56 protein-coding genes (1 of these 56 running past the window's edge) are annotated in these 55,775 nt (G+C 70.1%); 37 read left to right on the forward strand and 19 right to left on the reverse strand.

Annotation, left to right across the window (positions count from 1 at the left end; genetic code table 11):
• The first annotated feature begins 130 nt into the window (after positions 1–130).
• Entirely contained in the window at positions 131–730 is a 600-nt protein-coding gene (locus tag ACWCRB_RS21995; RefSeq protein WP_450997644.1) for a CGNR zinc finger domain-containing protein, read from the forward strand.
• Positions 731–912: 182 nt separating this feature from the next.
• Entirely contained in the window at positions 913–1,410 is a 498-nt protein-coding gene (locus tag ACWCRB_RS22000) for a hypothetical protein (RefSeq protein ID WP_105968051.1), read from the forward strand.
• A 60-nt stretch (positions 1,411–1,470) separates the two neighbouring features.
• Here the strand turns inward: ACWCRB_RS22000 and ACWCRB_RS22005 are convergent, their stop codons facing one another.
• Complete coding sequence (locus ACWCRB_RS22005) at positions 1,471–3,447, reverse strand: N-acetylmuramoyl-L-alanine amidase (protein WP_450997645.1); 1,977 nt, start codon at positions 3,445–3,447, stop codon at positions 1,471–1,473.
• A 217-nt stretch (positions 3,448–3,664) separates the two neighbouring features.
• Entirely contained in the window at positions 3,665–4,810 is a 1,146-nt protein-coding gene (locus tag ACWCRB_RS22010; RefSeq protein ID WP_450997646.1) for an aminoglycoside phosphotransferase family protein, read from the reverse strand.
• Positions 4,811–5,043: 233 nt separating this feature from the next.
• Between ACWCRB_RS22010 and ACWCRB_RS22015 the strand changes: the two genes are divergently transcribed.
• Positions 5,044–6,543 carry a DNA-binding protein NsdB gene (locus tag ACWCRB_RS22015; RefSeq protein ID WP_450997647.1) on the forward strand — a complete coding sequence of 500 codons (1,500 nt, stop codon included), beginning with the start codon at positions 5,044–5,046 and terminating at the stop codon, positions 6,541–6,543.
• Between the two features lie 42 nt (positions 6,544–6,585).
• Here ACWCRB_RS22015 and ACWCRB_RS22020 read toward each other — a convergent pair whose 3' ends face one another.
• Positions 6,586–8,028, reverse strand: a complete 1,443-nt coding sequence (locus tag ACWCRB_RS22020; RefSeq protein WP_450997648.1) for a PP2C family protein-serine/threonine phosphatase — start codon at positions 8,026–8,028, stop codon at positions 6,586–6,588.
• 485 nt (positions 8,029–8,513) lie between these two features.
• On the opposite strand from ACWCRB_RS22020, the gene ACWCRB_RS22025 reads away from it, so the two are divergent.
• Positions 8,514–8,954 carry an SsgA family sporulation/cell division regulator gene (locus ACWCRB_RS22025; protein WP_369031721.1) on the forward strand — a complete coding sequence of 147 codons (441 nt, stop codon included), beginning with the start codon at positions 8,514–8,516 and terminating at the stop codon, positions 8,952–8,954.
• A 7-nt stretch (positions 8,955–8,961) separates the two neighbouring features.
• On the opposite strand, the gene ACWCRB_RS22030 is transcribed toward ACWCRB_RS22025, so the two are convergent.
• On the reverse strand, positions 8,962–10,593 hold the full coding sequence (locus ACWCRB_RS22030; RefSeq protein WP_450997649.1) for an alpha/beta hydrolase: 1,632 nt from the start codon (positions 10,591–10,593) through the stop codon (positions 8,962–8,964).
• A gap of 201 nt (positions 10,594–10,794) precedes the next feature.
• Here ACWCRB_RS22030 and ACWCRB_RS22035 point away from each other — a divergent pair, with 201 nt between their 5' ends.
• Positions 10,795–11,688 carry a GNAT family N-acetyltransferase gene (locus ACWCRB_RS22035; protein WP_450997650.1) on the forward strand — a complete coding sequence of 298 codons (894 nt, stop codon included), beginning with the start codon at positions 10,795–10,797 and terminating at the stop codon, positions 11,686–11,688.
• 19 nt (positions 11,689–11,707) lie between these two features.
• Here ACWCRB_RS22035 and ACWCRB_RS22040 read toward each other — a convergent pair whose 3' ends face one another.
• The gene (locus tag ACWCRB_RS22040; RefSeq protein ID WP_450997651.1) at positions 11,708–12,199 is read right to left on the reverse strand and encodes a nucleoside deaminase; all 492 of its coding nucleotides are present in this window, start codon (positions 12,197–12,199) and stop codon (positions 11,708–11,710) included.
• A gap of 212 nt (positions 12,200–12,411) precedes the next feature.
• On the opposite strand from ACWCRB_RS22040, the gene ACWCRB_RS22045 reads away from it, so the two are divergent.
• Entirely contained in the window at positions 12,412–13,188 is a 777-nt protein-coding gene (locus ACWCRB_RS22045; protein WP_450997652.1) for a GNAT family N-acetyltransferase, read from the forward strand.
• 372 nt (positions 13,189–13,560) lie between these two features.
• Here the strand turns inward: ACWCRB_RS22045 and ACWCRB_RS22050 are convergent, their stop codons facing one another.
• Positions 13,561–14,442, reverse strand: a complete 882-nt coding sequence (locus ACWCRB_RS22050) for an N-acetyltransferase family protein (protein ID WP_450997653.1) — start codon at positions 14,440–14,442, stop codon at positions 13,561–13,563.
• Between the two features lie 156 nt (positions 14,443–14,598).
• The gene (locus ACWCRB_RS22055; RefSeq protein WP_450997654.1) at positions 14,599–14,886 is read right to left on the reverse strand and encodes a GlsB/YeaQ/YmgE family stress response membrane protein; all 288 of its coding nucleotides are present in this window, start codon (positions 14,884–14,886) and stop codon (positions 14,599–14,601) included.
• Between the two features lie 190 nt (positions 14,887–15,076).
• On the opposite strand from ACWCRB_RS22055, the gene ACWCRB_RS22060 reads away from it, so the two are divergent.
• Positions 15,077–16,540 (forward strand): hydrolase, encoded by a 1,464-nt coding sequence (locus tag ACWCRB_RS22060; protein WP_450997655.1) that lies wholly within the window; start codon positions 15,077–15,079, stop codon positions 16,538–16,540.
• Between the two features lie 57 nt (positions 16,541–16,597).
• Here the strand turns inward: ACWCRB_RS22060 and ACWCRB_RS22065 are convergent, their stop codons facing one another.
• Positions 16,598–17,038: an SPW repeat protein gene (locus tag ACWCRB_RS22065; RefSeq protein ID WP_450997656.1), complete on the reverse strand. Its 441-nt coding sequence runs from the start codon at positions 17,036–17,038 to the stop codon at positions 16,598–16,600.
• 79 nt (positions 17,039–17,117) lie between these two features.
• The gene (locus tag ACWCRB_RS22070; RefSeq protein WP_450997657.1) at positions 17,118–18,080 is read right to left on the reverse strand and encodes a LysR family transcriptional regulator; all 963 of its coding nucleotides are present in this window, start codon (positions 18,078–18,080) and stop codon (positions 17,118–17,120) included.
• Between the two features lie 143 nt (positions 18,081–18,223).
• On the opposite strand from ACWCRB_RS22070, the gene ACWCRB_RS22075 reads away from it, so the two are divergent.
• The 6 genes from ACWCRB_RS22075 to ACWCRB_RS22100 all read left to right on the forward strand — a co-directional run bounded on the left by ACWCRB_RS22075 (position 18,224) and on the right by ACWCRB_RS22100 (position 23,842).
• Positions 18,224–18,301 (forward strand): putative leader peptide, encoded by a 78-nt coding sequence (locus ACWCRB_RS22075; protein WP_353962189.1) that lies wholly within the window; start codon positions 18,224–18,226, stop codon positions 18,299–18,301.
• A gap of 110 nt (positions 18,302–18,411) precedes the next feature.
• Positions 18,412–19,593, forward strand: coding sequence for a dimethylsulfone monooxygenase SfnG (sfnG, locus tag ACWCRB_RS22080; protein WP_450997658.1), 1,182 nt, complete (start codon positions 18,412–18,414; stop codon positions 19,591–19,593).
• Positions 19,594–19,606: 13 nt separating this feature from the next.
• On the forward strand, positions 19,607–20,824 hold the full coding sequence (locus tag ACWCRB_RS22085) for an acyl-CoA dehydrogenase family protein (RefSeq protein ID WP_450997659.1): 1,218 nt from the start codon (positions 19,607–19,609) through the stop codon (positions 20,822–20,824).
• A gap of 83 nt (positions 20,825–20,907) precedes the next feature.
• Positions 20,908–21,462, forward strand: coding sequence for an NADPH-dependent FMN reductase (ssuE, locus tag ACWCRB_RS22090; RefSeq protein WP_450997660.1), 555 nt, complete (start codon positions 20,908–20,910; stop codon positions 21,460–21,462).
• 4 nt (positions 21,463–21,466) lie between these two features.
• The gene (locus ACWCRB_RS22095) at positions 21,467–22,651 is read left to right on the forward strand and encodes an SfnB family sulfur acquisition oxidoreductase (RefSeq protein ID WP_450997661.1); all 1,185 of its coding nucleotides are present in this window, start codon (positions 21,467–21,469) and stop codon (positions 22,649–22,651) included.
• Between the two features lie 42 nt (positions 22,652–22,693).
• Entirely contained in the window at positions 22,694–23,842 is a 1,149-nt protein-coding gene (locus ACWCRB_RS22100) for an LLM class flavin-dependent oxidoreductase (protein WP_450997662.1), read from the forward strand.
• A gap of 88 nt (positions 23,843–23,930) precedes the next feature.
• Here the strand turns inward: ACWCRB_RS22100 and ACWCRB_RS22105 are convergent, their stop codons facing one another.
• Positions 23,931–24,977 (reverse strand): acyl-CoA dehydrogenase family protein, encoded by a 1,047-nt coding sequence (locus tag ACWCRB_RS22105; RefSeq protein WP_450997663.1) that lies wholly within the window; start codon positions 24,975–24,977, stop codon positions 23,931–23,933.
• Between the two features lie 99 nt (positions 24,978–25,076).
• On the opposite strand from ACWCRB_RS22105, the gene ACWCRB_RS22110 reads away from it, so the two are divergent.
• The 4 genes from ACWCRB_RS22110 (at position 25,077) to ACWCRB_RS22125 (ending at position 28,554) form a co-directional block, all read left to right on the forward strand.
• Entirely contained in the window at positions 25,077–25,430 is a 354-nt protein-coding gene (locus ACWCRB_RS22110) for a YciI family protein (RefSeq protein WP_450997664.1), read from the forward strand.
• A gap of 100 nt (positions 25,431–25,530) precedes the next feature.
• Positions 25,531–25,971 (forward strand): MarR family winged helix-turn-helix transcriptional regulator, encoded by a 441-nt coding sequence (locus ACWCRB_RS22115; protein ID WP_450997665.1) that lies wholly within the window; start codon positions 25,531–25,533, stop codon positions 25,969–25,971.
• A gap of 143 nt (positions 25,972–26,114) precedes the next feature.
• Complete coding sequence (locus ACWCRB_RS22120) at positions 26,115–27,440, forward strand: aldehyde dehydrogenase family protein (RefSeq protein ID WP_450997666.1); 1,326 nt, start codon at positions 26,115–26,117, stop codon at positions 27,438–27,440.
• Positions 27,441–27,669: 229 nt separating this feature from the next.
• On the forward strand, positions 27,670–28,554 hold the full coding sequence (locus ACWCRB_RS22125) for a glycoside hydrolase family 19 protein (RefSeq protein ID WP_450997667.1): 885 nt from the start codon (positions 27,670–27,672) through the stop codon (positions 28,552–28,554).
• A 73-nt stretch (positions 28,555–28,627) separates the two neighbouring features.
• Here the strand turns inward: ACWCRB_RS22125 and ACWCRB_RS22130 are convergent, their stop codons facing one another.
• Positions 28,628–29,278 (reverse strand): TetR/AcrR family transcriptional regulator, encoded by a 651-nt coding sequence (locus ACWCRB_RS22130; RefSeq protein WP_369031699.1) that lies wholly within the window; start codon positions 29,276–29,278, stop codon positions 28,628–28,630.
• 175 nt (positions 29,279–29,453) lie between these two features.
• Between ACWCRB_RS22130 and ACWCRB_RS22135 the strand changes: the two genes are divergently transcribed.
• The 6 genes from ACWCRB_RS22135 to ACWCRB_RS22160 are packed head-to-tail and all read left to right on the forward strand — an operon-like array spanning position 29,454 to position 35,489.
• A complete protein-coding gene (locus tag ACWCRB_RS22135) occupies positions 29,454–30,731 on the forward strand; it encodes an acyl-CoA dehydrogenase family protein (protein WP_450997668.1) in 1,278 nt (425 codons plus the stop codon).
• On the forward strand, positions 30,728–31,744 hold the full coding sequence (locus ACWCRB_RS22140) for a phosphotransferase family protein (RefSeq protein ID WP_450997669.1): 1,017 nt from the start codon (positions 30,728–30,730) through the stop codon (positions 31,742–31,744). The genes ACWCRB_RS22135 and ACWCRB_RS22140 overlap by 4 nt, the downstream gene beginning before the upstream one ends.
• Positions 31,741–32,682: an NADPH:quinone oxidoreductase family protein gene (locus ACWCRB_RS22145; protein ID WP_450997670.1), complete on the forward strand. Its 942-nt coding sequence runs from the start codon at positions 31,741–31,743 to the stop codon at positions 32,680–32,682. The genes ACWCRB_RS22140 and ACWCRB_RS22145 overlap by 4 nt, the downstream gene beginning before the upstream one ends.
• Complete coding sequence (locus ACWCRB_RS22150) at positions 32,672–33,523, forward strand: acyl-CoA dehydrogenase family protein (RefSeq protein ID WP_450997671.1); 852 nt, start codon at positions 32,672–32,674, stop codon at positions 33,521–33,523. The genes ACWCRB_RS22145 and ACWCRB_RS22150 overlap by 11 nt, the downstream gene beginning before the upstream one ends.
• Entirely contained in the window at positions 33,520–34,668 is a 1,149-nt protein-coding gene (locus tag ACWCRB_RS22155) for an acyl-CoA dehydrogenase family protein (RefSeq protein WP_450997672.1), read from the forward strand. Before ACWCRB_RS22150 ends, ACWCRB_RS22155 begins: the two co-directional genes overlap by 4 nt.
• Positions 34,669–34,697: 29 nt before the next feature.
• Positions 34,698–35,489 carry an enoyl-CoA hydratase gene (locus tag ACWCRB_RS22160; protein ID WP_450997673.1) on the forward strand — a complete coding sequence of 264 codons (792 nt, stop codon included), beginning with the start codon at positions 34,698–34,700 and terminating at the stop codon, positions 35,487–35,489.
• Between the two features lie 92 nt (positions 35,490–35,581).
• On the opposite strand, the gene ACWCRB_RS22165 is transcribed toward ACWCRB_RS22160, so the two are convergent.
• From ACWCRB_RS22165 to ACWCRB_RS22185, 5 genes are read right to left on the reverse strand one after another with little or no spacing between them, the layout of a single operon-like run.
• Positions 35,582–36,796, reverse strand: coding sequence for a metal-dependent hydrolase family protein (locus tag ACWCRB_RS22165; protein WP_450997674.1), 1,215 nt, complete (start codon positions 36,794–36,796; stop codon positions 35,582–35,584).
• A gap of 6 nt (positions 36,797–36,802) precedes the next feature.
• Positions 36,803–37,123, reverse strand: a complete 321-nt coding sequence (locus ACWCRB_RS22170) for a hypothetical protein (RefSeq protein ID WP_369031691.1) — start codon at positions 37,121–37,123, stop codon at positions 36,803–36,805.
• A complete protein-coding gene (locus tag ACWCRB_RS22175; RefSeq protein ID WP_450997675.1) occupies positions 37,110–38,375 on the reverse strand; it encodes an aromatic ring-hydroxylating oxygenase subunit alpha in 1,266 nt (421 codons plus the stop codon). Before ACWCRB_RS22175 ends, ACWCRB_RS22170 begins: the two co-directional genes overlap by 14 nt.
• 37 nt (positions 38,376–38,412) lie before the next feature.
• Entirely contained in the window at positions 38,413–38,943 is a 531-nt protein-coding gene (locus ACWCRB_RS22180; protein ID WP_450997676.1) for a carboxymuconolactone decarboxylase family protein, read from the reverse strand.
• A complete protein-coding gene (locus ACWCRB_RS22185) occupies positions 38,940–39,662 on the reverse strand; it encodes an SDR family NAD(P)-dependent oxidoreductase (protein ID WP_450997677.1) in 723 nt (240 codons plus the stop codon). The genes ACWCRB_RS22180 and ACWCRB_RS22185 overlap by 4 nt, the downstream gene beginning before the upstream one ends.
• 246 nt (positions 39,663–39,908) lie before the next feature.
• On the opposite strand from ACWCRB_RS22185, the gene ACWCRB_RS22190 reads away from it, so the two are divergent.
• From ACWCRB_RS22190 to ACWCRB_RS22255, 14 genes are all read left to right on the forward strand, one after another.
• Positions 39,909–40,640 (forward strand): SDR family oxidoreductase, encoded by a 732-nt coding sequence (locus ACWCRB_RS22190; RefSeq protein WP_450997678.1) that lies wholly within the window; start codon positions 39,909–39,911, stop codon positions 40,638–40,640.
• A gap of 34 nt (positions 40,641–40,674) precedes the next feature.
• Complete coding sequence (locus ACWCRB_RS22195; RefSeq protein WP_450997679.1) at positions 40,675–42,111, forward strand: aldehyde dehydrogenase family protein; 1,437 nt, start codon at positions 40,675–40,677, stop codon at positions 42,109–42,111.
• Entirely contained in the window at positions 42,108–43,316 is a 1,209-nt protein-coding gene (locus ACWCRB_RS22200; protein WP_450997680.1) for a CaiB/BaiF CoA transferase family protein, read from the forward strand. Before ACWCRB_RS22195 ends, ACWCRB_RS22200 begins: the two co-directional genes overlap by 4 nt.
• A gap of 54 nt (positions 43,317–43,370) precedes the next feature.
• A complete protein-coding gene (locus ACWCRB_RS22205; RefSeq protein WP_450997681.1) occupies positions 43,371–44,741 on the forward strand; it encodes an ABC transporter substrate-binding protein in 1,371 nt (456 codons plus the stop codon).
• Between the two features lie 51 nt (positions 44,742–44,792).
• The gene (locus ACWCRB_RS22210; RefSeq protein WP_405539933.1) at positions 44,793–44,993 is read left to right on the forward strand and encodes a ferredoxin; all 201 of its coding nucleotides are present in this window, start codon (positions 44,793–44,795) and stop codon (positions 44,991–44,993) included.
• An 18-nt stretch (positions 44,994–45,011) separates the two neighbouring features.
• Positions 45,012–46,376, forward strand: coding sequence for a cytochrome P450 (locus ACWCRB_RS22215; protein WP_450997682.1), 1,365 nt, complete (start codon positions 45,012–45,014; stop codon positions 46,374–46,376).
• Complete coding sequence (locus ACWCRB_RS22220) at positions 46,373–48,049, forward strand: thiolase C-terminal domain-containing protein (protein ID WP_450997683.1); 1,677 nt, start codon at positions 46,373–46,375, stop codon at positions 48,047–48,049. Before ACWCRB_RS22215 ends, ACWCRB_RS22220 begins: the two co-directional genes overlap by 4 nt.
• Complete coding sequence (locus tag ACWCRB_RS22225; RefSeq protein ID WP_450997684.1) at positions 48,046–48,954, forward strand: alpha/beta hydrolase; 909 nt, start codon at positions 48,046–48,048, stop codon at positions 48,952–48,954. Before ACWCRB_RS22220 ends, ACWCRB_RS22225 begins: the two co-directional genes overlap by 4 nt.
• A complete protein-coding gene (locus ACWCRB_RS22230) occupies positions 48,951–49,499 on the forward strand; it encodes a DoxX family protein (RefSeq protein ID WP_450997685.1) in 549 nt (182 codons plus the stop codon). Before ACWCRB_RS22225 ends, ACWCRB_RS22230 begins: the two co-directional genes overlap by 4 nt.
• Complete coding sequence (locus ACWCRB_RS22235) at positions 49,499–50,380, forward strand: NAD(P)-dependent oxidoreductase (RefSeq protein WP_450997686.1); 882 nt, start codon at positions 49,499–49,501, stop codon at positions 50,378–50,380. The genes ACWCRB_RS22230 and ACWCRB_RS22235 overlap by 1 nt, the downstream gene beginning before the upstream one ends.
• Positions 50,381–50,505: 125 nt before the next feature.
• A complete protein-coding gene (locus ACWCRB_RS22240) occupies positions 50,506–51,816 on the forward strand; it encodes a cytochrome P450 (RefSeq protein ID WP_450997687.1) in 1,311 nt (436 codons plus the stop codon).
• Positions 51,813–52,001, forward strand: coding sequence for a ferredoxin (locus tag ACWCRB_RS22245; RefSeq protein WP_450997688.1), 189 nt, complete (start codon positions 51,813–51,815; stop codon positions 51,999–52,001). The genes ACWCRB_RS22240 and ACWCRB_RS22245 overlap by 4 nt, the downstream gene beginning before the upstream one ends.
• A gap of 35 nt (positions 52,002–52,036) precedes the next feature.
• Positions 52,037–52,348 (forward strand): DUF1330 domain-containing protein, encoded by a 312-nt coding sequence (locus tag ACWCRB_RS22250; RefSeq protein ID WP_450997689.1) that lies wholly within the window; start codon positions 52,037–52,039, stop codon positions 52,346–52,348.
• A gap of 166 nt (positions 52,349–52,514) precedes the next feature.
• Positions 52,515–53,081 (forward strand): TetR/AcrR family transcriptional regulator, encoded by a 567-nt coding sequence (locus ACWCRB_RS22255; RefSeq protein ID WP_450997690.1) that lies wholly within the window; start codon positions 52,515–52,517, stop codon positions 53,079–53,081.
• Here ACWCRB_RS22255 and ACWCRB_RS22260 read toward each other — a convergent pair.
• The 3 genes from ACWCRB_RS22260 to ACWCRB_RS22270 all read right to left on the reverse strand — a co-directional run.
• A complete protein-coding gene (locus ACWCRB_RS22260; RefSeq protein WP_450997691.1) occupies positions 53,035–54,078 on the reverse strand; it encodes an alpha/beta hydrolase fold domain-containing protein in 1,044 nt (347 codons plus the stop codon). The two genes, ACWCRB_RS22255 and ACWCRB_RS22260, sit on opposite strands and share 47 nt — an antisense overlap.
• Entirely contained in the window at positions 54,071–54,793 is a 723-nt protein-coding gene (locus ACWCRB_RS22265) for an enoyl-CoA hydratase/isomerase family protein (RefSeq protein ID WP_450997692.1), read from the reverse strand. The genes ACWCRB_RS22260 and ACWCRB_RS22265 overlap by 8 nt, the downstream gene beginning before the upstream one ends.
• 64 nt (positions 54,794–54,857) lie before the next feature.
• Positions 54,858–55,775, reverse strand: partial view of a 2Fe-2S iron-sulfur cluster-binding protein gene (locus ACWCRB_RS22270; RefSeq protein WP_450997693.1) — the 3' portion only. 81 nt of this gene lie beyond the right edge of the window; only the last 918 of its 999 coding nucleotides appear in the window; its start codon lies beyond the right edge, outside the window; its stop codon occupies positions 54,858–54,860.

Consider the following 55,775-nt stretch of genomic DNA (forward strand, 5'->3'; position numbering starts at 1 on the left):
AAACGCCGGACGGGCTGAAAGACCAGGAGCGGGGGTTCGGGGGCGGAGCCCCCGAGGATGGGACGGGTAGGGGCGGCGGGGGCGAGGAAAAATCGCGCTAATGGGTGTGGCGGGGCTTAGCATTAGGCTCATGCGGGACCTGATCACCAGCGACGCGCGGCTCGCCCTCGACCTTGCTCTCACCGTCCGCCATGACGGTGAGGGCGGTGTCGCCGACGACCTCACCGGCCCCACCGGCCTCACCACCTGGGTGCGCGCCCACCGCGACACCCTGCCGGACACCGACCGCTTCGTCGCCGACGAGGCCGCCCTGACCGCCGTACGAGAACTCCGTGCCGCCGTCCGCACCCTGTTCGCCCGTGCGGTGCGGCCCGGCGAGCCGAGCCCGGCGGACGCGGCACGGCTGCTGCCCCTGCCCGAGGCGCTGCGACGGCTCAACGAGGCCGCCGCCCGCACGCCCACCGTCCCCGTGCTCGACTGGGCCGACGACGCCGAACCCGTCGTACGCCACCAGGGCGTACGAGGCGAGGAGGAGATCGTGGCCGTGCTCGCGCAGGCCGCTGTCACTTTTCTCGCCGGCCCGGACCGGGCACGGCTGCGGGCCTGCCACGCACCGCGCTGCGTGCGCTACTTCCTCAAGGAGCACCCGCGCCAGGAGTGGTGCAGGCCGGCCTGCGGAAACCGGGCCCGGGTCGCCCGCCATCACGAGCGGCACAAGCAGGTTGGTTGACCGGAGCCGATGAACCCGGTGCGGTGCAGCGCCCCCAAGGGGCGCGGGGCTGTGTCGATATGTGGCTCCGCCGCGTGGGCGCGACCAGCCCCCACCGGCCGGTGGCAAACGAACAGCCTGTCCCGCGGAGCGTCGGGCTCCCGGGGGACATGGAGGTCCGGCCGGGCACGTACCATTGCTGTATGTCGTTCCTCCGCCGCCGCAGTGCCACTCCCGCCGGCCCCGACTTCGATGTTCTGGCCATGGATCCGGGTGACTGGCCCGGCAATCTGGGTGCGGGCCTGCTGCCCGCCCCGGATGGCAGCTGCCAGGGGGTGTTTCTGCGCTACGACCTGTTCGGTGGCCGTGGTCCCGCGATGGTCATCGGCAATCTGCCGGAGGGCTCCCCGGCCCGTGACGTCGCCGAGGACGAGGTCCCGTTCGAGGTCGCCCAGCTGCTGCTGGCCCTGGAGAACGAGGAGGAGGTCACCGTCGTCGGCACCGAGGACGTCCCGGTGATGCAGGGCGACAACCTCCTGATCGTGCGCCGCCTCAAGCTCTCCGAGAGCCGGATCGCCTGCGTGCAGTTCGACCGCAGCGACAACGTGCTGGTGACCATCGCGGCATGGGATCGCCCGATCACCGACGACCTGTACGCGCTGCTGAAGCCGCTGCCCGCGGAGCTTTTCCAGACCCAGTGACGTGACTGACGGTGGTTGCGTACAGGGCGGGGGCCAGGCCCCCGCCCTGTAGCGCTTTGCTCAGCGGAGCGTCAGTCGTACGTCCGCCGCCCTCACGAACGCCACCCGGTGGCCGAACTGGATCTCGTAGTACTGGTCCTTGCCGACCACGACCCGGTGTGCGGACGTGTCGAAGGTGACCGCGTAGTAGTACTCGCCCGGCACCTTGTCCCCGGCCACGTACTTCTGGCCCGCCGGCAGCTTGTACGGCAGCGGCGAGACCGCCTGCGCCGGGACGCCCGCCGGATAGGCCGAGGCCTCCGGGTACGCCCTTCCGTAGACCGGGATCTCCGTCAGGCCCTCCCTCGGTGTGACGACCGCGGCGGTCGCGCTCACCGCCGTCGGGTTCGCCGCCGGGTTCTGGAACCAGGCCTTCTGGCCCAGGTACCAGATCGCCGTCCAGTCGCCCCTGCGCTCCGCTACCGCGTACTGCTGGCCGGTGGAGGCCCGCGACCCGATGTCGTTGACGCCGATCGTCGAGGTGCCGTCGCCCGTGGGGTGTGTCCCGATGTCCTTGATCAGCGATGAAGCGGTGTCCGGCTGGGAGTACAGGCGTACCTCGCTCGATCCGTGGGCCGCGCACGCCTGGCCCGCCGTGACACAGCCCGTGTACACCGGGCGGTTCGACGCGTAGTCCGGGCGGATCGTCACCACACCGCTGTCGGCCCGGCGGGCCGTCGGCTCGAAGGGGCGGCCCAGCAGGGTGAAGTAGTGCTGCCAGTCCCAGTACGGGCCCGGGTCGGTGTGCATCCCCGAAACCGTTGCGGTGGTCGGGCCGGGCACGTTGTCGTGGCCGAGGATGTGCTGGCGGTCCAGCGGGATGCCGTACTTCGCCGCCAGATACTGCACCAGCCTGGCCGACGTCCGGTACATCGCCTCCGTGTACCAGGCGTCCGGATTCGCGAGGAAACCTTCGTGCTCAAGACCGATCGACTTCGCGTTGACGTACCAGTTGCCCGCGTGCCAGGCCACGTCCTTCGCCTTCACATGCTGCGCGATGTGCCCGTCCGTCGAGCGCAGCGTGTAGTTCCAGGACACGTAGGTCGGGTCCTGGACCATGGTCAGTACGCCGTTCCAGGCGCCCTCGGTGTCATGGACGACGATGTACCGGATGCTCTGGCCGGCAGGCCGGTTGCCCAGGTCGTGGTTGCCGTAGTCGCCGTCGCCGAACTCCTCGTACGGCGCCGGAATCCACTCGCAGGACACCGTCACCGGGCATTCCGTGCCTGCGGCGGACACCGTCCGTAGCCCGGTCCGCCTCAACTGGGCGGTGTCGGGGGCCAGTTCGGGGCGCGCGGCGAGGGCGACCCGCTGTCCCTCGTCGGTCGTGCGCCGCTCGCCGGTACGCAGTACGTCGTACACGTCATCGGCGTACGCCGCCGCCGTCGCGGTGTCGTCGGCGCCGGAGAAGCGCGCCACCGCGCCGTACCAGTCCGCCGGGTCGGTGCTCAGTGGCTCGGCGAGGTCCTGCTGGGCGGCGGCCAGCAGGGCGGCGCCGCCGGCCACATTGGCCGCAGGGTCCGTGCGGAGCTGCGACGCCGGCAGCCCGGTCAGCTCGGCCGCCTTCGTCAACGTGCGCAGCCGGGGCGGGAGTTCGGCCTGCGTCGGCACCTCCGTGGTGGGGTGCAGGGCCGGGCGGGCACTGTCGCCGCGCGCGTCCTCCGTGCCCTCGCTGTGGTGCGGGGCGTCGGAGAGGGCGGTCCGGGCGTCGGTGAGGTGCATCGGGCCGTAGCCGCCGGTGACGCTGGGCGCCCCGGCGTGCGTGTCCCAGCGGGACTGGAGATAGGAGACGGCGAGCAGGACGCTCTGGGGTACGTGGTACTCGGCCGACGCCGCGGCGAAGGCGCGCTGCAGCCGGTCGGCCGGGGCGCCGGTGTCGGCCGGGGCCGCGCCGAGCAGCGGCAGCAGCAGCGCCGCTGAGGCGAGCGCACCGGCGGTTCTGCGCAGGCGTCTGTGTCCGGGATCGGTGGAAGACGTGGGTTCGGCGGATCCTCGCAAGGCGGCCTCCTGGGAAGGTCGGGCGTGGGGGTGCGTACGGGGCCGAAACGTATGTCAGTGCTATCGGCTGCCCGACGATCCGTCAATGATGCCCAGAGGCCGGTGAGTTCCCATGTCAATAAGGGTGCGGGCGGCGTTTCGCGGCCTCCCGCGGCCAGGCATGACGAAGGCCCGCGCTGCGCCGCTGTCCAGGCGCATCGCGGGCCCACGTCCCCCGTCAGCGAGTGCCGACCGCCGCTCGTACGGCCCGTCGGGCCAGCTGGCAGTCGTCGTGCAGCCGCCTCAGCAGCAGCCGCTGTTCCTCGCCGGACGGCGCAGCACCCGGTCCGGCCGGTCCCGGTGCCGCCGGGGTCGTCTCGTGCATCGAACGCTGCACGGCCAGCTCGTACGTACGGATCTCGCGCGTCAGTACCAGCATCAGGTTCACCAGGAAGGCGTCCCGTGCCGCCGGTCCCGCCGACTGCGCGAGCTGGCTGATCTGCCGCCTGGCCACCGGTGCGTCACCGAGGACCGCCCACAGCGTCGCCAGGTCGTACCCCGGCAGATACCAGCCCGCATGCTCCCAGTCCACCAGCACTGGACCGGCCGGTGAGAGGAGGATGTTGGACAGGAGTGCGTCGCCGTGGCAGAACTGGCCCATGCCCTGGCGGCCCGCCGAGTGCGCGATGCCGTGCACCAGTTTCTGCAGATCGCCCATGTCCCGGTCGGTGAGCAGACCCAGCTCGTGGTACCGGGAGATACGGGCCGCGTAGTCCAGCGGGGCGTCGAAGGTGCCCGCCGGGGGACGCCAGGCGTTGAGTCGGCAGATCGCGCTCAGCGCCGCCCTGATGTCCGCACGCGGCGGTGCCTCGACCGGATGCCGCTGCAGGGCCGCGACCCGGCCCGGCATCCGCTCGATGACCAGTGTGCAGTTGTCCGGGTCCGCCGCGATCAGCCGGGGCACCCGCACCGGCGGGCGATGCCGGACGAACGAGCGGTACGCGGCTATTTCGTGCCGGATGCGTTCGGCCCACGCTGGAGACTGGTCTAGTAAACACTTGGCGACGGCCGTGCTCCGCCCTGTGGTCCCGACCAGGAGCACCGAGCGTCCGCTGCGGCGCAGCACCTGCACCGGAGCGAACTCCGGGCAGATCCGGTGCACCGACGCGATCGCCGTGCGCAGCTGGGCGCCCTGCGTGCCGGACAGGTCGAGTCTCCCGCTGAGCGGCTGCGTACCGATCCCCGGCAGCCGTCGTGCCCGGCCGGCACCGGCACCCAGTACAGGGGCCGCCGGACGCGCGGGGTCGAGGTAGGGGCCGCTGCCACCCGGGCGGGGGTGCAGCAGCCGGGGAGGGGCGGACACGGAGGACGATGCTGCGTACATGGGAGAAACAGATCCCTTCGTGTGCCTGCTTCGGTCGTGCGCTGCCCGGCCCGGCCGCTCCGGTACACCCTGGGGAGTGTTCCTCGGCGACCGGGTCGGGGTGGCGCTTTCCTACCTGACACCGGTTGGCCAGTGGCACACCATCTGGCGAACCCTGGCGAACCCTGGCGAATAGTCCCGGAGCATCTGACAGACGGTTACTGTCAACTCAGCCGAGAACCTGGGGGCTTGACGTGAGCGGACAACCCAACACTCGTCTGACGGACCTGTTCGGCCTGGCCGGCTGGTCCAAGGGCGAACTCGCGCGACTGGTCAACCGGCAGGCGGCGGCCATGGGCCACCCCCAGCTGGCGACGGACACCTCGCGGGTGCGGCGGTGGATCGACACGGGAGAGATCCCGCGCGATCCGGTGCCGCGTGTACTGGCTGCCCTGTTCACCGAGCGTCTCGGCCGTGTCGTGACCATCGAGGACTTAGGTCTGGTCCGGCACGGGCGTGTGGGGAAACGGCCGGGCGCCGGGAGTGCGGAAGCTCCCGACGGCGTGCCGTGGACGCCCGATCGGACTGCCGCGGTCCTCACCGAATTCACGGGAATGGACCTCATGCTCAACCGACGCGGCTTGGTGGGTGCGGGCGTCGCGCTCACCGCAGGCTCCGCACTCAGCAGTGCCATGCACGACTGGCTGCACACCGACCCGACTCTCTCCGCCGACGCTCCCGACCTCGACAACCCCCTGCACGCCGATCCCGCCGGTTTCGACCGGTACGAGGCCGCCCCCATCGGGTGGCAGGAGATCGAGGAACTGGAACGCGCGGTCGAGGTGTTCCGGGCCTGGGACGCCGCCCGCGGCGGCGGGCTCCAGCGCAAGGCAGTGGTGGGACAGCTCAACGAGGTGGGCGGCATGCTCGCCTACCGGCACCCCGAACCCCTCCAACGGCGCCTGTGGGGCGTCGCCGCCAACCTCGCCGTCCTGGCCGGCTGGATGTCGCACGACGTCGGCCTGGAACCCACGGCCCAGAAGTACTTCGTCATCGCCGCCCATGCGGCCCGAGAGGGCGGCGACCGGCCGCGCGCCGGGGAGGCGCTCTCCCGGGCGGCCCGCCAGATGGTGCACCTGGGCCGGCCCGACGACGCGCTCGACCTCATGAAGCTCGCCAACTCCGGTTCGGGCGAGGAGACTCTGCCCCGCACCCAGGCCATGCTGTACACCGTCGAGGCCTGGGCGCAGGCGTCGATGGGGCACGGCCAGGCGATGCGCCGCACCCTCGGCCAGGCGGAGGACCTCTTCGTCTCCGACAAGGGTGATGTGCCGCCGCCGAGCTGGATGCAGATGTTCAAGGCGGAGGACCTGTACGGCATGCAGGCCCTGGCCTACCGCACCCTGGCCGAGCACGAACCGGGCGCGGCCGTGCACGCCCAGTACTACGCGGAGAAGGCCCTGGAGCTGCGGGTCGACAACCGCCAGCGGTCGAAGATCTTCGACTACCTGTCCATGGCCTCCGCGTGCTTCATCGCGGACGACCCCGAACAGGCCGCCGGATACGCACGGTTGGCGCTGGTGTCGATGGGCTCGAACTCCTCCCACCGCACCTGGGACCGGCTGCGCGAGATGTACCGGCTCACCGCCGCGTACTCCAGCTACCCGAAGATCAACGAACTCCGCGAGGAGATCAAACTGTCACTGCCGAAGCAGACGAAGGGGAGGGGCGGCAACAACACCGGGCGGGTCTAGCCCGCCCGGCAGTCCAACCCTGGCAGTTCTGCACCGTCAGTCCTACGGGGCCACTTTGACGACGAGTACGCAGGCGTCGTCCTCGCGCTCGGCCTCGCCGAACTCCTCCACCACCGCCCGTACACATTCCTGCGCGGTCCGCGCCTCGCCGAAGCGCGGGGCCAGTTCGAGCAGGCGGTCTGCGACGGCGGTACCTTCCCGGCGCCCGGGCACCAGTCCGTCGGTGTGCAGGAGGAGCACATCGCCCGGTTCCAGGGTCTCCTCGGCCTGTCCGTAGACGGCGCCCGAGGTCGCGCCGAGCAGAACGCCGCTCGGTGGGTTCAGCACGCGCCCCGTCCCGTCGCGGAACAGCAGCGGGGCGGGGTGTCCTGCCTGCGCCCAGGTGAGGGTGCGGGTCCCGGGCCGGTAGCGGCAGCAGATCGCGCTGCCCAGGGCCGGCTGGACGGACGCGTCGAGCAACTGGTTGAGCCAGGACATGAGTTGGCCCGGCTGGGTGCCCGCAACGGCCATGCCGCGCAGTGCGCCCAGCAGCATCGCCATGCCCGAGGTCACGGTCACCCCGTGCCCGGTGAGGTCGCCGACGCTCAACAGGGTGTCGCCGTCGGCCAGTTCGAGCGCGTCGTACCAGTCGCCGCCGATCAGCGCGCTCGTCGAGGAGGGGAGGTAGTGGGCGGCCAGGTCCAGGGCCTGGGGTCCCTGGCGCGGGAGTCGCAGGGAGCCGCGCCACGGCGGCAGCACAGCCTCCTGCAACTCGACCGCGAGCCGGCGCTCGGACTGCGCGTGGTGCCGGTGACGCTGCAGCGAGTCACGGGTCTCGCTCACCGTCCTTTGGCTGCGCCGCAGTTCGCTGACGTCCCGCAGTACGGCCCACATGGAGGCGGTGCTGCCGTCGGCGTCGAGCACGGGCTCGCCCATCATGTGCACGGTCCGTACGCCGCCGTCGGGCCGTACGACGCGGAACTCGCCGTCGATGGGCTTGGCGTCGATCAGACAGTCCGTGACCATCGCGGTGAGCCGTCGCCGGTCCTCTTCGAGGACCAGGGAGGGCAGCTCGTCGAGGGTGAGCGGGTCCGCGGCGGGGTCCCGGCCGAGGATCTGGTACAGCTCACCGGACCAACTGGCCTCGTCCGTAAGGAGGTTCCACTCCGCGCTGCCGACCCGGCTGAGGAGCGAGTCGCGCCGGGGAGCGGTCGGCACGGCTCGCAGGGCGGGCACCGCCTCGGCGGTCACGGGAGCCTCGGGCAGGGGCTGCGGTCCGTCCCGCAGCTGGGCCAAGTGCTCGTCGAGGTCGTTGAGTTGATGGAGCGCCAGATCGTACAGAGCGCGCTGCCAGCGCTCCTCCGGGTCCGATCCGTCGGCAGGAGTGTCCCGTCGTACGGCGTCCACCTCGCCCTTGAGCCGGCGGGCCTGGGTGATGAGCGCGTCGACCGAGCCGCGCGCGGGCGGCTGGGCGGCTGGACGGTCCGCGGAGAGATGGGGCGGCATGACGCACTCCGATGAAGGGACGGTACGACCAAGGCTGACGGAAGGACCGGTTACGACTCTTGCACAGCCTGCGACGCCCTGTAAGGGATTTGGCAACACCCGATACGGTGGTGCTTCTGGCATATGCCACAGTCTTCTCGGACGGTTTTCCTGGGGCGAAAACGGTAGGCGCCCGGTGTGCCAAGTCGTAGTCGGGGTACGCGACTTGATGGATCGATGGAGATGAGTGGCAACTCATTCACTCGTGTGTTCGACGGCCTTTTGTGCGATGTGCGGCCATGTGTTGCCGGGGCGCAGGGTCAGGTTGCCCCCGAATCGCCCGTCGGTTCGCGATCCCCGCGGAAAACCACGCCAGTTAGTGATGCAGCTCACAATAAAAGCTGCGGATTCCGCGTAATCGGAGAGGCCATTTCGGGGTCGTAACACCACGTCGGCACAACGCGTCGGCATCAGCATCGTCGGCCCGAACCGGAGCGGAGACTGCCATGGACGTCACCCTCGAACAGCCCGCGCGCGCACGCCTGATCACCTCGGAGGAACAGGAGCTGCCCGTCCGTGCCACGCTCCGCTACGCCTCGACCGATCCACTGGCCGTGCACATCGACTTCCCGGCGGAGGCCGCCCTTGACGGCGAGGGGGTGAGCTGGACCTTCGCCCGGAGCCTCCTGGAGGAGGGTGTCCGACGGCCCGCCGGGGGCGGTGACGTGCACATCTGGCCGTGCGGGCCCGCACGGACGGTCCTGGAACTGCACTCGCCGCACGGCCTGGCCCTGCTCCAGTTCGACACCCCGGCCCTGCGCCGCTTCCTGCTCCGTACGTTCGCCGTCGTGGCGGCCGGGAGAGAGGACCTCGGCGACGCCGTCGACCGTGGCCTCTCCGACCTCCTGGGCGCCCCTTCGGCGGGCGGTGAGGGCCGGGAGCAGTGAGAGGGGCTCAGTCGGCCTCGTCCGCGCCGCAGGAGCTGCCGTCGGCCGGGAGGGAGCCGTACAGCAGGAAGGCGTCGACCTTGCGGTGCACGCACTTCGAGGACGCGTACCCGGTGTGGCCCTCGCCCTTGTTGTCGAGGACGACCGCCGACGAGCCCAGCCGCTCGGCCGTCTCGGTCGTCCAGCGGTACGGCGTGGCCGGGTCGCCGCGCGTGCCCACCAGGAGCATCTTCGGGGTGTCGACGTCCCGGACCTCGGTGCGGATGAAGTCCGTGCCCCTGGGCCGGCCGTAGCACGTCAGGACCTCGGTGAGGCGGTAGCGGCCGAACACCGGGGACACCTTCTCGTACGAGGCGCGCAGGGCGGCGAGATCCTTGGTGATCCGGGCCGCCGTGGGGCGGTCGGGGTCGTCCGCGCAGTTGATCGCCATCAGCGCGGCGGGAAGGTTGTCGATGGGCACCTCGACCTCGTCGACGAGAGGGCGGCCGTCGGAGTCCGGGGAGGGGCTCTCTCGTACGGAGTTCTCCGGTACGGGGTTCGCGCGCGCGGGGCTCTGTCTCGGGGGGACGGCGACACCGCGGCCGGCGAACGCCATGACCCCCCTCGCGTCACCGTCCTCGACCAGTCCGGCCAGGGCCCGCTCCAGGGGCGGCCACATCCGCTTGCTGTAGAGCCCCTGCCCGATGGCGCCCACGAGATCCTGACCGGAGAAGCGGTCGCCGTAGCCGGTCGGCACCGGGTCCTCGTCGAGGGAGCCCACCAGGTCGACGACCCGCTGGCGGGCGACGCGCACGTCCTGCCCGAACGGACAGGCGATGTCGACCACGCACCAGGTGAGGAAGGCCTCCAGCGCGGTCTGCTGCCCGGCGGCGCCCGCGAGACCCTGCTCGGCGAGCGACTCGGTGAGGGTGTCGACGCCGTCCAGGACGAACCGGCCCACCTTCTTGGGGAACTGGGCCGCGTACACCGCGCCGAGCCGTGTCCCGTACGAGAAGCCGAGGTAGTTGAGCTTCTTGTCGCCGAGGGCCTGGCGCATCACGTCGAGGTCGCGGGAGGCGTTCACGGTGCCGATGTGCCGCAGGACGGGCCCGGAGTGCCTGGCGCAGGCCTGGGCAGCCTTGCGCAGCTGTTCGAGGAGGGCACGCGGGTTGTCCCCGGCCTCGCCACCGGTCACCGCGACGTCCGCGGCCGTGTCCGTGCCCTCGCCGCAGCTGACGGGGGAGGACCTGCCGACGCCGCGCGGGTCGAAGGTGACCACGTCGTAGCCGTTCGTCAGGCTCATGAAGTCCTTGCCCTCATAGGCGAGTTGGCTGACACCCGGGCCGCCCGGGCCGCCGAAGTTGAGCAGCACCGAACCCCGCGACTTGCCCGTGGCCCGGTACCGGGCCATCGCCAGTTCGAGGGTGTCGCCGCCGGGCTTCGCGTAGTCGAGCGGGACGGTGACCTTGCCGCACTGGAGGCCGTCCGTCGGCGGCTCGTAGAGGGCCCCGGCGGCGCAGGCCGACCAGTCGATCTCCTGGTCGTAGAAGCGGGACAGGCCGGGCTCGTCGTCCGCCGCGGCGACCGTCGGCGAGCCCGCCCCCAGCAGGGCGAGCGTCGCGGCCGAGGCGAGCGCCCGGCGTCGGTACGCGGACCGCATGATGCCTCCAGGGGCGGGGTCCCGGCTGTGGGCCGGGGCGGCGCCCTCGAACACGATATGCGGGTGACCAGGGGCTCGCCTCCCGGCGGCCGGGCGCGGGCGACGGTTACGCTGGGTGGTCGCGCCCCAGCCGAGAGCCATGGCCGAGAGCCGTGGGCGGACGGGGCCGTATCCCCCCATGGAACGGAACGGAGCACACCCATGACCACCTCCGCCGACCCGGTCTCCCCGGGCACCGAAGACCTCCTCGTCACCCGGGCCACGCCCGAGGACTGGCCGGTGGTCACCGGATGGGCGGGCGACGAGGGCTGGAATCCGGGGCTGTCGGACACCGCCGGGTTCTTCGCCCAGGACCCCGAGGGCTTCTACATCGGCAGGCTCGGCGGGGAGCCGGTCTCGGCGGTCTCGGTCGTCAACTACGGTGACGCGTACGCCTTTTTGGGTTTTTATCTAGTCCGTCCCGACGTACGAGGCCGTGGCTACGGAATCACCACGTGGAAGACCGCGCTGGCCCACGCCGGCACCCGTACCGTCGGCCTCGACGGTGTGGTCGCCCAGCAGGACAACTACCGCCGCTCCGGCTTCGAACCCGCCCACCGCACCGTCCGGTACACCGGAACCGCCCCCGCCACCGACATCCCGGCGGGCGTACGTCCCGTACGGCGGGAGGATCTGGCGGCGATCACGGCGTACGACGCCCTGTGCACCCCCGCCGACCGGCCCCGTTTCCTGGAGTACTGGCTGACGGCCCCCGGCCATCGGGCCTTCGTGTGCGAGGCTGCCGACGACGACCGTGCCGGGAACGGCGCCATCACGGGCTACGGAGTCGTCCGCCCCGGCCGTGACGCGTCCCGGATCGGCCCGCTGTTCGCGGACACCGCCGACGACGCCCGGGCCCTGTTTGCAGCGCTGACCGCAGGCGCGGCCGGGACGGAGGTCGCGATCGACGCCCCCGAGCCGAACACGGCCGCCGTCGCGCTGGTGGAGGAGGCGGGCTTCGCGCCGTCCTTCGAGACGGCACGGATGTACACGGGCCCGGTACGGGAGTTCGCGGGGGAGAGGGTCTTCGGGGTGACCACGCTCGAACTCGGCTAGCGGCGAACGGCCGTACGGGTCACCCTTGTCGGCGCGCGGTGGCCTGGAAGCGGCGGTGCAACTCCCGTACCTCCTCGGCCAGTTCCGGTACCGGTCCCTCGACCGTCACCCCGGGTGCGATCTCGTTGACGGGCAGGGGCCGTACCGGGGCTGCGGGGACGCCCAGTTCACCCAGCCAGGCGGTCAGTTGCTCGGACGAGGCGACGTACACGATCCGTCCGAGGCCCACCCAGGCGTGCGCGGCGGCGCACATCGGGCAGTGCTCGCCGGAGGTGTAGACGGTGGCCGCCGCCCGCTGCTCCGGGGTGAGATGGGCGGCGGACCAGCGGGCCAGTTCGAACTCCGGGTGGCGGGTGCGGTCGCCGGACGCCACCCGGTTGTGGTCCTCCGCCAGGACGGCGCCCTCCTCGCCCACCAGGACGGAACCGAACGGCTCGTCGCCGGCCGCCAGGGCCTCGGCGGCCAGCTCCACGCAGCGGCGCAGATAGGGCAGTTCGTCGCTCTTCACCATGGCTGACGGCGCCTCCTCGTGGTGCGGCTTCAGGGTGCAGGGTACGTCCGTGCGGCAGGGAGGGCCTGGTGATCGCCGGATGTCACCGTGGCGGCGCAGAAAGCAGAGCGGAAAGCAGAAATATGCTTCGCGTGCGCGAATGATCGGAAGGGTGACGTATCCCAGGTGTCAATACCGTTGCGCTTGCCGCATCAGGGTGCTGGAGTTACGGCATGGATCATGTAGGTGTGCTCGCCCTTTACGACCGGGACATGCGCGAAGGGGCACAGCCCGACGGGCCAGGCGCCCGGATCGAACGGGTGGGCGGGGTGGTGCGCCAGGTCGCCGACGCCCAGGGCTGGAACGGGGTGGTCTGGTCCGACCTCGACGCGGACAGCGCCGACGAGGCGATCGCCGAGCAGATCCGCCACTACAGCGGCCTCGGACGCGGGTTCGAGTGGAAGCTGTACGGCCACGACCTCCCTATCGACCTGGGGCAGCGGCTGCGGACGGCGGGGTTCACGCCCGAGCCCGAGGAGACGCTGATGATCGGCGAGGTGTCCGCCCTGAGCTTCGACACCGAGCCGCCCGAGGGCATCCGTCTCGTCCCGGTGACCGACCGGGCAGGCGTCGACCTCGTGGCCGACGTGCACGAGAAGGCGTTCGGCACCGACAGCTCCCGACTGCGGCACCAACTGCTCGCCCGGCTCACCGACGACCCGGACACGATCACGGCCGTCGTGGCGCTGGCCGGCGAGGAGCCGGTGAGCGCCGCCCGCATGGAACTCGTACCCGGGACCCGGTTCGCCGGCCTGTGGGGCGGCGGCACCGTCGAGTCCTGGCGCGGCAAGGGCATCTACCGCGCCCTGGTGGCCCACCGCGCCCACGACGCCGTGGAGCGCGGCTACCGCTACCTCCAGGTCGACGCCTCCCACCAGAGCAGGCCCATCCTCGAACGCCTCGGCTTCGAACCGCTCACCACGACGACGCCGTACGTGTACGAGCCCTGAGCGGTGCGGGGGTTGCACTGAGCGCCTGCGGCAAGTCCGACGACCGCAGGAGCGGGCCCTGGCCCGTGCCGGGCGCGGACGCCGGGCGGGCCGCCGACCGACACCGGGGCGATCCGTCGCCGTGGCTTAGCGGGCCGAGGTGGGACTCCACGGCTCGGTTCGTGGCTGGGCACGAGTCCTGGCCTGTGCCGGGCCGGACACCGGGCGAGCTCGGCGCCGTGTCGGCGGCTGACGCCACGTGGGCCGCTGACCGAGACGGGGCGGGTTGCTGGCCAACCCGGGGCAAGCCGCGTGCTGTCACCGGGGCGGGCAGCCGACCGACACTGGGGCGGGGGCTGCTGACCAGCACCGGGCGGGCCGCCGGTCGCCGCTTCACAGGTCGAGTTGGAACTCCACCGCCCGGTGCGTGGGCACGTACCCCAGCTCGTCGTTGATGCCGAGCATCGGTGCGTTGCTGTTCGCGGTGTCGGTGAGCAGGCCGGTGAGGCCGGGGTGGTGGGCGCTGGCCCGGCGGATCGACTCGGCCTTCATCCAGCGGCCGAGGCCGTGGCCGCGGTGCTCGGGGAGGACGGCCGTGCCGTAGTGCTGGCCGTCGCCCCGGCCGTCGCCCGGGATCACCAGTTCGGAGAAGCCGGCGACCGAGCCGTCCGTCGTGTCGAGCGCGGCCACGGTGTGCAGGAGGTCGCCGCGCTTCGCGATCGCCTCGGCCGCCGCCAGGACGCGGTCGACGTCCCACACGACCGTGCCGTAGTCGGTGTCCTCCATCGGCATGTCGTCCATGGCGCGGCGCGAGTCTGCGTAGCTCTGGGCCAGCTCGGGCGGCACGGTGCCCTCCCAGGACGTCAACCGGTAGCCGGGGTGCGGGAGTTCGGCGAGCCGGGTGATCTCCGCGAGGTCGGCGTCGGCCAGGACCAGCCGGGCGTACGTCAGGGTCAGTACCCGGCGGAAGCCCCGGTCCGCCAGGAAGTGGTCGCCGGGGGAGTCCTCCTCGGCCTGTGCGACGAGTGACCGTCGTCCGTCGGTCCGGGCCGCGGTGACGGCGGCGTCCAGGAGCGTGGTGCCGGCCCCCTGCCGGCGCTCGGCAGGGTGGACGGTCATCTCCAGCTCGGCCAGATGCTCCTGGCCCTCCCTGGTGAACAGGCGGAGGAAGGCGGAGCCGAGTGGTGTGCCGTCCGGGGCGGAGGCCAGCCAGGCGAGCCTTCGGCTCGACGCGCTGACGTCGGGGTCGGCGAGCACCGTGATGCGTGGGGGCAAGTTGTCTCCGTGGCGGTGAGTGGTAGCAGTACTTCGGCTGCGGTCCGTTGTGGCTGGTCGCGCAGTTCCCCGCGCCCCTTGGGGCGCGGGTGAACCGCCAACAGGACTCCGCCCGGCCTGTTTAGTCCCCGTCGCTCAGTGCCTGCAAGGGAGTTCTCAGCGCCGCCTGGTGCCGTGGCTGCGCCGTGGTGCCTTCGCCCGGTCCAGTGCGGCCACGCCGAACGCCGCGAGGCCGATCTGGATGAGCCACTCGACCCAGTCGACGCCGTCCGTGTCGGACACGTCGAAGCCGGCGGCTATCGCCGAGCCGATGAGCGCGGCCACGATGCCGACCGCGATCGTCCAGAGGATGCCGATGCGCTGGCGCCCCGGGACGACGAGCCGGCCCAGTACACCGATGACGGTGCCGATGATGATGGCGCCGATGATGCTGGAGATCGTCATTTCCGCCCCTCTATGCCGATATTGCCGATGCCTAGCTAGTGCCCGCTGCGGACCGGGACAGTCTGTTCAGCCCCCGAAGGGTCATGTACATTTCAAAGCTGCGTTGCGTAGGAGACCGTCAATGGTCGTTCTACGCGCGAAGACTCCCTCCTCGCACAACCTCTTCCCACCCCAGACGGAGGTTCGCCGGATGCCCTCGTTCAGAAGCTCCCCGCATCGAAGACTCGGTTCCGGAGTCACCACGGCAGTTGCCGTGTTCGGTCTGCTCGCCGCCAGTGCCGCCGTCCAGATGTCCACGGCCGCCCCGGCCGAGGCGGCCACCCCGCACCGCGTCCTGTTCGACAACTCCAAGGCCGAGACGGCCGGCAACGCCGACTGGATCATCAGCACCAGCCAGCCGGACCCGCTGAGCCAGGACTCCAGTCCGTCCTCCGAGACCGACTGGACCGGGGCGATCTCCTCCTGGGGTGTGGCCCTCCAGCAGACCGGCGACTACTCGCTCAAGACCCTGCCGTCGGGCAGCACCATCACCTACGGCACCTCCGCCACCACGGACCTGCAGAACTTCGACACGTTCGTGCTGCCCGAGCCCAACGTCCTGCTCTCCACGGCCGAGAAGACCGCCGTGATGACCTTCGTGCAGAACGGCGGCGGACTCTTCGTCATCCCCAACCACAGCGGCGCCGACCGCAACAACGACGGCTACGACGGGGTCGAGGTCGTCAACGACCTGATGACCAACAACAGCGTCGACTCCACCAACCCCTTCGGTTTCTCCATCGACTCGCTCAGCATCAGCAGCGAGGACCCGCGAGCCATCAGCGACAGTTCCGACCCTGTCCTCAACGGCTCCTTCGGCACGGTCACCGGCAGCATCATCCGCAGCGGTACGACGGCCACGCTCAGCCCCTCCGCCAATTCCTCCGTCAAGGGCCTCGTCTACCGCCCCGGCTACTCGGGCAACACCGGAGCCTTCTTCGTCACCAGCACCTTCGGCAGCGGCCGGGTCGCGTTCTGGGGCGACAGCTCCCCGATCGACGACGGCACCGGCCAGTCCGGCAACACCCTGTACGACGGCTGGAACGACACCGCGGGCACCAACGCGGAACTCGCCCTCAACGCCACGGCCTGGCTCGCCGGTGCCACCGACGACGACGGCGGTGACGACGGAGGCGGCGGCACCTGCACCGTCGCCCAGCTGCTCGCCAACCCCGGCTTCGAGTCCGGCAGTTCGTCCTGGACCGCGACCAGCGGTGTCATCACCAGCTCAAGCAGCCAGGCCGCCCGTACCGGCTCCTACAAGGCATGGCTCGACGGCTACGGCTCCGCCCACACCGACACGCTCGCCCAGTCGGTGACGATCCCGTCCGGCTGCTCGGCCACCCTGAGCTTCTATCTGCACATCGACACGGCCGAGACGACCACCTCGACGGCGTACGACACCCTGAAGCCGCAGATCCTCAACAGCAGCGGCACGGTCCTGTCGACCCTGGCCACCTACTCCAACCTCAACGCGGCCGGCGGCTACACGCTGCGCAGCTTCGACCTCAGCGCCTACGCGGGCCAGACGGTCACCGTCAAGTTCACCGGCGTGGAGGGCTCCACCCTCCAGACGTCCTTCGTCGTCGACGACACGGCACTCAACGTGAGCTGAACCGTCAGTCGAACGGCGAGCGGCCCGGTCCCCTCCAAGGACCGGGCCCGCTTCCGGTTATGTCCTGCCGGAGCTCTTCGCTGTTGCGCCCGCACTCAACAGCCCCAGGAACAGGGCCAGGACGCCGATGATGATGTTGTTCAGCACGACACCCGCGTCAGGGCTGTCGCCGACGATCCACGGCGAGACGATCATCCAGACGCCCATCGCGCACAGGGCCCCACTGAGGCCGTACATGCGTTCGGGAGTGTTGGTGAACCCGAGGGCCAGCAGGCCGATCGCGATGCCCATGATCAGGTTGTGGGTCACGAGCGGGGGCTGGCTCGTCGTGTAGTGGAGTATCCAGGGCGATGCCGCGCAGTACAGACCGACGAGGAACACCGGTCCGTCCACGAGCGCCACATCGCGACCGCCGAGCATACGGGCGTACCGCGCCCGCATTTCGTGTACATCAGGGTGGCTGGAGATGTCACCTCTGGTGGGCGAGACGTTGGCCATGACTCGTCTCCTTCGACTGTGCAGGCCTGACCGCGTCTGATGCGGTGTGCGGTAAATGCCGCCTACTTGCATTCTGCTCTTATTTTTCCTTTATGCGTAGTGCGGCGACGCTGGGTGCCCCGTCCGGCACGGTGAGTGTCCCGCCCAGCTCGCGGGCCCGGCGCACGAACACCTCGTACAGGTCTCGCGCGGCCAGCGGCACGGACTCGGCCCGGCGTCGCTGGAGCGTGAGCAGCACCTGGGTGGTGTCGTCCTCCGCGATCGGCCGGTGGGTGAGGATCCCGGACCGCTCCAGCGGGTCCCCGATCACGCTGAAGTCGGGCAGTACCGTCGCCCCGAGCCCCTCCGCGACCATCAGCTTGCCCATCTCGGCGCCGTCCGTGGAGTACGCGAACGCCACGCCGTCACCGCCCAGCAGCCGGTGCAGATAGCGGTGCATGACATACCCGGTGCGCATCGCGATCAGCGGCCCGGCGAGCAGGTCCGTCACCGACACCGCGGGCTGGGCCGCGAGGGGACTGTCCGGACGTACGCACACCACGGGCCGCCCGCGCAGCAGCTCGGTGCTCTCGAAGCCGGCGGGCACGTCGTCGCCCTCCAGCTGGTTCACCAGGCCGAGATCGAAACCACCCTCCGTGAGCCCCCGGTGGATCTCCGCCTGCTGTACGTCCACCACCTCCACCTGCGTCAGCTCGTGCGCCGCGCGGAACTCCCGGACGGCGGGGATGAGCAGCGGCACGGTCGCCGCGTTCACCGTGCCGACGCGCACCATGCGGCTGATGCGGTGCTGCTCGCCCGCCGCCGCCCTGAGCCGGTCCACCGCGTCCAGCACATTGACGATGTGTGGCAGCAGCTCCCGGCCCTCCGTGCTCATCGTCGCCCCGGACCGTTTGCGCTCCAGCAGATCGACCCCGAGTTCCCGCTCCAGATTGCGTACGGTCTCGCTCAACGCGGGCTGGGAGAGGCGTAGTTCCTCGGCCGCACGGCGCAGCGAACCGAGTCGGGTGACGGCCGCGATGTATTCCAGCTGTTCGATACGCACCGCAGCAGAATGCGCGCGCCGGAGCGGCCCGTTCAAGGGTTTCCCTGTCACGCCTTCGTGAAATCAGGTGGTCCGCGATACGAGACCGGTCGGGTTTTCCTTGACTGCCCTCTTCGGCGGCTGTCACGATCGACGGCATGAAGATGCGACTGGACCTCACGCGGCGACGCCACGTCGACCTCGCGCGCGTCTCCAGCGCCTCCTGTTGTTCCGCGGCCTGATCCCCGTCCCGATCCGCCGCGCCCTTTCCGCAACCGCCTGACATCTTGCCGGATTTCGCTCCGGCCGGAATTGGCGTGCCCGGAAACGCATTCCGCAACAGGAGTTCCGCATGCCCGCAGAGCCCATTCCTGCAGAGCCCATTCCCGCAGATGCCGTTCCCGCAGTGCCCGTGAAATTCGCCTACTGGGTCCCCAACGTCAGTGGTGGACTCGTCACCAGCAAGATCGAGCAGCGCACCGACTGGGGTTACGACTACAACCGCGAACTCGCCGTCCTCGCCGAGAACAACGGTTTCGAGTACGCGCTCAGCCAGGTCCGCTACATGGCCAGCTACGGCGCCGAGTTCCAGCACGAGTCGACCAGCTTCAGCCTCGCCCTGCTCCTCGCCACCCAGCGACTGAAGGTCATCGCCGCCGTCCACCCCGGGCTCTGGCACCCGGGTGTCCTCGCCAAACTCGGCGCCACCGCCGACCACTTGTCGAACGGCCGCTTCGCCGTGAACGTCGTATCCGGCTGGTTCAAGGGCGAGTTCACCGCCCTCGGCGAGCCCTGGCTGGAGCACGACGAGCGCTACCGCCGCTCCGAGGAGTTCATCCAGGCGCTGCGCCAGATCTGGACCGAGGACCACACCGAACTCGCCGGTGACTTCTACCGGTTGCGCGACTTCTCCCTCAAGCCCAAGCCCCTCAACACCCCCGAGCGCCCGCACCCCGAGATCTTCCAGGGCGGCAACTCCACCGCCGCCCGCGCCATGGCCGGCCGGGTCTCCGACTGGTACTTCTCCAACGGCAAGGACTTCGACGGGGTCGTCGAGCAGATCGCCGACGTACGGGCATCGGCCGCCCAAGTCGGCCGCCGCGCACCGAAGTTCGGCCTCAACGGCTTTCTCATCGCCCGTGACACCGAGGCCGAGGCCCGCGACACGCTCCGCGAGATCGTCGCGAACGCCGACCGGGAGGCCGTCGAGGGCTTCGGCGCCGCCGTGAAGCAGGCCGGACAGTCCGCCGCCGACGGCAAGGGCATGTGGCAGGACTCCAGTTTCGAGGACCTCGTCCAGTACAACGACGGTTTCCGTACGGGGCTCATCGGCACGCCCGAGCAGATCGCGGAGCGGATCGTCGCGTACAAGAAGCTCGGCGTCGACCTGCTCCTCCTCGGCTTCCTGCACTACCACGAGGAGGTCGAGTACTTCGGCAAGCGGGTGCTGCCGCTCGTGCGTGAGCTGGAGGCCCAACTGCCCGGCACCGCAACCGAGTCCGCGCCCGAGTCCGTCGTCCCCGCCCAGGTCTGAGGAGGTCATCGAGATGAGCATCGCCACGCCCGCCGACTGGCGGACCCGCCCCGCCCCGCACACCGCCCAGGACTGGATCGCCCGCGCCACCGAGGTGGCCGCCGTCCTCGCCACCGACGCCGCCGAACGCGACCGCGCCGGCGCGACCCCGTACGCCGAGGTCCGGCTCCTCAAGGACTCCGGGCTCGTCACCCTGCTCGGCCCCACGGAGCACGGCGGCGGGGGCCAGGACTGGACGACGGCCTACCGGGTCGTCCGCGAGGTCGCCAAGGCCGACGGTTCCATCGGCCAGCTCCTCGGCTACCACTACCTGTGGAACTGGGCCGCCCGGCTGGTCGGCACCCGTGAACAGTGGGAGCACGTGGAGGCCGAGGCCGCCCGCAGCCAGTGGTTCTTCGGCGGGGCCGTCAACCCGCGCGACAAGGACGTCGTGGTCACCGAGGACGGCGACGACCTCCTCTTCACCGGCCGCAAGTCCTTCTCCACCGGCAGCAGGGTCTCCGACGTCACCGTCCTCGAAGGCGTCCTGGAAGGCACCGACCAGCATGTCTTCGCGATCGTGCCCTCCGACTCCGAGGGCCTGACCTTCCACGACGACTGGGACAACATCGGCCAGCGCCTCACCGAGAGCGGCGGCGTCACCCTCGACCGGGTCCGTACGCCGTGGTCCTCGGCCGCCGGTTACGTCGACAGGGAGTTCCGGCCGCGCACCTACAACACCCTCAACGTCCCCACCATCCAACTGGTGTTCGCCAACTTCTACCTCGGCATCGCGGCCGGCGCACTGGAGACGGCCGCCGGTTACACCCGCACCAAGGCCCGGTCCTGGCTGCACGGTGGACACGAGCGGGCGGTCGACGAGCCGTACGTCATCGACACCTACGGCGATCTGACCGCCAAGCTCTGGGCGGTCGAGGCGCTCGCCGACACCGTCGCCGCCGAAGGACAGCGGCTGCACGACGACCCCGACGCCGTCACCCCGAAGACGCGCGGCGACTTCGAGGTCAGGGTCGCCGCCGTCAAGGCCCGCGCCACCGATGTCGCCCTGGAGATCGCGGGCCGCATCTTCGAGGTGACCGGCGCCCGCTCCACGGCGAGCACCGAGGGCCTCGACCGGTTCTGGCGCAACGTCCGCACCCACACCCTCCACGACCCCGTCGCCTACAAGCGGCGCGAGGTCGGCCGCTGGGTCCTCGAAGGCGAACTGCCCGAACCCACCTGGTACTCCTGACCACTTCCCTCGGGGTGCCTGCGCCGGCGCGCAGGCACCCCGACCTCCGGAACGCCCCCGGAAAGCCTCCAGAAAGAGGACCCATGGCCACCGTCCTGTCCGTCTCCGGCAGCCCCTCCGTCTCCTCCCGCACCGGCAAGCTCCTGCGCCACCTGGACTCCCGGCTGGCCGCCCAGGGCCACGAGGTGATCCCGCTCGACGTCCGCACCATCCCCGCCGAGGCCCTGCTCGGCGCCGACTTCCGGCACCCGGCGATCGTCGAGGCCACCGAGCTGTTCGCGCGCGCCGACGGAGTCGTCGTGGGCACCCCGGTCTACAAGGCGTCCTACTCCGGTGTTCTCAAGGCGCTCCTCGACCTGCTCCCGCAGTACGCGCTCACCGGAAAGACCGTGCTGCCGCTGGCCACCGGCGGCTCCACCGCCCATGTCCTGGCCATCGACTACGCCCTGCGCCCGGTCCTCAACTCCATGGGCGCCGCCCACATCGTCCAGGGCTGGTTCACCCTGGACAAGGACATCACCGCCCACGAGGACGGCTCCATCTCCGTCGCCCCGGCCACCGCCGAGGCCCTCACCCAGGTCCTCGACCAGTTCTCGACCGCGCTCGGCCGCTCCCCGATCCTCGCCGCGGCGGTCTGATCCCATGACCGCGAAAGTCATCGCCGACGACGTGGAGGCCCTGACCGTGGCGGCGGCCCTGGCGGACGAGTTCCGCACCGGGGCCGCCGCGCGGGACGCCGAACGGCGGCTCCCCCGCGCGGAGTTGGACCGCCTCTCCACCTCGGGACTGCTCGCGGTCACGGTGCCCGCCGAGTACGGGGGAGCGGACGTACGCCAGGAGACCCTGGCCGAGATCTTCCGGCTGCTCGCCTCGGCCGACGCGAGCCTCGCCCAGATCCCGCAGAGCCATTTCGTGTACGTCAATGTGATCCGCCGTCAGGGGACCGAAGAGCAAAGGGAGTTCTTCTTCGGCGAGATCCTCGCGGGCCGACGGCTCGGCAACGCCCAGTCGGAGGCGGGCACCAAGCACGTCCAGGACATCCGCACCCGCCTGGAGCGCCGGCCCGACGGCTCGTACGTGCTGACCGGCGTCAAGCACTACTCCACGGGCGCCCTGTTCGCCGACTGGATCCCGGTCCTCGCCCGCACCGAGGACGACAACCTGCACGTGGCGTACGTTTCGCGCGACGCGCCCGGCCTCACGGTCGTGGACGACTGGGACGGCATGGGCCAGCGTACGACGGCCAGCGGCACTGTCCGGCTCGACGCGGTCCCCGTCCCGGCCGACCGGGTCCTCCCGCACCACCTCACCTTCCAGGGACCCCAACTCCACGGCGCTGTGGCCCAGTTGCTGCACACGGCCATCGATGTCGGCATCGCCGGGGGAGCGTTCGCCGAGGCCGTGGAGTTCGTGCGGACCAAGAGCCGGCCCTGGTTCGAGAGCGGCGCCGAGACCGCCGCCGAGGACCCGCTGCTGATCCAGCGTTTCGGTGAACTCGCCGTCCAGCTACGGGCGTCCGAGGCGCTGCTGCGTGAGGCGGCCCGTGCGGTGGACGCGGCCCGCGCCGACCTCACCGACGAGTCGGCGGCCGAGGCGTCCATCGCGGTGGCCGTCGCGAAGGCGCACGCGGCGACCACCGCCGTGGAGGTCACCGGTGCCCTCTTCGAGGTCGCCGGCACCCGCTCGGCGCTCAACTCCCTGAACCTGCACCGGCATTGGCGCGACGCCCGCACCCACACCCTGCACGACCCGGCCCGCTGGAAGATCCAGCACATCGGCCGCTACGTACTGAACGGCACGAAACCGCCCCGCCACGGCCTGCTGTAACGCGACGACGTTCCCCGCGACGTTCCCGATCGGAGATCTTCGGTGTCCCTCACCTTTCACTGGTTCCTCCCCACCAACGGCGACAGCCGTCATGTCGTCGGCGGCGGCCACGGCACCCCGGCCACCGCCTTCGGACAGAACCGCCCGCCGACGGTCGCCTATCTGAGCCAGATCGCCCGCGCAGCCGAGGATCTGGGCTTCGTCGGCGCGCTCACCCCCACCGGCGCCTGGTGCGAGGACGCCTGGCTGACCACCGCCATGGTCAGCCAGCACACCGAACGCCTGAAGTTCCTGGTCGCCTTCCGCCCCGGCTTCGTCTCCCCGACCCTCGCCGCGCAGATGGCGTCCACCTTCCAGCGCCAGTCCGGCGGACGGCTCCTCCTGAACGTCGTCACGGGCGGCGAGAGCCACGAACAGAAGGCCTACGGCGACTTCCTCGACAAGGACGCCCGATACCGTCGTACGGGCGAATTCCTCGAAGTCGTACGGGAGTTGTGGGAAGGCAAGACGGTCGATCTGACCGGTGAGCACCTCCAGGTCGAGGACGCGAAGCTGGCCCGCGTGCCCGATCCGGTGCCCGAAGTGTACTTCGGGGGCTCCTCGCCGATCGCCGGTGAGGTCGCCGCCCGGCACGTCGACGTGTACCTCACCTGGGGCGAGCCGCCGGCCCAGGTCGCGGAGAAGATCGCCTGGGTCAGGGGGCTGGCCGCCGAGCAGGGGCGCACCCTGCGGTTCGGGATCCGGCTGCACGTCATCACCCGCGACACCGCCGAGGCGGCGTGGGCGGAGGCGGACCGGATCCTCGCCGGGTTCGACCCGGCGACCGTGCGGGACATCCAGGCGGGGCTTGCGCGGAGTGAGTCGGAGGGGCAGCAGCGGATGCTGGCGCTGCACGGGGGCGGCAACCGGGACGGGCTGGAGATTTACCCCAACCTGTGGGCCGGTATCGGGCTGGTGCGGGGTGGGGCGGGTACCGCGCTGGTCGGTAGCCATGAGGAGGTTGCTGACCGGATCGCCGAGTACCACGCTCTGGGGATCGACGAGTTCGTGCTCTCCGGGTATCCGCATCTGGAGGAGGCGTACTGGTTCGGGGAGGGGGTGTTGCCTCGGCTGGCGGCGCGGGGGTTGTGGAGGCATCCGTTTGGTGAGGCGATTGCGGCACCGGCTGCGCAGGTGCCTTTCGCGAGTTAGTGCTCAGGGTTTGTCGGCCGCGGCCCGGTGGGGGCTTGTCGCGCAGTTCCCCGCGCCCCTGGAGGGTGCGCTGCGCGCCCTCCAGGGGCTAGTCGGTCAGTGAGCCCAGGTGTGCTGTGCGTACGTCCGTCGTCTGGCCCTGGATCAGGAGGAACATGCCCTCTCGGGCCAGGCGTTGGGCTGGGCTGGTCAGGTCCAGGGAGCGGCCTCCTCCTGCCACGATCGCCGCTGTTGTGGCCGTGCGCATGAGGTCGTAGGCGCTCGTTTTGAGGGCCAGGCGTTGGGCGATGTGTTCCTGGGGGCGGCGGTGGTCCGCGAGGGCGTATGCGTTGCGGCGTACGGCGTCCAGGCGGGTGCGGAGGGAGCGGGCCGTTGCCGTGGCGTCGGGGTGGGCGGCGAGGAGGTCCAGGGCCGCGTATGCCACGCCGAACACAGCCGGGTTGGTGTTGGTGGCGCGGGGGAGGTCGTCGAGGGCGAACTTCTCGCGCGGGGTGCGCAGGACGATCGCCTCGTCCGGGAGCCGGAGGCCCTTCAGTTCGAGTGACACCGTACGGGCTGCGGTGAGGGCCGCGAGGCGCATGATCGGCGAGGCGCGCAGCCCCGACTGTTCGCGCGCGTCGGCGAAGGCGAACACCACCTCGTCCGTGTCGGTCAGCCCCGCGAGCAGCATGACGTCGTTCAGCCCCCAGCCCGTGTACCAGGGGACCGTCCCGTCGAAGCGCCAGCCGCCGCGCTCGTACCCCGCCCGCACCAGGACGTGCGGGAAGGAACGCAGATGCGCGTACGCGATGCCGGAGAGCAGTGCGCCCGTCGAGAGCGGGCCCAACAGGCGCTGCCGTACGGGGAGCTGAGACTCCGTCAGGAGCTTCACGGGGGTGTGGTGCTGGGTCTGGACGAACCAGGTCGAGCAGCATGCCCCGGCCAGGATCTCGGCGACCTCGCGGGCCACCGAGGCGGGCGCGCCCGCACCCCCGTACTCCTTCGGCGCGCTCACTCCGAGCAGCCCCGACCGCTTGATGGCCTTGATGCTGCTCGCGGGCACGCCCTCCTGGTCGACCCGGCCGGCCTGCGGGGCCAGGACCTCGGCGGCGAGTTGGCGGGCTTCGGTGACGAGCGGGTGCGGAGTGACGGTCATGAACGAGATTCTCCCGGTGTCGGGGTGCGTTGTGTCTCTACAGCGGTGCTCCCTTCGTGTAGGAGAGGGGGGCAGAGTCGTGATGCACAGGAGGACGCGATGAAGTACTACCTGCTCAGTGCCATGAAGCCGGTCGGCGAACCGTCCGCGCCCGAAACCATGGTGGAGATCAATCGCAGACTGAACGTCTTCCACGAGGAGTTGCGCGAGGCCGGGGCCTGGGTCTTCGCGGGCGGACTCCACCGCCCGGACGCCGCGACCGTGGTGCGGCCCCTGGGCGACGAGGTCGAGGTGATCGAAGGGCCCTACGCCGAGCACAAGGAGTTCCTCGGCGGGATCTGCCTCGTCATGGCCCCCGACCTCGACGCTGCCCTGGAGTGGGGCCGCAAGGCGGCACTGGCCACCACCCTGCCGGTCGAGGTCCGTCCCTTCCTCGGCGAGGTCGACGACTGATGGACCGGCATCATGGTTCCGGGGCGATCCGGCGAACTTCCGTCCCGCTCATACGATTCCGTCTCATACGATGTACGCACCCCCGGGACCGAGGAGCAGGATGACCACATCGTCGCAGCGCCGGCCCCAGGACCTTCTGCGGCTCCTGACCCGGGCCGAGCGGCTGGCCGCGCGCCGTCTCCAGCCCGTCCTGGACGAGCACGGCTGCTCGCTCGACGCCTGGCGCGTGCTCGCCCTGCTCTCCGACGGCGCCGGTCACCACATGACCGCCATCGCCGAGGCAGCCTTCCTGCCGCCGCCGACCCTGACCCGGCTGGTCGACCACCTCGTCGACCAGAACCTCGTCCACCGCCGGGTCGACCCGCACGACCGCCGCCGCATCCTCGTCCACCTCACCCCGCGCGGCACGGAGTACTGGCGCCGCATCGACCGCGAGGTCCGCGCGGACTGGCCACTGCTCAGCGACGGCGACGAGGAACTGCTGCGCGCCCTCCTGGACCGGCTGGCCGCGACCCTCGACGAGACGACGGCCCAGGTCTGACGTCGACATCGACACCTGTGGTAAGCATCGGTCACCGTTGGTTACTTTCATGTATGGGGAATATATTTTGCCGGGTGCGGGGTTGGCCTGGTGATCGAGAACATCGAGAACGTTGAGTACGCATCGAGCCTGAGCGAGGCACCGTGAACCACCCCACGTCCACCGAGCAGCCCGCCGACATCGTGGCGCGCCTGCGCACCACCTTCCGTACGGGCCGCACCAAGCCCGTCGAGTGGCGCAAGGGGCAGCTCGGCCGCCTGCGTGAACTCCTCACGGAGCACGGCGACGACGTGGCCGCCGCTCTCCACGCGGACCTCGGCAAGAGTTCGGCCGAGGCCTACCGCACGGAGATCGACTTCACGATCCGGGAGATCGACCACACTCTCGACCACCTCGACGGCTGGCTGCGCCCCGAGTCGGCGCCGGTCCCGAAGCACCTCGGTGCCGACGCCACGGCCTGGACGCAGTACGACCCGCTGGGCGTCGTCCTGGTCATCGCCCCCTGGAACTACCCGGTGCAGCTGCTGCTGGCCCCCGTCGTCGGCGTGCTGGCGGCCGGGAACGCCGTGGTGGTCAAGCCGAGCGAACTGGCCCCCGCCACCTCCGAGATCGTGGCCCGGCTGCTGCCGCAGTACCTGGACACGGACGCGGTCGCCGTCGTCGAGGGCGGCGTCCCGGAGACCACGGCCCTGCTGGCCGAGCGCTTCGACCACATCTTCTACACCGGCAACGGCGCGGTCGGCCGGATCGTGCTGCGCGCCGCCGCCGAGCACCTCACCCCGGTCGCCCTCGAACTCGGCGGTAAGTCCCCGGCGTTCGTCGACACCGGCATCGATGTGGACGTCGTCGCCGACCGGCTGGTCCGGGGCAAGTTCCTCAACGCCGGCCAGACCTGCGTCGCCCCCGACTACGTCCTGACCGACCCCGGGACCGCCGCCGCGCTGGAGCCCGCGCTCGCCGAGGCCGTCGAGAAGCTGTTCGGCGCGGACCCGGCCACCTCCACCGAGTACGGCCGCATCGTCAACGAACGGCACTTCGACCGGCTCGCCGGACTGCTCGACTCGGGCCGGATTGTCACCGGCGGTGCCAAGGACCGTACGACGAAGTACATCGCGCCGACCGTCCTCTCCGACGTCGACCCCGCCTCGCCCGTGATGCAGGAGGAGATCTTCGGACCGATCCTGCCCATCGTCACCGTGCCCGGACTCGACGAGGCGATCGGCTTCATCAACGACCGCGACAAGCCGCTCGCGCTGTACGTGTTCACCGAGTCCGGCACGACCCGCGAGCGCATCGCCGCCGAGACCTCCTCCGGCGCCGTCGGCTACGGGCTGCCGCTCGCCCATCTCACCGTCTCCGACCTGCCGTTCGGCGGGGTGGGGGAGAGCGGTATGGGCAGCTACCACGGCCGCTACTCGATCGAGACGTTCAGCCACCGCAAGGCGGTCCTGGCGAAGCCGCTGAGCTGACTCGCCACCGCTTTTGCGGAACTCGTCTTCGCGGAACTCGGGCCCCCCTTTGGTGCGTTGGCTGGTCTATACCCTTGACTGGTCCAGACCAAGGGAGTTGAGTGTGCCTCCACACCCCCCACCACGGCCGCCCCACGCCGTGGCCGGCTGAGGCCGGCACGTGCGCCAAGGGCTAGCCCCGCGCTGCCCTTGGGCGGGAGCGGCCGTGCTCCGCGAAGGAGTTGATCCTGTGTCGAGGCGCCGTATCTCCGCACTCCTGACCGCACTTGTCCTCGGAACTGCCGCGCCGGTGCTCCTGCCGGCACCGAGCGCGTCCGCCGCGGCGTGTTCGAGCTACCCGGCCTGGGTGGCCGGCAAGGCATACGTCACCGGCAACATCGTCCGCTACACGGACGGCAAGGCGTACATAGCCGAGCACGACAACCCGGGCTATGACCCGACCATCAGCACCTGGTACTGGGAGCCGTACGCGTGCGACGGCTCAACCGTGCCCTCCGGATTCGTGGTCTCCGAGGCGCAGTTCAACCAGATGTTCCCGAGCCGGAACTCGTTCTACACGTACAGCGGGCTGACCGCCGCGCTGAGCGCCTATCCAGCGTTCGCGAAGACCGGCAGCGACACCGTGAAGAAGCAGGAGGCGGCGGCGTTCCTCGCCAACGTCAACCACGAGACCGGCGGGCTGGTCCACATCGTGGAGCAGAACACCGCCAACTACCCGCACTACTGCGACTGGAGCCAGCCCTACGGCTGCCCGGCGGGCCAGGCGGCCTACTACGGGCGCGGTCCGATCCAGCTCAGCTGGAACTTCAATTACAAGGCCGCCGGTGACGCACTCGGTCTCAACCTGCTGGGCAACCCCTGGCTGGTGCAGAACGACGCGGCCGTCGCCTGGAAGACCGGACTCTGGTACTGGAACACCCAGTCGGGTCCCGGCACGATGACCCCGCACAACGCCATGGTCAACCAGGCCGGCTTCGGACAGACCATCCGGTCCATCAACGGCTCGCTGGAGTGCGACGGGAAGAACCCCGCCCAGGTCCAGAGCCGCGTCGATGCCTACCAGCGCTTCGCGTCGATCCTCGGCGTCAGCCCCGGCGGCAACCTCTACTGCTGACGCGTCCAGTTGCTGACGCGTCCGCCTCGTCGCCGCGGAGAGTGAGAACGTCGCTCTCCGCGGCAGCGGCGGTTCACGCGCCCGAGATACCGCCGAGGCAGAACTGCCACACCTCGTCGGCGGTCACCGGGTGCGCGTGGCTGTCCGAGGGGACGCCGTTGGCCTGCGCAGAGAACATGACGGTCTGCATGAGGAGCGCCGCCAGCCGGCGGGGCTTGTCCGCGTGGATGCTGCCTGTTTCGGCGGCCTGCTCCAGAAGCTCTGTGAACAGGGTCAACAGGGGCAGATGCGCGGTGGCCACCTGGGCCGGGTGCTTGACCAGCAGTTGCAGGGCGAAGTCGCTGAACAGGGGGCGCTGGACACCGGGGTTGGGCAGCGACTGCTCGAACAGCATCTCCACCGCGATCCGGAGGCGGGGCAGCGGCTCGCCAGTGCCCGCTGTGGCCTCGCGGATCTCGGTCGCCGACGTGGACAGGGCGTCTTCGAACAGGGCCAGCAGCAGCTCGTGCTTGCCGTCGAAGTGCTGGTAGAAGCTGCGCAGCGACTGCTTCGAGCGGTCGACGACCTCCTGGACGGTGAAGTCTGTCGTCCCCTTCTCCGCGATGAGTTCCTGCGCCGCGTCCAGGAAGCGCTGAACGCGCTGCTCAGCACGCTGTTTGGCGGCACGGGTGGATCGCTCGACGGCGCGTTGGCGCCACGCTGGCTCTTCGGGGATGGCGGTCACCTGTAGAACGATACTGCACTTCAGCGGTAACCAGGCGAAGCTCCCTACCGAATCACGCACCGCAACTTTCGAGACTCTTACTTGCATGGAATGAGAATGTTATTCTCACCTGCATCGCGGACGTCCGGAGCAGTGCCCGCGCGGCATCGAGTCGTCGAAACGAGGGTCGTCTGACATGGCATGGGACTTTTCCACCGAGCCCGAGTTCGAGGAGAAGCTGGAGTGGATCAGGAGGTTCCGCGCCGAGCGCGTGGACCCACTGGACCTCCTCTACCCCGACCGCGCCTACCATCCCCTCGACGACGAGACCGGCCCGGTCGTCCGCGCCCTCAAGCAACAGGTGCGCGACCAGGGCCTGTGGGCCCCGCACCTCGGCCCCGAACTGGGCGGACGCGGCTTCGGACAGCTGAAGCTGGCCCTCATCAACGAGATCCTCGGTACGTCGAGCTGGGCCCCCGTCATCTTCGGTACGGCGGCTCCCGACACCGGCAACGCCGAGATCATCGCCCGCTACGGCACGGAGGAACAGAAGGAGCGCTACCTCCAGCCCCTGCTGGAGGGCGAGTGCTTCTCCTGCTTCTCGATGACCGAACCGCAGGCCGGCGCCGACCCGAAGATGTTCACCACCCGGGCCGAACGCGACGGCGACGACTGGGTCATCACCGGCCGAAAGTACTTCTCCTCCAACGCCCGCACCTCGAAGTTCGTCATCGTGATGGCGGTGACCGACCCGGACGTCAGCCCCTACAAGGGCATGTCGATGTTCCTGGTGCCGAGCGACACCCCGGGCATCCGGATGGAGCGGAACGTCGGGCTGCTCGGCGAGGGCCCCGAGGACGGCATGCACGCGCTGATCGCGTACGACGGCGTCCGCGTCCCCGGCGACGCGCTGCTCGGCGGCGAGGGTCAGGCGTTCGCCATCGCCCAGACGCGGCTGGGCGGCGGACGCGTCCATCACGCGATGCGCGTCGTCGGGCAGTGCCAGCGGGCGCTGGACATGATGGCCGAGCGCGCGCTGTCACGGGAGACCCAGGGCAGCAGGCTCGCGGACAAGCAGCTCGTGCAGGCCGATCTCGCCGACTCCTACGCCCAGTTGACCCAGTTCCGGCTGATGGTCCTCTACACGGCCTGGCAGATCGACCAGTACAACGACTACAAACGCGTCCGCAAGGACATCGCGGCGATCAAGTTCCTGACGCCGAAGGTGCTGCACGACGTCGTCTACCGCTCGATGCATCTGCACGGCGCCCTGGGTGTCTCCAACGAGATGCCCTTCGCCGACATGTGGACCGGCGCGGCCGTCATGGCCGTCGTCGACGGACCGACGGAGGTCCACAAGATCACCGTGGCCCGCGATCTCCTGCGCGGCTACGAGGCCACCCCCGGACTCTGGCCCACCCAGCATCTGCCCGCACGCCGGGAGTGGGCCCGCAAGCAGCTGGAGAACCTGTGAACACCGAGTCGCTCGCCCGCTGGCTGGACGGCCAGGACATCGCCCCCGGAGAACCCGTCGAGGTCTCCCTCATCTCCGGGGGCACCTCCAACGACATCTACCAAGTCCGGCGCGGCGACCGCCAGTTGGTGCTGCGCAAGCCGCCCGAGAAGGTCCCGCCGGGCCGCAACGAGACCATGCTCCGGGAGTTCCGGGTGCTGAACGCCCTGAACGGGACGGACGTGCCGCATCCGGAGGCCGTCGCGGTGTGCGAGGACACCGAGGTCATCGGGTCCTGCTTCTACCTCATGGGCCATGTCGACGGCTGGTCGCCGATGAACGTCGAGGGCGGCTGGCCCGAACCCTTCAAGAGCGACCTCGCCCTGCGACCCGGCCTGGCCTACGAGTTGGTGGAGGGCATCGCCCGGCTCGGCAACGTCGACTGGCGGGCCCAGGGGCTTGAGGGCTTCGGGCGGCCCGACGGCTTCCACGACCGTCAAGTGGATCGCTGGCAGGCCCACTTGGCCAAGTTCAAGTTCCGCGAGATACCGGGACTCGACACCGCCGCCGACTGGCTGCGCGCGCACCGGCCCAGCCACTGGACCCCGGGCATCATCCACGGCGACTACCAGTTCGCCAACGTGATGTTCCAGCACGGCGCCCCCGCCCGCCTCGCCGCCCTCGTCGACTTCGAGATGGCCACCGTCGGCGACCCGCTCCTCGACCTCGCCTGGGTGATCATGGGTTGGCCGAACGCCGACGAGGACCGCACCCAGAAGGGGTACGTGAGCTACGAGGGCATGCCCGACCGGGCCGACCTGCTGGAGCACTACGCCAAGGTCAGCGGCCGGGACGTGAGCGAGATCGACTACTACGTGGTGCTGGCCCGCTTCAAGATGGCCATCGTCCTCGAAGGCGGCTACGCCCGGCACGTCAAGGGCGAGGGCGGCAACCCGAAGATGGCCTTCTACGGCGACACGGTCCTGACGATGGCCGCCCAGGCCGCCGAACTGGCCGCGACGACCCGGCTATGAGAGCCGCCCGCTGTCACACCCTCGGCGGCCCGGTGGTCGTCGAGGAGGTTCCGGAGCCGACGGGCGAGGTGCTGGTCGATGTGGAGTACGCGGCGGTCAACTTCGCCGACGTGCTGGTCATCGAGGGCGCGTATCAGGTGAAGGCCGAGGTGCCCTTCACCCCGGGGAGCGAGTTCGCGGGCGTGGTCGTCCGGGACGGGCACGGCTTCCGCGCCGGGGAGCGGGTCTTCGGCTCCGCCTTCGTCGGGGCCTTCGCCGAACGCGTCGCCGTCCCCGCCACCAGCCTCCACCGCGTCCCCGACGCCGTACCCATGGAACGCGCGGCGGCCTTCGGCGTCTCGCACGCCACCGCGTTCAACGCCCTGCGCCTGGTCGCCGACGTACAGGAGGGCGAGCGGGTCGCGGTGCTCGGCGCCGCCGGCGGGGTCGGCCTCGCCGCCGTCGAACTCGCCCTGCTGCTGGGCGCGGAGGTCATCGCCGTGGCGTCGAGCGAGGAGAAACGCGCCGCCTGCGCCAAGCTCGGTGCCCAGACCGTCCTGCCGTACGAGAACCTGAAACGCGCGCTTCAGGAGGTCGGCGGTGCCGATGTCGTCGTCGACCCGGTCGGCGGGCCGCACTCCGAGCAGGCGCTGCGCGGGATGCGCTGGGGCGGCCGGTTCGTCAACGTGGGTTTTGCGAGCGGGGAGATACCGAGCATCCCCTTGAACCTGGCGATGCTCAAGGGCGTCACGATCCACGGCTTCGACTTCGGCGGCTGGGCCCGGCACGACCGGGAAGCGCTGGTCGCCGCCCGCACCCAACTGCACCGACTGTTCGCCGAGGGGGCCATCAACCCCCGTATCCATGCCGTCCACCCGCTCGACGAGGTGGGAGCCGCGCTGCGGCTCGGCCGGGGTGCTATCGGCAAGGTTCTTCTGGAGGTCGCCCGTGGAGTTTGAATTCGACGAGGACCAGCGGATGCTGCAACGCATGGTCCGCGAGACGGTGGCCAAGTCGCGGGCCCTGCCCGAGGACCAACTCTGGTCCATCTACCTGGAGTTGGGCTGGCTGGAGGCCCCTCCGGTGGAACTGGCCATCATCCTGGAGGAGTTGGGGTACGCAGCTGATCCGACGCCCTTCCTGGCCACGGCCACCTGGTTCGCGCCGCTGGCCGGACGGCTGCCGAACGGCTCGGGGACAGCCGTCTTCGACGGCGTTGGTGAGTTCGTCCTCGACGCCGACCGGGCGGACGAGATCGCGCTCCTCACCTCGGACGGTGTGGTCGTGCGAGGTGGGGCAGAGGTGCGTTCCGAGCGGGTCGCCGTCTTCGATCCGACCATCCATGTGGCCCGGGTCGACCAGCCTGAACTGGTCGCCGGTGTGCCGGAGTTGGCGTTGATGGGGCTGGCGATCTCCACCGTCGGCAGCTGTCGGCGCATCCTCGATCTGGTCGTCGCGCATGTGAAGCAGCGGCAGCAGTTCGGCGTGCCCATCGGGTCCTTCCAGGCGGTCAAGCACAAGGCCGCCGACATGTACGTCGCGATCGAGCGGGCCCGGGCGCTCGCCCTCTACTCCGCCCTCACCATCGCCGAGGACGACCCGGAACGGGCGCGGGCCGCCGCGATGGCCAAGGCGGCGGCGGGGGAGTGTCAACGGCTGTGCTTCCAGAGCGGGTTCCAGCTCTTCGGCGCGATGGGCTACACCTGGGAGAACGAACTGCAGATCCACCTCAAACGGGCCAAGGCCGGTGACCTGCTGCTGGGTACGGCGTCCGTACACAGGAAGGCGCTGCTGGTATGAGACTCGCCGCCGACCCCGAGATCGAGGAGTTCCGGGCCGAGTTCGCCGCCTTCCTCGACGCCAACCTGCCCACCGCCGAGGAAGCCGTCCCTCGTGCCAAGTCGAGCGCGGACGTGCCTCCGTGGGCGCGGGCATGGCAGCGCAAGCTGTTCGACGCGGGCTGGCTGGTGCCCGGCAACCCGCCCGAGTACGGCGGACGCGACGCCACCCTGCCCCAACTGCTCGCCCACGCCGAGGAGATGTCCCGGCGCCGGATCTACCACAGCTTCAATCCGCAGGGCGTCGGCATCATCGCCGCCTCCATCCTGAGCTTCGGCACCGAGGAGCAGAAGCAGCGGTGGGCCGCGCCCATCCTGCGCGCGGACATGACGGCCGCCCTCGGCATGAGCGAGCCGGGCGCTGGCTCCGACCTCGCCGGGCTGCGTACGCGCGCGGCCCTGGAGGGCGACCACTTCGTCGTCAACGGGCAGAAGGTGTGGACCTCCGGCGCTCATGACGCGGACGTACTGCTGACGTTCGTACGCACCGATCCCGAGGCGCCCAAGCACAGGGGGATCAGCGTGCTGCTGATCCCCACCGACACCGAGGGCGTGGTCCGGCGGCCCTTCGGGTCCATCGCGGACCCCGACGACTTCGACTTCAACGAGGTGTTCTTCACCGATGTCCGGGTGCCCCGCGAGAACCTGGTCGGCCCGCTGAACGAGGGCTGGAAGGTGGCCAACGGTTCGCTCGGGCACGAACGGACCCTGCTGTGGCTGAGCTACGCCGAGCGGCTTGAGGACCTGATCCGGGACGCGGCGTGCGACGAGGAGTGGTACGCCACGCTGCTCATGGACTTCCAGGCGCTGAAGCTGCTGGGCTACCGGCAGCTCGGCGCCGACCGGAACCCGGCTGAGGTGTCCGTGCTCAAGCTGTTCGGCTCGGAGGCCGTGCAGAACGCCACTCTGCGCGCCCTGGAGGCGCACGGCACCGAGGCTCTGCGCCACCCCGCCTCGACGGCCCCGCACTTCCACATGAACATGGAGGTGTTCTCGTCGAGCTGGTTCGAACGGTATGCGCGCAGCTTCGGCGGGACCATCGCCGGCGGCACCTCCGAGATCCAGCGCAACATCATCGCCGAGCGCATCCTCGGCCTGCCCAGATAGCCGCCGGGACCGATAGAGGGAGCACGCAGATGGACCAGATTCTGTACGAGGTCAAGGACCGGGTCGCGGTCATCACGCTCAACCGGCCCGAGGTCGCCAACGCCCAGACGATGTCGCTCCTCGACGATCTCGACGACGCGTGGAGCCGGGCGGCGGCCGACGAGGACGTACGCGTCATCGTGCTGCGCGGCAACGGGCGGCACTTCTCCGCGGGGCACGATCTCAAGGACCGCTGGCCGGGGCCGAAGGAGATCACCTTGGAGTGGATCTACAACGCGGAGACCCGCCGCTATCTCGAATACACCCTGCGCTGGCGGAACATACCCAAGCCGTCGATCGCCGCCGTGCAGGGCAAGTGCATCGCGGGCGGGCTCATGCTCTGTTGGCCCTGCGATCTGATCGTGGCCGCCGAGAACGCCGAATTCTCCGACCCCGTCGTCCACATGGGCATCGGGGGCGTCGAATACCACGGCCACACCTGGGAGTTGGGCGCCCGCAAGGCCAAGGAGATCCTCTTCACCGGGCGGGCCGTCACGGCGGCCGAGGCGGAGCGGGTCGGCATGGTCAACCAGGTCGTCCCGCTCGACGAACTCGACGCGGCCACCATGGAGTTGGCCGACCGTATCGCCCAGATGCCGCCCTTCGGGCTCCGGCAGGCCAAACGGGCCGTCAACCAGAGCCTCGACGTCCAGGGCTTCTACGCGGCGATCCAGTCGGTGTTCGACATCCATGAGACGGGGCACGGGAACGCGCTGAGCGTGAGCGGGTATCCGGTGCTGACCCGGCTGGAGGGCATGAAGGAGCACATCAAGAGCCAGTAGCCGCACGGGAGTTGCGGCGGCGGACGTACGAGCGGGCCGCTCGGCGGGGGTGTGCGGTACCCCGCCGAGCGGCCCTGTTCATGCGGCTCGCGTCATGCCCGCTCGTCGCGGAAGACCTTGCCCCCCTTCATGACGAACCGCACGTCGGCCAGTACCGACATGTCCTCAAGTGGGTTGCCCGGTACGGCGATCAGGTCCGCGAGCAGGCCCTCCGCGATGCGCCCGCGGTCGTCCGCGTCGATCAGCTCGGCCGCGTTGACCGTCGCAGCTCGCAGCACCTCCAGGGGCTCCATGCCCCGTTCGACGAGCGCGACCATCTCCTGGGCGCCCTTCCCGTGCGGGATCGCCGGCGCGTCCGTGCCCACCGCCATCCGGACGCCCGCCTTGGCGGCCCTGGCGACGACCGACCGGGCGTGCGGGAAGACCTCGGCGGCCTTGGCGCGCAGTTCGGGCGCGGCCCGGGAGACGTCCATGCCGTCGATCAGCGCGGTCGTCGGCACGAGGAAGGTGCCGCGCTCCGCCATCAGCGCGATGGTGTCGTCGTCCAGCAGGAAGCCGTGCTCGATGCAGTCGATGCCCGCTTCCACCGCCGACCGCACCGCGTCGGCCCCGTGCGTGTGCGCGGCCACCTTGAGCCCGCGCCGATGGGCCTCGTCGACGATGGCCCGCAACTCCGCGTCGGAGTAGTGCTGCGCGCCGGGCGTGCCCGTATGGGACATGACACCCCCGGACGCGCAGACCTTGATGAGCCGCGCCCCGTGCTTGATCTGGTACCGCACGGCCTTGCGCACCTCGTCGACCCCGTTGGCGACGCCCTCCTCCAGGGAGAGCGGCATGATGCCGGGGGCCAGCGCGCCGAACACGCTCGGGTCCAGATGACCGCCGGTCGGCGTGATCGCATGCCCGGCCGGGATGATCCGGGGCCCCTCGATCCAGCCGGCGTCGACGGCCTTCGCGAGGGCGACGTCCAGCAGATAGCCGCCGGTCTTCACGAACAGCCCGAGGTTCCTGACCGTGGTGAAGCCCGACCGGAGGGTGCGCCGGGCGTTGCCCACGGCCCGCAGCATGCGCAGCGGCGGATCGTCCTGGACCATGGACAGGACCGGGGTCTCGCCCCGGCCGCCCATCAGGAGGTTGACCTCCATGTCCATCAGACCGGGCAGCAGGGTGACGTCCCCCAGGTCGAGTACGTCACCCCCGGCGTCGCCGGTCCGCGCGATGCGGTCCCCGTCGACATGGACGAGGCCCGGTTCCTCGAACTCCCCGGTCTCGACGTGCAGTACACGCGCCGCTCTGAGCGTGACCACGACCGGTCAGACCTTGGGTTCGACGACGAGGTCCATATAGGCGGCCCCGCTGTCCGGCACCCGGGCCTGCTTCCACACCTCGACCGGGAACGACACGTTCACCAGGGAGAACATCAGCAGAAGCAAGTTCCGCTCGGGCTCCGGCAGTTCGTCGAGCGGGAACTTGTCCAGGTGGTCGGAGGCCTGCTCCAGAAGCGGGAACGCCACGTCGTAGAAGGCCTGCATCTCCTCCATGGAGCTGGCCAGCCGCTTGCTGTAGCGCTCCCGTTCGGTCTCCAGGACCCATGCGCCGAACGGTTCGAGCACCGCGAACTCACTGGGCAGCATCGGTGTGCTCCTTGACGTAGTCGGCGACCGTCTTGTGCAGATGGCGGAGCAGCAACTCCTGGTCGCAGAGCGGGAAGTCGGTCACGACCCGGCTCTTGAGCATGGTCTGCGTGGCCTCCAGGGTGTTGCCGTCCTGAAGGGCGTACTCCTTGAACGTCACCGCCGCGAGCTCCTGCTTCAGCCGCTCGCGTGCCGTCTTGGCGGGCACGAAGTACAGGTTGGCCTCGAAGATGTGCTTGTCCACCGCCGTCGGCCAGTAGTGGTACGTCAGATACCAGCCGGGCTTCCAGATCAGCAGCGTCATGTTGGGGAAGAACTCGAAGGAATCGTTCCCCCACGCCCGGTGCCCACCCGGGTTGAGCCCTGGGGGAAGCGGGTCGAGCCCCTCGATGTCGGGGGCCTCCCACGGGCCGAACAGGCCGCTGCGCAGAACGCGTTCGATGGGCTTGACGATGCTCAGGTCCTTGGGCGGGGACATGCCTCCCCAGGACGAGATCATCGAGTGGGGGCTGTGGATCTCGTAGTGCAGCGCCTCGTACCCGACGTTGAAGAGCTTGTCGGCCTCGTCCTTGACGGCCTGCTTCATGTGCAGGACGGGCGCGTGGTAGAACTCCGCGAACGCGTCGATGAACAGCTTCCAGTTGCTGCCGACCTCGGCCTTGTAGGTGAAGACCTCGGTCATCTCGTGGAAGGGGTAGCCCTCCAGGCCCTTGGCGAACTCGCCGAGGTACTCCTTGAGCGGCTGGGCGTTCGGGTCCAGGTTGACGAAGATGAACCCTTCCCAGATCTCGCAGCGGACCGACTTCAGGCCGTAGTCCGCCTTGTCCAGGTCGAAGAACTCCTGCTCCTGCTGGACGAAGGTCAGATCGCCGTCGAGGCTGTAGCGCCAGGCGTGGTACTTGCAGGTGAACTGACGGCAGGTGCCCTTGACCTCCTCGCCGGGGAAGTCGTTCCACACCAGCTTGTTGCCGCGGTGCCGGCAGATGTTGTGGAAGGCGCGGATCTCCTTGTCCTTGCCGCGCACGATGATCAGCGAGGTGTCGGCGGCGGCGAGTTCCTTCGTGAAGTAGCTGCCGGTCTTCGGTACCTGCTCCACGCGCCCGACGTTCAGCCAGGTCCGCTTGAAGACGGCCTCCCGCTCGGCCTCGTAGTACGCGGGGTCGATCGAGTCCTCGTAGTTCACCGGACTCGTGCCCAACTCGGGGTACTGCTCGGTCCAGCTTCCGGCCGCCGGCTTGGCGAAGTGTGGCATGATCACTCCCTTCTCCAAAATGAGAATAGCATTCTCATCACGAGGTATTGAAGTTCTCTTCCGGGATTCCTGGATCCAGCTCCACCTCGAAGGTGTTGAAGGCCGTGGCCAGCAGGCCGTACGTGCCGACCGTGAACACCAGATCCATGAGCTGGTGGTCGTCCAGGTCCGCGGTGAGGGCCTCGTATGTCGCGTCGGACAGCTGCGAGTCCGTCTCCAGCTCGTCCACCGCCCGGTTGAGGGGTGTGGGGGCTCCGGTGCGGACGAGGTCGATCTCCTCGTCGGTGACTCCGGCCTTCCGGGCGATCAGGACGTGCTGTGCCCACTCGTACTGACACCGTCGTCGCCAGGCCACGCGGAGGACGGCCAGCTCGCGGATTCGTTTGGGCAGCGTCGAGTCGACCAGGAGGTACTTGTTGAACGCGAGGAACGCCTTGGCCAGGTCGGGATGCCGGGCGAGCAGTCCGAGCGCGTTCGAGGGCGGTTTGCGGGCGTCGGGCGCCGAGGGGCCCAGCGCCTCCATGTACTCGGCGTACGGGAGGGGTGTGACGCGGCGCGTGCGGTTCACGTGTTGCGCCCGCCGTTCACGCCCAGGATCTGCCCGGTGATGTATCCGGCCTCCTCCGAGACCAGGAACGCGCAGGCCGCGGCGATGTCCTCGGGGCGCCCCACCCGTCGTACCGGAGTGCGCTCGATGTGTTCCTCGACCGTCCCGCCGAGCAGCTCGCGCGACTCGGCCTTGCGGAGCATGGGTGTGTCGATGAAGCCGGGCGGGACCGCGTTGACGGTGATGCCGGCCGGGCCCAGTTCGAGCGCGAGTGACTTGGTCAGGCCGTTGACCGCCGACTTGGCCGCGACGTAGTGCGTCATGAACTGCTGCCCGGACTGTGCGCTGGAGGAGGAGATGTTGACGATCCGGCCCCAGCCGGCCTCCAGCATGTCGGGCAGCGCGGCCTGGACGCAGTGGAAGACGCCGTTGAGATTGACGTCGATGATCCGTTGCCAGGCGGCGAACGTCAGATCCTGGAAGCGCTTGTAGCCGGCCACCCCGGCCGCGTTGACCAGGACGGTGACCGGCCCGAGCCGCTCCCGGACGGCGGCCAGCGCCGCGTCCACCTGGGCGCGGTCGGTGACGTCGGCGGTCTGTGCGAACGCCGGGGCCGAGTCGGAGGGGTTCAGGTCGAGGGTCGCGACCTGGTAGCCGTCGGTCTTCAGTCGCTCGGCGATCGCCAGCCCGATTCCGGAGCCACCTCCGGTGACGACCGCGGTCTTCATCGTGTCGATCATGGAAATCTCCCTTCCGTGATTGAGAAGACTATTCTCGCTGCTGGTCCGCCGGGTAGTGCCGTGCGGATCTCGGCTCGATGCCGTGGGAGGTCGGGATGTGGGGTGATGTGTCCCGGCGGCCCTCCGTCCACCTCCCACTTCCTGTGACGCCGGACATTCTCGTGTTCGGATGGTTGATTTGCTGAAAGTGAGAATGTAGTTTCCGCCACATTGGAGCAAGCCGCCCATCCCGAGCAAGGAGACAGGATGCGGTTCCAGGACAAGGTGGCGATCGTCACCGGTGCGGGACAGGGAATCGGCGAGGACTACGCCCGGGCGCTGGCCGCCGAGGGGGCCCGCGTCGTCGTGGCCGAGATCAACGAGGAGCAGGGACAGCGGGTCGCCAAGGACATCGACGGGGCGCTCTTCGTCCGGGTCGACGTGGGGGACCCCGAGTCGGCCGAGGCGATGGCCGCCGCCGTGGTCGCCGAGTTCGGGCGGATCGACTACCTGGTCAACAACGCCGCGATCTACCACAGCATGAAGCGTGAAGGCCTCACCACCGTCGACCTGGGCTACCTCAACCACTTCATCCAGGTGAACCTGATGGGCGCGCTGTACTGCACCCGGGCGGTCATTCCGCACATGGCGGAGGGCGGCGCGATCGTCAACCAGTCGTCCACCGCGTCCTACATGGCCTCCGGCTACTACGGGCTCGCCAAGGCCGGCATCAACCACCTCACCGCCTCGCTCGCCGCCGAACTCGGCGGCCGGAAGATCCGGGTCAACGGCATCGCGCCGGGGCCGACGGACACCGAGGCCACGGGCACCGTCGTACCGAAGGAGCACCAGGACGCGATGGCGCAGCGGCTCGCGCTCGGGCGGATGGGACAGCCCAGTGACCTGACCCCGACCGTGCTGTTCCTGCTCTCCGACGCCGCGGGCTGGCTCACCGGACAGGTCGTCGCCGTCGACGGTGGCCAGGGGGTCCGGCTGTGAGGCGGCAACTCGGCGACGTACGGGGGGTCCTGCGGTGAAACGGCTGCTCATCGACGGAGCGCTCGTCGGGACCGAGAACACCTTCCCCTCGCTCAACCCCGCCACCGGCGAGGTCCTCGACCAGGCCCCCGACGCCACGGTCGCCCAGACCGAGGCCGCCGTGGCCGCCGCCCGCCGCGCCTTCGACACCACGAGCTGGGCGACCGACGTCCAGTTCCGCATCCGCTGTCTCGACCAGCTCCACCAGGCGCTGACCGACCATCTGGAAGAGCTGCGCGAGCTGACGATCGCCGAGGTCGGCGCACCCCGCATGCTCACCTACGGCCCCCAGCTCGACGACCCGGTCAAACTGGTCCGCTTCTACGCCGACCTGCTGCGCAAGTACCCCCTGACCGAGGACCTCGGCGAGGTCGAGATCCGCGGCCAGCGCCACCGCCGCTGGGTGGAGAAGGAGGCCGTCGGGGTCATCGCCGCGATCACCGCGTACAACTACCCGAACCAGCTGGCCCTGGCCAAGCTCGCGCCCTCACTCGCAGCAGGCTGCACGGTCGTCCTCAAGGGCGCCCCGGACACCCCGTTGACCACGCTGTTCCTCGGTGAACTGATCGCCGAGCACACGGACATCCCGCCCGGCGTGGTCAACGTGCTGACGTCGACCTCCGTCGAGGCGGCCGAGGTGCTCACCACCCACGCCGACGTCGACATGGTCTCCTTCACCGGCTCCACCGCCACCGGCCGACGGATCATGGAGGTCGCGAGCCGCACCGTGAAGAAGGTGTTCCTGGAACTCGGCGGCAAGTCCGCCATGATCATCCTCGACGACGCCGACTTCACCACCGCCGCCATGTTCGCGGCCGGCACCATCTGCTCCCACTCGGGACAGGGCTGCGCGCTCACCACCCGGCTCCTCGTACCCCGGGCCCACCACGACGAGATCGTCGAGAAGGTCGCCGCGGGCCTCGCCCGGATGCGGATGGGCGACCCCGCCGACCCCAAGACCTTCGCCGGTCCGCTCATCAGCGCCAAGCAACGCGACAAGGTCGACGGCATGGTCCAGCGGGCCGTCGCCGCGGGCGCGAAGCTCGTCAGCGGCGGTACGAAGGTCGACCCCGGCTTCTACTTCACGCCCACCCTGCTCACCGACGTCGACCCGGACAGCGAGATCGCCCAGGACGAGGTCTTCGGACCCGTGCTCGTGGTCATCCCGTACGACGACGATGAAGACGCCGTCCGCATCGCCAACAACTCGGTGTACGGACTGTCCGGCGGGATCCAGAGCGGCGACGACGAGCGGGCCATCGCCCTCGCGCGCCGCATCCGCACCGGCACCTTCAGCATCAACGGCGGCAACTACTTCGCCGCGGACGTGCCGTTCGGCGGCTACAAGCAGTCCGGCATCGGTCGGGAGAGCGGTGTTCCGGGGCTTGAGGAGTTCCTGGAGTACAAGTCCTTCGCGGCGGTCGTCCGGTGAGGCCGCTGGAGGGAATCCGGGTCCTCGAAGTCGCCATGTACGGCTTCGTCCCCTCGGCGGGCGCCGTCCTCGCCGACTGGGGTGCGGACGTCATCAAGGTCGAGCACGCCGTCAACGGCGACCCGCAGCGCGGCCTCAGGCAGACCGGCACGTTCGTCGTCGAGGGCGATCCCAACCCCAACGTCGAACACGCCAACCGGGGCAAGCGCAGCCTGGGCCTCGACATCTCCCGGCCCGAGGGCCGCGAGGTGCTGTACGACCTGGCCGGGCGCGCCGACGTGTTCCTCACCAGCTTCCTGCCCGGACACCGCGAACGGTTCGGCATCGACGTGGACGACATCCGCGCCGTCAACCCGGACATCGTCTACGCCCGGGGGAGCGCCCTGGGCCCGCGCGGCCCCGAAGCGGTCAAGGGCGGCTACGACATGACCGCCTTCTGGTGCCGGGCCGGCACCGCCGCCAGCATCACCCCGGCCGGCACCGAAGGCATGATCAGCCCGCCCGCACCCGCCTACGGGGACACCATCTCCGGGACCAACCTCGCCGGCGGCATCGCGGCGGCCCTGCTGCGACGCGAACGCACCGGCGAGGCCTCGGTCGTCGACGTCTCCCTGCTCGGCAGCGGCGTCTGGGCCATGGGACACGCCACCGCGCTCTCCCTCCACCTCGGCAGGCCCTGGGTCGCACCCCCGGCGGGCGCCCACGGGTCCCTGGCCAACCCCCTGTCCGGGCTGTACTCCACCTCCGACGGCCGCTACCTGGCCTTCGTCATGATGCAGCCCGGCAAGTTCTGGGCCGACGTGTGCCACCACATCGACCGCCCCGAACTCGCCGACGACCCCCGCTTCGCCACTGCCGAACTCATCGCCGCCAACACCGAACAGGCCGTCAAGATCCTGCGCGAGGTGCTCGCGGGCCGCACCCTCGCCGACTGGACGAAGCGCTTCGCCACCCTCGCCGGGCCCTGGGCCCCCGTACAGGACACCCTCCAGGTCGGCGAGGACGCACAGGTGAGGGCCAACGAGTACCTCGTCACGGCGGGCGAACTCCAACTCGCCGCCAGCCCCGTGCAGTTCGACGTCACCGCCCCCGTACCGCTCGGGCCCGCGCCCGAGTTCGCCGCCCAGACCGAGGAGATCCTCCTCGAACTGGGCCTGGACTGGACCCGCATCCTCGAACTGAAAGAGGCGGGCGCGGTCACCTGATCACCGCAGCTGGGTGATTCCCGCAGTTCCAGAACCTTTTCACCTGGAGGACCGATGAGACGACTGCTCATCGCGACCGCGCTCGTCCTGGCCCTGGCCGGGTGTTCCGACCGCTCCACCACCACATCCAGTGCCGGCGAGCCGTCCACATCCGGGTCCGGGGCCGCCGCCAACGCGGACTTCGGCACACTCAAGAACGTCTGCCACTCCGGCAGCCCCAAGTCCGTGACCGAACAGGGCATCACCGACAGCGAGATCAAGGTCGGTGTGTTCAGCGACATCGGCTTCACCAAGAACCCCGAGTTCGTCAACGCGGCCAAGGTGTTCACCTCCTGGTGCAACGCCGCCGGCGGCATCAACGGACGCAAGATCGTCCCCGTCACCCGCGACTCCAAGCTCATGGAGGTCCAGCAGCGGATGATCGAGGCCTGCCGGGACGACTTCGCCCTGGTCGGTGGCGGTGCCGCCTTCGACGGCACCGGCGTCAAGGAACGGCTGAGCTGTCTGCTGCCCGACTTCCCCGCGCAGTCCAGCACGATCAACGCCCTCGGCGCGGACCTCCAGGTGCTCGCCCAGGGTGCCGGAGTCGGCTACGCGCCCTACACCGGCTACTACACCTGGCTGATCAAGGAGGCCCACCCGGACTCCGCCGACCACGTCGGCATCATCTCCGGCGACGTCCCGCTCACCAAGGTCCTCGCCGAACAGGCCAAGGAACTGATTCCGGCCATCGGCGGCAAGGTCGCCTACACCGACGTCTACCCGGCGGCCGGCGTCTCCGACTGGACTCCGTACGCGCAGACCATCAAGAGCAAGAAGATCAAGGGACTCATCTTCAACGGCCAGTTCAGCCAGCTCGCCAAGCTGGAACAGGCGCTCACCAACACCGGCTACCAGCTCGACTGGATCGACACCAACAACAACGCCTACGGCCCCGCCTTCCTCCAGTTGACCGGCAGCGCGCTGGCCAAGCAGAACAGCTACGCCGACCTCAGCGGTGTCACCCCGCTGGAAGAGGCCTCCAGCAACCCGGCGACCAAGCAGGTCGAGGACCTGTTCGCCAAGTACGCGCCCGACGCCGAGGTCACCCTGCCCGCGCTGCGCTCCTTCGACGCCTGGCTGCTGTTCGCCACCGCGGCCGGCGAGTGCGACGAGCTGACCCGCAAGTGCGTGTACGAGAACGCGATCAAGCAGACGGAGTGGACGGCGGGCGGACTCCAGGCCCCGATGGACCTGACGAAGGTCACCAACCCGCCCGAGTGCTTCAACGTCGCCAAGGCGACCGAAAAGGGCTGGACCGTCGCCGACTTCAAGCCGGATCAGGGCTCCTACCGCTGCGACATCCCGGCGTACAAGTACAAGAAGTCCTACGGCAAGCCGATGACGCTCGCCGACGTCGGCAAGTCCATGGCGGATCTGAAGTAGCGGGCGGGAGCCCCAAGTCGTGGCAGAACGCCCGAAGTTGCGGCAGGAAGGATGCAGGTCGTGAAGGTACGGGTCGACCCGGAGCGCTGCCAGGGGCACACGCTCTGTGCCATGCGGGCGCCGAAGGTGTTCGAGCTGAGCGAGATCGACGGTCACTCGTCGGTGATCGACGAGGAGGTTCCGGACGATCAGCAGGACCAGGTCGTCGAGGCGGTCAGGTCCTGTCCGGAACGCGCGATCTTCGTTTCCTGAGGGGAGCACAACCACACGATGACCACGGACGACGACGCCGACCGCAAGAAGCACACGGTCCACTTCGACCGGCACACCCCCGAGTACCGGCACCAGTTCACCGAGACCACCCACGAACTGCAGTCCAAGTGCCCCATCGCCTGGACCGAGACGCACGGCGGCCACTGGGTCGCCAGCGGCAACCGTGAGGTCTTCGAACTGGCCCGGGCCGCCGAGTTCATCTCCAACGACCACGACGTCAAGGGCGAGCGGCGCGGATACCAGGGCATCACCATCCCGCCGCCGTCCAAGGAACGGGGCCAGGTCCAGGGCGGGTTCCTGGAGATGGACCCGCCGGAACAGCGCCACTACCGCCAGGCCCTCAACCCCTATCTCTCCCCGGCGGCCATCAGCCGCTGGATCCCGGTCGTCGACGAGGTGGTGCGCGCCGCCATCGACGAGAAGATCGAGTCCGGCCGCATCGACTTCGTCGACGACCTCGCCAACATCGTCCCGGCCGTCCTCACCCTGGCGATGATGGGCATCCCGCTCAAGGACTGGACCGTCTACAACGAGCCGGCCCACGCCTCCGTCTACACCCCGCCCAACTCGCCCGACATGAAACGCGTCGCCGAGATGGCCCGGAACATGGGCATCGGCCTGGCCACGGCCATCGCCGAGATCCGCGCCAACCCCAGGCCGGGACTCGTGGACGCGCTCATCCACGCGGACATCAACGGCAAGACCCCGCCCGACAGCGAACTCCTGGGCGTACTGGCCCTGTTGATCGGCGGCGGCTTCGACACCACGACCGCGCTCACCGCACACGCACTGGAATGGCTGGGCGAGAATCCCGCTGAGCGGGACAGGCTCAGCCGCGAACGGGACACCCTGCTGGACTCTGCCACGGAGGAGTTCCTGCGCTTCTACGCGCCCGCGCCGGGCGACGGACGCACGTTCTCCGCCGACTGCGAGATCGCCGGAACACGCTTCAAGGAGGGAGAACGGCTCTGGCTGTCCTGGGCGATGGCCAACCGCGACCCCTCCGTCTTCCCCGACCCCGACACCGTCCAGCTGGAACGCCCGGCCAACCGCCACAGCAGCTTCGGCCTCGGCATCCACCGCTGTATCGGCTCCAATGTCGCTCGTACGGTCTTCAAGCGCATGGTCACCCAGGTGCTCGACCGTATGCCCGACTACCAGTGCGACCCGGAGGGCACCGTTCACTACGAGACCATCGGCATCATCCAGGGCATGCGCCACCTCCCGGCGACCTTCACCCCGGGTCCCCGGCTCGGCGCAGGGCTCGACGAGACGCTGGAGAAGCTGCAACAGGTCTGTGACGAGCAGCGGATCGCCGAGCCGGTGACGGTCCGCAAGGCGAAGGCGCAGATCACCCCATGACCGAAGAGACACCCGACACGTCGGGACGCGCCGCGCCGGAGATCACCGAGGAGAACGCCTTCTTCTGGGCCTCCGGCGCGGACGGCCGGCTGCGCCTGACGGAGTGCGGGTCCTGCGCGGCCCTCATCCATCCGCCGCAGCCGGTGTGCCGCTACTGCCACGGGCACGAGACCGGCGTGCGGGCCGTCTCCGGCTTCGCGACCCTGATCGGCTTCACCGTCAACCACCGTTTCCCCGCACCCGGGTTGCCGACCCCGTTCGTCGTCGCCCAGGTCGCCATCGAGGAGGACCCCCGGGTCCGTCTCACCACCAATGTCGTCCAATGCGAGCCCGAACAGCTGAAGTTGGGCATGCGCATGGAGGTCGTCTTCGAGCGGGCCGGGGAAGCGTGGCTGCCCCTGTTCCGCCCGGCTGCCGACCAGGGGGAGCCGGCGCCCTTCCCCGCGGACGCCATCGAACCGTCCCAATTCCGGTCCCACGTACGGCCGATGGTGACCTCGGAGAAGTTCGAGGACAAGGTCGCGATCACCGGTGTCGGCGCCTCGGAGATCGGGCGCCGCCAACTCGTCCCGCCGCTGTCGCTGACCGTGAAGGCCTGCCAACGCGCCATCGCCGACGCCGGGTTGACCATCGACGACATCGACGGTCTGGCCGCCTACCCGGGCGCCGGAGCCTACGGAGGCTTCGCCGAGGGCGGGGTCACCGCGCTGGAGGCCGCGCTGGGCGTCCGGCCCACCTGGTACAACGGCGGCAGCGAGACCTTCGGCCCCGGCGGCTCCCTGGTCGCGGCGATGCTCGCGGTCGCGGGCGGCCTCGCCCGGCATGTGCTGTGCTTCCGTACGGTCTGGGAGTCGTCGTACGGCGAACTGGTCAAACGCGGCCGGATCGCCGCGCCCGGCGCGGGCGCACCGGCGGCGGGCTGGATGAAGCCCTTCGGGGCGTACTCGGCCGCGCACACCCTCGCCATGAACGCACAGCGCCACTTCGACCGCTACGGCACCACCCGCGAGACCCTCGGCTGGATCGCCCTCAACCAGCGGGCGAACGCCGCGCTCAACCCCACCGCGATCTACCGCGATCCGATGACCATGGACGACTACCTCCAGGCCAGAATGGTCACCACCCCCTTCGGCCTGTACGACTGCGACGTGCCCTGCGACGGATCGGTCGCCGTGATCGTGTCCGCCGTGGACGCGGCCCGGGACCTCGCCAAACCGCCCGTCCTCGTCGAGGCGGTCGGCACCCAGATCCTCGAACGTATCGAGTGGGACCAGAGCACGCTCACCCACGAACCCCAAGTCCTAGGCCAGTCCGCGCACTTGTGGACCCGTACCTCACTCCGCCCCACCGACGTCGACGTGGCCCAGCTCTACGACGGCTTTACCTTCAACTGCCTTTCCTGGATAGAGGCGTTGGGCTTCTGCGGGATCGGCGAGGCCAAGGACTTCCTGGACGGCGGCAAGAACATCGCCCGCGACGGACTGCTGCCCCTGAACACCCATGGCGGACAGCTCTCGCACGGCCGCACCCACGGCCTGGGGCTGGTCCACGAGGCGATCACCCAGCTGCGCGGCGAGGCCGACGCACGCCAAGTGGCGGACGCCCGGGTCGCCGTCGTCAGCACCGGCGGACTCGCCCCGAGCGGTGCGATCCTCTTCCGGACCGACACATGACCGGTGCCTCACGCGTCGTCGTCGACGTGGACGGCATCGCCGTGTCCGCACTCCTGCGCGAGGCACGGCAGCCGCGCGCCGTCGTCCTCGCCCTGCACGGCGGGGCCGCGTACTCCGGGTACTTCGACTACCCGGACCGGCCCCGGCTGTCCCTGCTCCGCGTCGGCGAGTCCCTCGGCTTCACCGTCATCGCCATCGACCGTCCCGGATACGGCAGTTCGGCCCCGTACGCCGACGAGTTCACCTCCGCCGAACGGCGCGTCGACGTCGCCTACGGCGCCGTCGAACGCCTCCTCGCCGCCCGCCCGCGCGGAGCCGGCGTCTTCGTGCTGGCCCACTCCATCGGCTCCGAACTCGGAGTCCGTATGGCGGCCGACGAGCGGCGCGGCGGGGACCTGCTCGGCCTGGAACTCGCCGGCACCGGACGCCGTCACCACGACGACGCGGCCGGCATCCTCGGCGACTGGCGGCAGCGGCCACCGAACAGCGGGGTGCGCGACCTGCTGTGGCAGCCGTCCCGGCTGTACGCGGACGACGTGGTCGGCGGCGCCCGCATCTCGTCGCGCTCACCCGCGTACGAGGGTGCCGTCGCCCGGAGTTGGATCGACACGTTTCCCCAGCTCGCCCCACGGATACGCGTCCCCGTCCACTACACCCTCGGCGAGCACGAGCGGGTGTGGAGCGGCGGACCCTCGGCGCTCGCCGACATCGCCTCCCTGTTCACCGCGTCGCCCCGGGTAGCCGTCGACGAACAGACCGGCGGCGGACACAACTTGAGCATTGGGTTGACCTCTATGGCCTATCACCTCAAGGTGCTGTCGTTCGTGGAGGAGTGCGTGCTCGCACGCGAGGAACAGACTTCGGCGGCGGAGGTCGCCGAACGGCAGCAGGGGAGAGCAAGTTGACGAACGCGGAAGTGGTCGCGTTGCTGGTCGTCCGAGTGGTCCTGGGCGTCATCATGATCGCGCACGGACTCAACCACTGGCGGGGCGGCGGAAAGATCGAGGGCACGGCCCGCTGGTTCGGCGGGCTGGGACTGCGGCACGGCAAGCTGCAGGCGTGGATGAGCGTGGTCACCGAGATCGGCGCGGGCGCGCTGCTTGTCCTCGGTCTGTTCACCCCGCTGGCCTGCGCGGCGGTCGTCTCGGTGATGCTGGTCGCGGGGCTCCTGGCCCACCGGACCAACGGGTTCTTCGTGTTCAAGGACGGCTACGAGTACGTCCTGATGCTGGCTGTGATCTCCGTGGCGCTCGGGGTGTTCGGGCCCGGCAAGGTGTCCCTGGACCACGCGGCCGATATCGAGATCACCGGCTGGGCCGGCGGCGGTATCGCGCTCGGCGTGGCCGTTGCGGCGACGGCGGGACTGCTGGCGACGTTCTGGCGTCCCGAACGGCCCGCGAAGGCAGCGGAGGCGCCGGCGACCGAACCGGCCGCGCAGGAGGCCGGCTGATGCGCGTCGGATTCATCGGGCTCGGCAACCAGGGCGGGCCCATGGCACGGCGGATCGTCGACGCGGGGTTCACGACGACCCTGTGGGCGAGGAGACCCGCCTCGCTCACCCCGTTCGCCGGTACGCCCGCCCAACGTGCTGTCTCCGCAGCCGAGTTGGCCGCCGCCAGTGACCTCGTGTGCGTCTGTGTCGGCGACGACGCGGACGTCGAGGAGGTGATCGTCGGCGACGAGGGCGTCCTCGCCGGGCTCCGGCAGGGCGGGGTGATCGCCGTGCACAGCACCGTCCACCCCGACACCTGCCGCCGGCTTGCCGACCGGGCCAGACTGCGCGGGGTCGCCCTGGTCGACGCGCCGGTCAGCGGAGGCGGCGGCGCGGCGGCCGAGGGACGGCTGCTGGTCATGGTCGGGGGCGAGTCCGGGACCGTCGCCTTCTGCCGACGCGTGTTCGAGACGTACGGCGATCCGGTCGTCCACATGGGCCCGCTGGGCTCGGGGCAGGTCGCCAAGCTGCTCAACAACGCCCTGTTCACGGCGAACCTGGCGACCTCCGCCGACGTACTCGCCCTCGGGCGCAGCCTCGACGTGGACCCGGCCGGCCTCGCCGACGTCCTCGCGCACGGCAGCGGGGCGAGCTTCGCGCTGCGCCGGGTCGCCGCGGACGGCGGCACCCTGGAACGGCTCGCCGCCCACGCCGGTCCGCTGCTGCGCAAGGACGCGCGGCTGCTGGCCGACCTCGCCGAGGAGGCGGGCACCCCGGCGGGCACGACCGTGATGCGGACTGCCGACGATGCCCTCGCCCTCATGGCGCAGAGCGCCGTGATCCCGGCGCCGGGGGTTCGCCCGGTCCGGGGAAGGGTGCGTGGGCGGCGGGCCGGCTGAGTCGGTACAAGCCAAGTCGGTACAACACGTCAACTACCGCTCGCCACAGTCGAATCCCAGCCGATTCCCGCAATTGGAAACGGCCTTCTCATTATTGAAGAGCATTGATATCGTCCGGTGTGAGGGTGACGAAGGGAGCCGTACAGGCCGTGAACGACTTCGACGCGATCGACTTCTTCCGGGACGAGGGCCCCGTCGCGGACCCCTACCCGTACTTCGAGGCTCTACGCGGCCAGTGCCCCGTACAGCGCGAGAGCCATCACGACGTGATGATGGTGACCGGGTACGACGAGGCGGTGCAGGTCTTCAGCGACTCCGAGACGTTCTCGTCGTGCGTGTCGGTGACCGGGCCCTTCCCGGGGTTCCCGGTCCCGCTGGAGGGCGACGACATCAGTGAGCTGATCGAGCTGCACCGGGACGAACTCCCGATGAGCGACCAGCTGCCGACGTTCGACCCGCCCATGCACACGGCCCACCGCGGGCTGCTGATGCGGCTCATCACGCCGAGGCGCCTCAAGGAGAACGAGGCGTCCATGTGGCACCTCGCCGACGCCCAGCTGGACGAGTATCTGGCCGCGGGCGAGGGCGACTTCATCGGCGGCTTCGCCGGGCCGTTCACCCTGCGGGTCATCACCGACCTGCTCGGCATCCCCGACGCGGACCGGGACGAGTTCGTCGAGGAGCTCAACCGGCCGCACGGCGACCCGGGTGTCGGCAGCACCAGTGGCGAGATGACGCACACGCCGCTGGAGTACCTGTACGACCGCTTCGCGGCGTACGTGGAGGACCGCCGCCGCGAACCCCGCGACGACGTGATCACCGGCCTCGCCGTCGCGACCTTCCCCGACGGCTCGACCCCCGATGTCGCCGATGTCGCCCGGGTCGCCACCAACCTGTTCGCGGCCGGTCAGGAGACCACCGTCCGGCTGCTGAGCAACGCGCTCAAGATCATCGCCGAGCAGCCCGAGATCCAGGCCCTGTTGCGTGCCGAGCGGGACCGCCTCCCGAACTTCATCGAGGAGGTGCTGCGGATGGAGAGCCCCATCAAGGGCGACTTCCGGCTCTCCCGCACACCGACCACGGTCGGCGGTGTCGACATCCCCGCCGGCACCACGCTCATGGTCCTCAACGGCGCCGCGAACCGCGACCCGCGCCACTTCGAGGACCCGCAGACCTTCGACGCCACGCGCGCCAACGCCCGCCATCACCTTGCGTTCGGCCGTGGCGTCCACACCTGCCCCGGTGCGCCCCTCGCCCGCGCCGAGGCCCGCGTGGCCATCGAACGCATCCTCGACCGTACGTCCGACATCAGGATCTCCGAACGGGTGCACGGCCCGGCCGACGCCCGCGAGTACCGGTACCTGCCGACGTACATCCTGCGCGGACTGACCCACCTCGGCCTGGAGTTCACCCTCGCAGAGGAGCCCGCCCGATGAAGGCCGTCGTGGACGAGGACCGCTGCCGGGGACACGGCGTGTGCTGGACCCTGTGCCCCGAGGTCTTCGACCTCACCGACGACGGGTACGCCGAGGTGCTGGTGCCGGAGGTTCCGGCCGAGCACGAGAGCGCGGTGCGCACGGCGGTAAGCAGTTGCCCCGAGCGGGCCATCGTGTTGAGCTGAGGCCCAACTGCACAGTGAGCCGAGAGGAGTTGGCGATGCCCAAGGGGTACGTGATCGTCACCGAAGCCATCAAGGACCCGGCGGGCATGGAGGCCTACGCCCGCGCCGCGGGGGCGACGCTGGCGGCGCACGGGGCGAAGATCCTGGCCGTCCACGACGGGGCGGAGGCGCTGGAGGGCGAGTGGCACGGTGACCGGACCGTCGTCCTCGAATTCGAGTCGGTGGAAGCGGCCCGCGCCTGGTACGAGTCCGCCGAGTACGCGAAGGCCAGGCCCCTGCGGCAGGCGGCGGCCGACTCCAATGTGGTGATCGTCGCCGGTTTCGAGCCTCCTGCCGGGAACGGCTGACACCAGCCCGGAACACAGAGTCAACGCCCGCCTGTCCGGCGGGCGTTGGTGTTTGTGGCGCACCCTGCCGAAAACCGTCGCCGACCGCCAGTGGCCGAAAGGGCCGATTGTGTGGTGTGGTGACCGTACTGTCACATCGGTGTGTCAGTGGCGGAGAGGGTGACGCGTGGAGACGACGACCCGGCGCGAGGAGATCCTGGGTGCTGCCCTGGAGGTGTTCGCCGAGCGCGGCTACAGAAGGACCTCCATCGACGCGGTCGCCGAACGTGCGGGCCTGACCCGGCAGGGCGTCCTGCACTACTTCCCCAGCAAGAAGCGCCTGCTGCACGCCCTCCTCCAGCGCCGCGAGGACCTCGCCCGCGAACACCTGGCGGGCCATGCGTACGAGGACCTGCCGAGCCTGGTCGCCGACGTTGTCGCGTACGACCACCAGAACGCCGGCCTCGTCCAGATCCACAGCGTGCTGATCGCGGAGGGGATCATCGGGGACGACCCCGCCCACGCGTTCTGCCACGACCACTACCGCTCGATTCAGGACAACACCGTCGCCCATCTGACCAAGCTCTACGGCGACCGCCTGCCCAGCGGCCTCACCCCGCGCGCAGCGGCGAGCGCCCTGGTAGCGATGCTCGACGGCATGCAGTTGCAGTGGCTGCTGGACGACGAGCAGTCCGACTACCCCGAGATCATGCGGGACGTGATGACCCTTCTGATCGGGTCCACGCCCGGATGAACCCGGCCATGGCCGTCACCGTCTCGGGCCGCAGCCGCTCCGCGTCCTCCCGGACCCGCAGATCCACGGTGACCCCGGAGCGGGCCGCGCGGGCGGCGAACCCGAGCGAGTCGTCCAGCAGCGGATCGGTGCCCGCGACCAGCAGCTGCACCGGCGGCAGCCCGTGCAGATTGGCGTGCAACGGGCTGAGCAGCGGGTTCGTCGGCTCGGTGCCGGCCGCGTAGAGGGCGGCGCGCAGTCGGAGTTCGTCGACGTCGAAGGAGGGCTCGGCCGCCGCGTTGAACAACAGGCTCGGCGCGTCCAGGGTCAGATCCAGCAGCGCCGAACCGAGCACCGCGCACTGCGGCGCCGCCGCCCCCATGTCCCGCAGCCGCACCAGCAGCGAGGCCGCGAGCCCGCCCCCGAGCCGCTCCCCGGCCAGCGCCACCGGCCCCCGGGCCCGGCAGGAGTCGTACACCGCGTGTACGTCGTCCAGGGCGCCCGGGAACGAGCTGCGGTAGCGCGGACAGACGACCACCGCGCCTGTCCGCAGCGCGAGCCGCTCGGCGAGGTCGAGCGCCGACTCCGGGGTGCCGGAGAGATGCCGGTCGCCGTGGAGGTAGAGGATCACGAGATCGGTGGGTTCCGGAGGGCGGACGATCAGCCCGATCGGGCTCGACTCGACGCGCACGGGGCCCACTTGGTTCGTCTCCGTGTCGCTCTGCTCGGAGCGGACGTCGGTCAAGTCGGGCTGTGCGTGGGTGGGTTCGGGTGGGGTGTGCGGGCGGTCGGTGCGGGCTTGCGTCAGGACGGCGGGGCCGCCGGATCGGCGTGCGGTCGCAACTCGGGTCCGCGCCGGGTCGGTTGCCCGCGCATCGGGTGCGGCCACTCGCGTGTCGGTCAAGTCGGGCTGTGTGAACGCGGGTTGCGCGGACGCGGGCGGGCGGTCGGTGCCTGCCTCTGCGGCAGCCTCGGCGGCGCCGTATCCGCCTGCGGCCTCAACTCGTGTGTCATCCACGGGGCATCACCCTTTCCGCTGCCTGCCAGTGCTCGTCGGACACCCACAGCCGGGCGAAGGCGTGGGCCGCCTCGTCCGCCGTGAGGTCTCCGGACACCACCCGCTTGATCTCCTGTGCCGGGCGGGTGGCGAGTGTGCGGGCCAGCGTGCGCCAGCCCTCCTCGAAGGCGGACCGGGGGAGTACGCGGTCCACCAGGCCGAGGCGTTCGGCCTCCGGCGCGGCGAGGATCTGCGCGCTGCCGGCGAGCAGGAGCGCGCGGCCCCTGCCGACCAGGGCGGCGAGCCGTTCGGCGCCGCCCCACGCGGGCATGATCGCCAGGGCCGTCTGGTTGAAGCCGATCCTGATGTCGTCGGCCGCGATCCGGATGTCGGCGGCCACCGCGACCTCGGCACCGCCGCCGAAGGCGTGGCCGTTGAGGGCGGCGATCACCGGTCCGGGGAAGGCGGCGATCCGGTCGCAGACGCCACGCATCCGCAGAGCCATCGCGAGCGCCTCGTCCTCGGTGCGGATCGCGGCGAGTTCCTTGAGGTCGCCGCCCGACACGAAGGCCTTGTCTCCGGCGCCCGTGATGACCAGGGCCCGGGCGCCCGCCGCCGCGTCGAGGGCCTTGTCCAGCTCGTCCATGGTGGCCGGTGCGATGGCGTTGCGGGCGTGCGGGCGGTTGATGGTGATGACCGCCAGGCCCTCGTCCAGTTCGAGTTCGAGATCAACCATGTGTGCCTCTTCGGTCGGTGGGGCGCGGGCTTCGGGTCTCGTACTCAGGTCTCGTATCGCGTACTCAGGTCTCGTACTCGACGGTGACGTGCGGGGTCACCGGTTCGCCCTGGCAGGTCAGGACCCAGCCCTCGGCGACCTCGTCGTCGTCCAGGGCGTTGTTGACGCGCATCTTGGCCTCGCCCTCGGTGAGCCGGGCGATACAGGTGCCGCAGTTGCCCATCTCGCAGGAGAAGGGCGGCATGAGGCCGGCCCGGCGGGCGCTCTCCAGCAGCGACTCGCGGGGATGCTGGTCGACCGTGCGCCGCTTCCCGGCGAGGACGACGGTGACCGTGCCGCCACCGGTCTCCGGTACGGCTTCGGCGGGGTCCTCGGGTGCCTCGGGTGCCGGAGTGAAGCGTTCCGCGACGATCTGCCCTGCATCGGCCCCCTGTGCGAGAAGCGTGCTCTCGGCCAGCTCCATGAACGGTGCGGGACCGCAGAGATAGAAGTCCGCGTCCAGGTCGTCCCCGACGAACGCCTGTATCTCGGCGCCGGTGACGAGTCCCTGGGCGTCGTCGAGGTGGTGGCGGATCTCGAATCGGTCCGGGTGCCGTTCGGCCAGCTCGGACAGCGTGTCGCGGAAGATGACCGAGGCCGCGTCCCGGTCGGCGGCCAGGACCCGGACCCGCCGTCCGGTCGTGGCCAGCGCGGTCTTCACCAGCGAGAGGACCGGCGTGACGCCGCTGCCGCCGCAGAGGGCGACCAGCGGTGTCGTCCCCTCGCGCAGACAGAAGACCCCCGCCGGAGACGTGGTCTCGATGAGATCGCCTGGGGTGAGGTGGTCGTGCATCCAGTTCGACACCAGACCGCCCGGAACCCGCTTCACCGTGGTCGTCAACTCGATGTCGGTGTCCGGCGAACTCGACATCGAGTAGCTCCGCAGGGTGCCGCACGCTCGTACCGTCAGGAACTGCCCGGCGCGATAGGGGAAGGGGGCGTC

It is taken from the genome of Streptomyces sp. NPDC002156 (genome assembly GCF_053593675.1).

What these genes read in the sequence shown, in the direction of transcription:
- ACWCRB_RS21995 (WP_450997644.1), top strand. Translation starts at nt 131, where the DNA reads ATGCGGGACCTGATCACCAGCGACGCGCGGCTCGCCCTCGACCTTGCT.
- ACWCRB_RS22075 (WP_353962189.1), top strand. Translation starts at nt 18,224, where the DNA reads ATGCGACTGGACCTCACGCGGCGACGCCACGTCGACCTCGCGCGCGTC.
- ACWCRB_RS22215 (WP_450997682.1), top strand. Translation starts at nt 45,012, where the DNA reads ATGACCACGGACGACGACGCCGACCGCAAGAAGCACACGGTCCACTTC.
- ACWCRB_RS22225 (WP_450997684.1), top strand. Translation starts at nt 48,046, where the DNA reads ATGACCGGTGCCTCACGCGTCGTCGTCGACGTGGACGGCATCGCCGTG.
- ACWCRB_RS22105 (WP_450997663.1), bottom strand. Translation starts at nt 24,977, where the DNA reads ATGACCGTCACTCCGCACCCGCTCGTCACCGAAGCCCGCCAACTCGCC.
- sfnG (WP_450997658.1), top strand. Translation starts at nt 18,412, where the DNA reads ATGCCCGCAGAGCCCATTCCTGCAGAGCCCATTCCCGCAGATGCCGTT.
- ACWCRB_RS22095 (WP_450997661.1), top strand. Translation starts at nt 21,467, where the DNA reads ATGACCGCGAAAGTCATCGCCGACGACGTGGAGGCCCTGACCGTGGCG.
- ACWCRB_RS22145 (WP_450997670.1), top strand. Translation starts at nt 31,741, where the DNA reads ATGAGAGCCGCCCGCTGTCACACCCTCGGCGGCCCGGTGGTCGTCGAG.
- ACWCRB_RS22025 (WP_369031721.1), top strand. Translation starts at nt 8,514, where the DNA reads ATGGACGTCACCCTCGAACAGCCCGCGCGCGCACGCCTGATCACCTCG.
- ACWCRB_RS22175 (WP_450997675.1), bottom strand. Translation starts at nt 38,375, where the DNA reads ATGCCACACTTCGCCAAGCCGGCGGCCGGAAGCTGGACCGAGCAGTAC.
- ACWCRB_RS22060 (WP_450997655.1), top strand. Translation starts at nt 15,077, where the DNA reads ATGCCCTCGTTCAGAAGCTCCCCGCATCGAAGACTCGGTTCCGGAGTC.
- ACWCRB_RS22110 (WP_450997664.1), top strand. Translation starts at nt 25,077, where the DNA reads ATGAAGTACTACCTGCTCAGTGCCATGAAGCCGGTCGGCGAACCGTCC.
- ACWCRB_RS22235 (WP_450997686.1), top strand. Translation starts at nt 49,499, where the DNA reads ATGCGCGTCGGATTCATCGGGCTCGGCAACCAGGGCGGGCCCATGGCA.
- ACWCRB_RS22185 (WP_450997677.1), bottom strand. Translation starts at nt 39,662, where the DNA reads ATGATCGACACGATGAAGACCGCGGTCGTCACCGGAGGTGGCTCCGGA.
- ACWCRB_RS22020 (WP_450997648.1), bottom strand. Translation starts at nt 8,028, where the DNA reads ATGCCGCCCCATCTCTCCGCGGACCGTCCAGCCGCCCAGCCGCCCGCG.
- ACWCRB_RS22065 (WP_450997656.1), bottom strand. Translation starts at nt 17,038, where the DNA reads ATGGCCAACGTCTCGCCCACCAGAGGTGACATCTCCAGCCACCCTGAT.
- ACWCRB_RS22190 (WP_450997678.1), top strand. Translation starts at nt 39,909, where the DNA reads ATGCGGTTCCAGGACAAGGTGGCGATCGTCACCGGTGCGGGACAGGGA.
- ACWCRB_RS22030 (WP_450997649.1), bottom strand. Translation starts at nt 10,593, where the DNA reads ATGCGGTCCGCGTACCGACGCCGGGCGCTCGCCTCGGCCGCGACGCTC.
- ACWCRB_RS22055 (WP_450997654.1), bottom strand. Translation starts at nt 14,886, where the DNA reads ATGACGATCTCCAGCATCATCGGCGCCATCATCATCGGCACCGTCATC.
- ACWCRB_RS22040 (WP_450997651.1), bottom strand. Translation starts at nt 12,199, where the DNA reads ATGGTGAAGAGCGACGAACTGCCCTATCTGCGCCGCTGCGTGGAGCTG.
- ACWCRB_RS22135 (WP_450997668.1), top strand. Translation starts at nt 29,454, where the DNA reads ATGGCATGGGACTTTTCCACCGAGCCCGAGTTCGAGGAGAAGCTGGAG.
- ACWCRB_RS22085 (WP_450997659.1), top strand. Translation starts at nt 19,607, where the DNA reads ATGAGCATCGCCACGCCCGCCGACTGGCGGACCCGCCCCGCCCCGCAC.
- ACWCRB_RS22010 (WP_450997646.1), bottom strand. Translation starts at nt 4,810, where the DNA reads ATGTACGCAGCATCGTCCTCCGTGTCCGCCCCTCCCCGGCTGCTGCAC.
- ACWCRB_RS22210 (WP_405539933.1), top strand. Translation starts at nt 44,793, where the DNA reads ATGCAGGTCGTGAAGGTACGGGTCGACCCGGAGCGCTGCCAGGGGCAC.
- ACWCRB_RS22155 (WP_450997672.1), top strand. Translation starts at nt 33,520, where the DNA reads ATGAGACTCGCCGCCGACCCCGAGATCGAGGAGTTCCGGGCCGAGTTC.
- ACWCRB_RS22250 (WP_450997689.1), top strand. Translation starts at nt 52,037, where the DNA reads ATGCCCAAGGGGTACGTGATCGTCACCGAAGCCATCAAGGACCCGGCG.
- ACWCRB_RS22045 (WP_450997652.1), top strand. Translation starts at nt 12,412, where the DNA reads ATGGATCATGTAGGTGTGCTCGCCCTTTACGACCGGGACATGCGCGAA.
- ACWCRB_RS22160 (WP_450997673.1), top strand. Translation starts at nt 34,698, where the DNA reads ATGGACCAGATTCTGTACGAGGTCAAGGACCGGGTCGCGGTCATCACG.
- ACWCRB_RS22205 (WP_450997681.1), top strand. Translation starts at nt 43,371, where the DNA reads ATGAGACGACTGCTCATCGCGACCGCGCTCGTCCTGGCCCTGGCCGGG.
- ACWCRB_RS22035 (WP_450997650.1), top strand. Translation starts at nt 10,795, where the DNA reads ATGACCACCTCCGCCGACCCGGTCTCCCCGGGCACCGAAGACCTCCTC.
- ACWCRB_RS22265 (WP_450997692.1), bottom strand. Translation starts at nt 54,793, where the DNA reads ATGGTTGATCTCGAACTCGAACTGGACGAGGGCCTGGCGGTCATCACC.
- ACWCRB_RS22220 (WP_450997683.1), top strand. Translation starts at nt 46,373, where the DNA reads ATGACCGAAGAGACACCCGACACGTCGGGACGCGCCGCGCCGGAGATC.
- ACWCRB_RS22000 (WP_105968051.1), top strand. Translation starts at nt 913, where the DNA reads ATGTCGTTCCTCCGCCGCCGCAGTGCCACTCCCGCCGGCCCCGACTTC.
- ssuE (WP_450997660.1), top strand. Translation starts at nt 20,908, where the DNA reads ATGGCCACCGTCCTGTCCGTCTCCGGCAGCCCCTCCGTCTCCTCCCGC.
- ACWCRB_RS22170 (WP_369031691.1), bottom strand. Translation starts at nt 37,123, where the DNA reads ATGCTGCCCAGTGAGTTCGCGGTGCTCGAACCGTTCGGCGCATGGGTC.
- ACWCRB_RS22115 (WP_450997665.1), top strand. Translation starts at nt 25,531, where the DNA reads ATGACCACATCGTCGCAGCGCCGGCCCCAGGACCTTCTGCGGCTCCTG.
- ACWCRB_RS22245 (WP_450997688.1), top strand. Translation starts at nt 51,813, where the DNA reads ATGAAGGCCGTCGTGGACGAGGACCGCTGCCGGGGACACGGCGTGTGC.